This is a genomic window from Fulvivirga sediminis, assembly GCF_016757215.1.
Taxonomy (GTDB): domain Bacteria; phylum Bacteroidota; class Bacteroidia; order Cytophagales; family Cyclobacteriaceae; genus Fulvivirga; species Fulvivirga sediminis.
In genome coordinates this window covers 461,371-519,041 of sequence record NZ_JAESIY010000001.1, presented here as the reverse complement: position 1 = coordinate 519,041, position 57,671 = coordinate 461,371, and the positions used below count along the sequence as shown (strand labels likewise).

The following is a 57,671-nucleotide window of genomic DNA, read 5'->3' as shown; positions in this document are numbered from 1 at the left end:
TCACCCCTCCTATTACATAAGGCGTAGTTCCAGAAGCCGCAATACCTATAACAACATCTCCTTTATTAATATCATATACCTCCATGTCCTTCCAGGCTTGCTGTTCATCATCCTCAGCAAATTCCACTGCCTTCCTTATGGCCCCATCTCCACCTGCAATAAGGCCTATTACTCTATCATGAGGCATGCCGTAAGTAGGAGGAATCTCAGAGGCATCTAAAATACCCAACCTGCCGCTTGTACCCGCTCCTATATAAAACAATCGACCACCATCCTTCATTTTTGGCACTATCTCCTTTACCAGAGCTTCTATTTGTGGTATAGCCTGCTGCACTGCTTTAGGCACACTGGCATCTTCTTGGTTTATATTCTGAAGCAACTGTTGAATGCTCATCTGCTCCAGGTTATCAAAATTAGAACTTGACTCGGTTGTACTCATCTTTTTTCTATGATACTATTTTTGTGAAACAATGTTAAACCAGCGATGGGACTTTCAATAACATGTTTTAAAATTATTCCTTGCTCTGCCGCCACCTGTCTCAAAATATTATTGTAATAAAAAGCTACAGACCCTGTAAAGTGTACAGGCAACTGCTCAAAATTCTCATACTTTTTCACATTCTTTTCTATAAAAATGGTAAAACCTCTATGCACAAGATGATAAACATAAGGGTGATGAACATGATGAAATAAAAACCTAGAAAATTTAGCCAGATAACGATTAGGCATAGGCCCTTTATAAACATTCTCCAGCACTACTTCTTTAGTTAACTCATACTGCTTCACGAGCTTATCCGCCAGGTCAGAATCCATATCGCCTCTCAAAAAATCTGACACTAAATTAATGCCTAACCAAGCACCGCTACCTTCATCCCCCAGCGCATATCCAAGAGAGGGCACATTGCTGATAATATTGCGTCCATCATATAAACAAGAGTTGGTGCCTGTTCCTAATATACATGCTACGCCAGCTTCATGACCACATAGCGCCCTGGCTGCACCCAGCAAATCATGATGCACCCTTACTATCGCATTAGGAAATGCCTCTGCAAACACTCGCTCTAAGGAAGCTACATTATCCTTAGAAGAGCACCCTGCCCCATAAAAGAATACCTGATGCACTTCATGGTTTACTTGTGGCTTTAATGACTCCATAATCTCAGCTCTTATATCTTCTTCCTTCTGCTGGTATGGATTTATCCCTGCTGACTTATATTGCTCTACCGCTCCCTGTGAATCTATAAGGCGCCAGTCTGTTTTGGTACTACCGCTATCGGCTATTAATATCATAGATCTATAAATGACTATTTTTTCGTATATTAAAAAAATAAAGTTATCGGTTTATGAATTTAAAATGCGCAGCACTACTGATATGTTTATTAATATTTGCTACTACCGGCTGTAAAGATGATGATAATGCGCAACCTACTGCAAGCACTTCTCTACCTGTAGGAGCATCCTCTCAGGATTTTCTTTCGGATGAAAATTATCAAAGCCTTACAATAGAGATACAGTATATGGCTGGCTACGAACCATCAGACCAGGTTTTAGATAATTTAAAAAAATTTCTTTCTTCAATATTAAATAAGCCCTCTGGTATAATATTCATTAAAAATGAAATTGCTGCTGAAGGAAAAACAACTTATAGCGCCGAAGAAATCAGGACCCTTGAAAAAGATAAGCGAACTCAATTCAGCAACAGTTCAAACATGGCAGCATATTTTGTTTTTCTAGACGGTGGGTATGACAAAGATTCTTCCTCTTCAAAAGTTCTTGGAATAGCCTACCAAAACAGCTCTATGGCCATTTTTCAAAAAACTATTAAAAGCTTAAGCGGCGGCCTAGGTCAACCCAGCACCAATCTCTTAAACTCCACGGTAACTCAGCATGAATTTGGTCATATTTTAGGGCTGGTAAATAACGGCACTGATATGGTTTCTCAACATCAGGATGATGCTCATGGAAAACATTGTAATAACGCAGACTGCCTGATGTACTGGACTGTAGAAAACAGTAATGACCTGAGTGATTTTTTAGGCATGAGCAATCCTCCCTCCTTAGATACTAATTGCCTTACCGATTTAAAGGCCAATGGCGGGTTATAAATATTTTTTAAGCAGACCTACCACTTTAAACTTATCAAAGACATTCTCATTGTGAGGCGCATCTTCCAGCTCAGGGGTAAGGTCTTGCCCTGCCCAGTGTTCATAATGCTGACCACTTCTCCACAGCCTGGAGGCGGTTACATCATAAATCTTACCCTGATAAGCCACCCAAATATCATCCTTATCCTGCCCATTTCGTAAAGCCAGTTGCCCGACTGTATAAGTCGGAATATTATTTTCATCCATAAAAATACCTTAGATCAAGATTCGCCTTCCTTTAAATTTTAAGAAAGTAAAAGTATATATTCAGCTAAGCGCAGCAAAGATGGGAAATTTAATATTGTTATGCTTTCTGGCAACTACAGCAACTTCTTGCCATCAGGCTATTTCAAAAATGTCAAATTCGAAATCATCCCCCATTGACCATAAAGTTGAAGCCCCTTAAAAAAACCTTATGCCTAAAATACCAAGTGAAACAAAAACTTAATAATTACATTAAAAATTAGATATACATCATTAAATATCATCATTAAAACAAAAGCAATACATATATGCCAAATTTTCAATATTAATACTTTTAAAGAAACCGCTTATCCAGTAAATCTTCCAATCTTCATAAAAAACCTTCAAAATAACTTTTCCTTCGTTTCACTTAGTATGGAAATCACAAAACGCTATTATAAAGCCATCACACTCAGCATTCTAATTATGTTGGTAGCTTCTGTATATTCATGCCAAAAAATGATGCATAAATACTTACTTGAGGCCTCACCAAAAAGGGAGGTATTAGTAGTAAGTAATAACTCTTCCACAACAGGTGGGCATGTAACTTCTGTTCTCATTAATAGCTTACTAAAGCTTAAAAGAAAATCATTAATCAAGATCCAACATTAAGAATACTCCTCTCCAAAATTATTTATGTATTTTTGGAGTCAATATCATGTTTGGATTATTCACAAAGAAAAGAGACGAGCAAAAGCTTCCCAGGCTACTTGATTTAAATGGAGAAGCTCTGCAAGTGGGAGATTTGGTAAAAGCACTTCGCTATGAGCTGGGAGAAGCCAGGCTTATACTAGAAGAAAACACCTACTATTATGAATCTCTCCATAATGGAGAGAAAGTGATTTGGCTTAAAATGATAGATGCCTCCACAGAAAATCAAAAAGTTTTAAAAAACTCGTAGCATTACTTTTTCACCTCTTTCCATTCCAGAATATCAACCAATTCAGCAACTTGCTTCTCTAAAATCTTAAGAGATTCTGGGGCTCCATGATAATCCTTTACTTTTTTCACTCTTCCATTATGATTAAAAGTAAGGTAAGTGGTAGGCATGTCAGAAATATTAGCTGTATACTCTTTTTCATACGCAAAGAATTCGCCCCCTTCAAAAGCTGAGACCAACGAATTTAATTGGCTATCACTCATTTCAGCAATATAATTCCCTTCAAGAGGCAAATGTTGTACTGCGTGTAACTTCGCAGTATTATCTGCAAATATTTCTATTGTGTATACTGGGCAAGTACCAAAACAGGGCGTTTTCTCCATTTTAATAACCGGATCTTCCTGGGACTCAGTTTTCTGGGCGGATTTACATGAAATTATGGCTATTAAAAGAAGTAGTAATATATTTTTCATAGCTCGATATTAAATATTTTTTATCAAAGAGTATTATATTGAATATTAAATGTTTTTAACAGCAAGTGTATGAAGAAGATTTTACCATCTATTTTATTTTCCATTTTTGCTTTCGCTCAAAGTCTTGAATGTTTTTCGCAAGACATGAATCAACTCAACCAGAAGTTTGAAATTATTTGCTATGCCACAGATATTAGCAGTGGTGTAAGAATCTTACCTCCACCTAGTACAGGCAGCGCGCGCCAAAGCGCTGTTAATATAGAAGTAAATTATAGCAGCGGCTTCACACCTGAAGCCCGTGCGGCTTTTCAACGAGCTGTAGATATTTGGGCATCTTTACTAAAATCATCAGTTACTATAAAAATAGATGCTTACTGGAGACCATTGGGCTCAAATGTATTGGGCAGTGCGGGCTGGAATAATGCCTTCCAAAATTTCGAAGGAGCATTGAGGCAAAACACATGGTACCCTGTAGCTCTAGCCGAAAAAATGGCTAACAGAGACCTGAATGATCCTGAAAGTGCCGATATTGTAGCTAATTTCAACAGTGACTTCGATTGGTACTTAGGAACAGATGGCAACCCTGCCCCAGGCCAGTATGACCTCGTATCTGTAGTACTCCACGAGATTGGCCATGGCCTTGGCTTTGTTGATTCATTTGGTTACGAAGAAGGCATAGCCAGCTATGGATTAGGAGGTAGTGAGGTATTCCCTTTTATCTATGATACTTATGTGGCCAATGCCAGCAAGGTTTCTTTAATGAACATTCACAATAACCCTTCCCGCGAATTAGGTAGTGCTGTCACCAATGGAAGTGTATATTTTAACTCTCCAATTGCTAGTAACAACCATGGCGACGTAAAACTGTATGCTCCAATTTCATGGAACAGTGGCTCTAGCATCGCCCACTTAGATGAAAACACCTATAACAATACCGCCAATGCTTTAATGACGCCTCAAATAGGCCCGCAAGAAATTATGCAATCCCCTGGCCCCATCACTATGGATATGTTTACCGATATGGGCTGGACCTATACATATATCAATCATACTCAATTACCCAATACTGAAGATATTAATGCTGAAAACTATCAAGTAATTGCCTCCATCAATAGCGACAATGGCTATGATGAGAATAGCGTGACCCTCCATTACTCTCATGATGCTTTCTCCAGTGCAGAAAAGTTAGTAACCATGACACCTACGGGTAATTCAAACGAATTTTCTGCCTCAATACCCTCTATCAAGCTAGACGGGGCCTTATACAGCTACTACATCACTGTAAACGACAACCTAGAAAGAACATTTTCCAAACCTTCGGCAGCTCCAGATTTTTTCTACTTTTTCAAAAGCGATATTGATACAGAGGCTCCAATCATAACGCATGAAGAACCCAGCTTTGTAAGAGACACCGATAATGAACTGGTTCTTGAAGCAGTAGTAAGAGATTTCCTTCCTTTGGAAGAAGTTACACTTAACTATAACATAAATGGAGGGACTACTCAAACAGAAACATTTATACTGGTTGATGAATTTGACAGCTTATATCAAACTACGGTAAACCTCACCTCTTTTAACCTTGGGGAAGGAGATGTTTTTAATTACAGCATAACAGCCGTAGATCAGGCAGGAACAGCAAATAGTGCTACTTACCCAAACAGTGGAAGCATTTCAATTCCTGTAGTAGCCTTGGCTCCTACAGTGATGAAATACCATAATAATTTCAATAGCCCTTCTAATGATTTCTTTATAAGTAAAAATTTTAGTGTTGCCACACCTACAGGCTTCTCAAATGGCGCTATCCATTCTGATCACCCCTACCTTGATGGCACCGGAACCGACTTCGAAAGCGATTATACTTACATGATGCGAGTACCTATTATTTTAAATGATAGAGATGCTCTAATCACTTTTCAGGAGGTAGTTCTAATAGAGCCTGGAGAAAGTACCGCAAGCTTTGGCAGTACTGATTTCTACGATTATGTAATAGTAGAAGGTTCCAAAGACGGAGGCCGCACCTGGACCCCTTTTGCCAATGGTTATGATAGCAGGAGCAACTCAGATTGGCTCGCCAGTTACAATGCTAATATGGATAGTGATAATAACTCCACTACTCAGGGCTCATCATCGATGTATAAGAAGCGAACTATTGACATGCTAGCTAATGGAACCTTTAAGCCCGGAGAAGAAATTCTGGTACAATTCAGGCTTCACTCAGATCAGTTTGCTCATGGTTGGGGCTGGGCCATAGACAATTTACAAATACAAACCGATCAGCAAGGGCCTGAGATAAGGCATAATTATGAAGACTATATTTTGAACAATCTTAGTTTATCGGTACTTGCTGAGGTTACTGATAATTTTGAAGTAGACAGCGTAGCCATCGAATTCTTCTATAAAGGATCTCCCAACACAGTGTTTCAGTTTGACCCTAATGTAACCAACACCTATGAAGCCGTATTAAATCTTGAAAACCTGCAACTGGGTGAAACTATTCAATACAGAATTATTGCGTTTGATAATAACGAACCAGAAGCTAACATCTCCTACCTTCCTTCAGAAGATACTTTTTTCAATGTAAGCTATATCAAATTTGATAATCCTGCAGCATCTTATTCATTCAATGGCAGTTCATCGGCAAATGATTTTATTGGCAATTTCTTTGAAATTACTGATGCAGGAGACTTTAGCTCTCCGTTAATACAATCAGTGCATCCTTACTACACAGGTTTTGGCATAGGGGACAGCAGCAATTTCACCTACACTTTAAAGAAACCTATAACTATAGATGGTAACAAACCTTTAATTGGATTTAAAGAAGTAGTATTAGTTGAACCCAATTCTTCTGGTGTACCTGGCAACGCTACTTACAAAGATTATGTAGTGGTAGAAGGTTCCGCAGACAATGGCACTACTTGGCACCCATTCATAGAAGGCTATGATTCAAAAAACTATTCTGCGTGGAGCCAGTCTTTTGCCAACTCAGCTGATGGTAATCAATCGCTATTTAAGTACAGGGTAATTAACATGACAAGATCAGGTCATTTCAAGGCTAATGATAATGTACTCATCCGCATCAGGCTGATGTCTGACAGTGAAATAAATGGCTGGGGCTGGGCCATCGATGAGTTTGAAGTGCAAACAGATGCAATTGCCTCAGTAGATGATAAACTCAGCTTTGAGGAATTAATTTTTTACCCTAACCCAGCAAAAAATTTACTCTCATTATCCATAAAAGATTCAAGACCTCTGGATCAATTAACCATAAAGATGTTTAATAGCCAAGGTCAAAATATCTATCAAAATCAATTTGAAGGGGGAAGTAATTCGCTATCTACCTCAATAGATGTTAATAATGAACCATCTGGAATTTATCTGGTAAATATCTCTACTAAAAAAGGATCTGTAACCAGAAAAATAATTATTAGCCAATAATTAACCATATAAAGTAATCGAATGGCAGGTGTAGGCGAAATGTGATTTTGATTCTAACGTTTTTGCTTTAACTTTGTGCCAATTTATACAAAAGCATAATTTCGCAAACCACACAAACACTTTTACATGCCAAGAGATAGGAGCATCAGGTCAGTTTTAATCATTGGAAGCGGACCTATTGTTATTGGACAAGCATGTGAATTCGATTATTCCGGATCACAAGCCTCGCGTTCACTAAGAGAAGAAGGTATAGAAGTCATTCTGATCAATTCCAACCCGGCAACGATTATGACTGACAAGGTCACTGCAGACCACATTTACCTCAAGCCACTCACTAAAAAATCCATTAAAGAAATCCTAGAAAAGCACAATATTGACGCTGTACTACCTACTATGGGAGGACAAACAGCGCTCAATCTGGCCATAGAATGCCAAAAAGCTGGACTATGGGAGCATTATGGAGTTAAAATAATCGGAGTAGACATCGATGCGATCGAAACTACTGAAGATCGTGAGAAGTTCCGATTAAAAATGAATGAACTAGGGGTAAATGTATGTAAAGGTGAAACAGCCACCTCTTTCTTACAAGGAAAAGAAATCGCACAAGAGATAGGTTTCCCTCTAGTAATAAGGCCTTCTTATACTTTAGGGGGTTCTGGTGGGGGCTTTGTAAACTCACCCGACGAATTTGAAAAAGCACTTACTCACGGCTTACACACTTCACCTATTCATGAAGTACTTATTGAACAAAGTATTCTTGGATGGAAAGAATATGAACTGGAGCTGCTAAGAGATAATAAAGGTAATATCATTATTATCTGTTCTATTGAGAACTTTGACCCTATGGGTGTACATACAGGAGACTCTATTACTGTAGCTCCTGCCATGACATTGCCAGACACCGTTTATCAAGAGATGCGTAACCTCGCTATTAGAATGATGAACGGAATAGGTATGTTCGCAGGTGGCTGTAACGTACAGTTTGCTGTTAACCCTGACGATGATTCTATTATAGGAATTGAAATCAACCCTAGGGTATCAAGATCATCAGCCCTAGCATCTAAAGCTACTGGTTATCCAATCGCAAAAATAGCAGCCAAACTGGCCATTGGTTATAACCTTGATGAACTAAGCAACGCCATCACAGGCACTACTTCTGCTTACTTCGAACCTGCATTAGATTATGTTATTGTAAAAATACCTAGATGGAACTTTGATAAGTTCCAAGGTTCTGACAGACACCTAGGCCTCTCTATGAAATCTGTAGGAGAGGTTATGGGTATTGGAAGAAACTTCCAGGAAGCCCTTCAAAAAGCCTGTCAGTCACTAGAAATAAAAAGAAATGGTCTGGGAGCCGATGGCAAAGAGCTTACTGACCAAAAAGCAATATTAGAAAGTCTGGAGCACCCTAGCTGGAACAGACTATTCCATATCTATGACGCCTTCAAATTGGGAGTATCTTTCAAAACTATTGAAAAGCTCACCAAAATAGACAAATGGTTCTTGAACCAGATCGAGGAACTTATCCTTCTGGAAGATGAAATAGAAAAACACACTATAGATACACTGCCTTTCGAACTGCTTAAAGAAGCTAAGGAAAAAGGTTACGCCGATAGACAACTAGGTCATTTGATGAGATGTCTTGAAAGCGAAGTATTTAACAAACGCAAAGATCTTGGCCTTAACAGAGTCTACAAACTTGTAGATACCTGTGCTGCTGAGTTTGAAGCTCAAACTCCATATTATTATTCTACTTTTGGTCAGGAAAACGAATCTAAGGTTTCTGATAAAAAGAAGGTAATTGTATTAGGTTCTGGTCCTAACAGAATAGGTCAGGGAATAGAGTTTGATTATTCTTGTGTACATGGAATTTTGGCTGCCAAAGAATGTGGCTATGAAACCATCATGATTAACTGTAACCCTGAAACAGTATCTACAGATTTCGATGTAGCAGACAAGCTATACTTCGAGCCTGTTTTCTGGGAGCACATTTATGAAATAATTCTTCAGGAGAACCCAGTAGGAGTTATCGTGCAGCTAGGTGGGCAAACTGCTTTGAAGCTAGCCGAAAAGTTAGAGAAATATGGTATTAAAATATTAGGTACTAACTTCGAATCTCTTGACTTGGCAGAAGATAGAGGCAGTTTCTCTAATATCTTGAAAGACAATGACATCCCCTACCCAGAATTTGGAGTAGCAGAAGATGCCGAAACAGCTATTGAATTATCCAAAGATATCGGATTCCCTTTATTAGTGAGACCATCTTATGTATTAGGAGGTCAGAGCATGAAAATTGTTATCAATGAAACAGAGCTGGAATCTCATATTGTAGATATATTGAGAAACATCCCTGGCAATAAAGTATTACTAGATCACTTCCTTGATGGCGCGATAGAGGCCGAGGCAGATGCCATCTGTGATGGTGAAGATGTTTACATCATAGGAATTATGCAGCACATAGAGCCCGCAGGTATTCACTCTGGAGACTCATATGCCGTATTACCTCCATATAACTTAGGTGATTTAGTTATCGCTCAGATAGAAGCCTATACTAAAAAAATCGCCTTGGCTCTTAATACTGTAGGCCTTATAAACATACAGTTCGCCATTAAAGACAACAAAGTGTACATTATTGAAGCTAACCCTAGGGCGTCTCGTACTGTACCATTCATTTGTAAAGCATATGACGAACCTTATGTGAATTATGCCGTTAAAGTAATGTTAGGGGAGAAAAAAGTTAAAGACTTTAATTTCAGCCCTATGAAAAAAGGATACGCTATAAAAGAACCGGTCTTCTCATTTGAGAAATTCCCTAACGTAAATAAAGAGTTAGGCCCTGAAATGAAATCTACCGGAGAGGCTATCTATTTTATTGAAGATCTTATGGATGATTTCTTCCTGAAGATCTACGCTGAAAGAAACCTATATTTGAGTAAATAGGTTATTACTTTAAACTGAAAGCATATGGGATTTTTAAAAGCTGTAATAATTGCTTGTCTTATCATCTACCTCATAAATAAGGTATTTGGTATGATTATAAAGTTTTTAGCTGGCGGCTCTACTGCTAACCAGCGTAGTGGAAGTGCAAATGGAAACAGAAACTATAACCAGACACAATCAGCCAATTACAGGCAAAATGGAGACATTAATATAGATTATGTTCCCAAAAACAATTCCCATAAAGACGTAAATGACTTCAAAGGAGGAGAATACGTAGATTACGAAGAGGTAAAAGAATAAGTTATTTATAAAATAATTTTAGTAATTTATGCCCCGTTTTGTCTCCTCTTGGGAGATTAGAACGGGGCTTTTTAATTTTAGACATTATGACATCAATTGATTTTTATAAATACCAGGCCACTGGCAACGATTTTATTCTCATAGACAATCGAGATCCTCAGCTAGAACTTACCAAAGAAGAAATTATTCATCTCTGTGATCGTAAGTTTGGCATTGGCTCCGATGGGCTCATACTTATCCAAAACCATGAAGAATATGACTTTGAGATGGTTTTTTACAACCCCGACAGCAGCCAAAGCCTCTGCGGTAATGGCAGCCGCTGTGCTGTTAACTTCGCCAAATTTCTAGGCATCATAGACTCTACTACTCATTTCCTGGCTTTTGACGGAGTCCATTTTGCCGAAATTCTTGACAATGGTGAAGTCAGGTTAAAAATGTCTGATGTACAAAATGTCAGGCTTATGGGAGATGGTATATTTGTTGATACAGGTTCTCCACATCTTATTAAGTACGTCATCAATATTGACAACTTTAGAGTTTATGAAGAAGGCAAAGCCATTCGAAATGGAGGACTCTTCAAAGCAGCTGGCGTAAATGTAAATTTTGTGGAAATTACCGGTGCTGATCAAATATTTGTGAGAACTTATGAAAGAGGAGTGGAAAACGAAACCTTATCATGCGGTACCGGTGTTACAGCAGCTGCACTAGCCTCTAGCACTAAAGAGCTAAATTCGCCTGTTAAAGTAAACACCAAAGGAGGAAATTTAAGCGTGGAGTTTGAAAAAAATGAGGACATGAGCTTCTCAAATGTTTATCTTTTAGGCCCTGCAAAAGAGGTTTTTAAAGGCTCAATTGAATTGGACAAATAATTTAATAAATAATTAGTATAAAAGGCCTTAACTTTAGGCAAAGAAAATATTGTAACTAAGAGCAAGTATGTTAAAGTTTATAACGAAAGTGTTTGGTGGTACCAAGTCCGAAAAGGACATCAAAAAACTGATACCAATAGTTGAAGAAGTCAACAAAGAATATGCTCAGCTAAAAAATATAAGTGATGATGATCTGAGAGGAAAAACCAAAGAGGTTCAGGATAAAATAGACTCCTCTCTAAAATCTATAGATGACCAGATAGCAGCTCTTCATCAGCAGACAGAGGACAACCCTGATCTGGATATCCACACCAAAGAGGAAATATTCTCTAAAATTGACAAACTAGAGGAAGACCGAAATAAGGATCTTGAAAAAGTCCTTTTGACTGTACTGCCCACCGCCTTTGCTATAATCAAAGAGACCGCTCGCAGGTTTAAAGAAAATGGCAAAATGGAAGTAACAGCTACCATGCTGGACAAATCCCTTTCTGCGAAAAAGAAAAACGTTGAGATTCAAGGTGAAACAGCTATTTGGCATAACAAGTGGATGGCTGCTGGCAACGAAATCACCTGGGAAATGCTGCATTATGATGTTCAGATAATAGGTGGTATAGTACTACATGAAGGTAAAATAGCTGAGATGGCCACTGGTGAAGGTAAAACTCTGGTAGCTACTCTACCTGCCTTCTTGAATGCATTAGCCAAAAGAGGTGTACACATAGTTACGGTAAATGATTACCTGGCGAAGCGTGATAGCGAGTGGATGGCTCCTATTTTTGAGTTTCATGGTCTTACAGTAGATTGTGTAGACAGGCATGAGCCTAACTCAGATGAAAGAAGGCAAGCCTACCATGCTGACATTACTTATGGTACTAATAACGAATTTGGCTTTGACTACCTGCGTGACAATATGTCTCGTGATCCTAAAGAACTGGTACAAAGGAAGCACCATTATGCTATGGTGGATGAGGTAGATTCAGTGCTAATTGATGAAGCCAGAACGCCTTTGATCATCTCTGGACCAGTACCAAAAGGAGACGAGCATGAATTTTATGACTTAAAGCCTCGTATTGGTAAATTGGTAGAAGCTCAAAGAAAACTAGTATCTCAGTTTTTAATTGATGCTAAAAAACTTATTAGCGAAGGAGATGAAAAAGCAGGAGGATTATCGTTATTCCGAGCTTATAGGGGATTACCTAAGCACAAACCTCTCATTAAATATTTAAGTGAGACTGGCGTTCGTCATATTTTACAAAAGACTGAAAACTACTACCTACAGGATAATCAAAAAATGATGCCCGAGGCAGACGAGCCTTTGTTTTTCACTATTGACGAAAAGCATAACAGCATCGAGCTTACAGAAAAAGGTATTGATCTGATTACCGGTGAAGGTGAAGATCCTAACTTCTTCATCATGCCAGATATAGGCACAGAAATAGCTGATCTAGAAAAGGACGAAGTTCTTGGCGACGAAGATAAATTAAGTAAGAAAGACTCCTTAATTAAGGATTATGCTGAAAAATCTCAAAGAATTCACTCAGTAAACCAGTTATTAAAAGCATATACGCTCTTCGAAAAAGACACTGAATACATTATTGTAGATGGAAAAGTGAAAATTGTAGATGAGCAAACAGGCCGTGTAATGGATGGCAGAAGATATTCTGACGGATTACACCAGGCCATTGAGGCTAAGGAAAATGTGAAGGTAGAAGATGCCACACAAACCTATGCTACCATTACGTTGCAAAACTACTTCCGTATGTACCACAAACTAGCTGGTATGACGGGTACTGCAGAGACAGAGGCTGGCGAGTTCTGGGAAATATATGAGTTAGATGTAGTAGTAATACCTACTAACAAACCAATAGCCAGAGCTGACAAGCAAGACATGGTGTATAAAACCATTAGGGAGAAATTCAATGCAGTAGTAGATGAAATTGTAGCTCTTACCGAGGAAGGACGTCCTGTGCTGGTTGGTACTACCTCAGTAGAAATTTCCGAGTTGCTAAGTCGTATGCTTAATATGCGTAAGATCAAACATCAGGTATTGAACGCCAAACAGCACCAAAGAGAAGCAGAAGTAGTAGCAGAGGCAGGTAAGCCTGGCACTGTAACTATTGCGACTAACATGGCCGGTAGAGGAACGGATATTAAGTTAGCTCCTGAATCCAAATCATCTGGAGGTTTGGCCATAATTGGTACAGAAAGACATGAATCTAGAAGGGTAGACAGGCAGCTTAGAGGTAGATCTGGTAGACAAGGGGACCCAGGTTCTTCTCAATTCTTCGTATCACTGGAAGACAACCTGATGAGGATGTTCATGCCAGAGAGAATAGCTAAAGTAATGGACCGTTTAGGACTTCAGGAAGGAGAAGTAATTTCTCACTCTATGGTAACTAAATCCATCGAAAGAGCTCAGAAAAAAGTAGAAGAAAACAACTTTGGTATACGTAAAAGACTTCTGGAGTATGACGATGTAATGAACTCTCAAAGAGAGGTGATCTATACCAGAAGAAAAAATGCTCTTTTCGGAGAAAGATTACAGCTTGACATCATGAATATGCTGTATGATACCTGCGAAGATATTGTATTAAACACCAAAGGAGCTGGCAACTATGAGAGCTTCAAACTTACGGTACTAGGAGTTTTAACCATTGATTTTGAAATAAGTAAAGAAGAGTTCGACAGAGTATCTTCAGAAAAGCTGGCCGACGACTTATATAATCAGGCATTAGAGCATTATAGAAGAAAGAACGAAGATATAGCTAAACGCTCATTCCCTATCATTCAAGACATTAACGAAACAAGGGGTGCGACTATTGAAAACATATTAGTTCCTTTCACTGATGGTAAAAGGCAAATTGGCGTCTCTTCTAACCTTAAAAAGTGTGTAGCCACAGAAAACAGAGAGCTGATTCGCTCTATGGAGAAAATGGTAACATTGGCGATTATTGATCAACTTTGGAAAGACCATTTAAGAGAAATGGATGATCTGAAACAAAGTGTTCAAAACGCTGTATACGAACAGAAAGATCCTTTATTGATTTATAAATTTGAAGGTTTCGAGCTGTTTAAGAGATTCATTGCTAAAGTAAATGAAGATACCATTTCATTCCTTCTAAAAGCAGACCTTCCTGTTCAGGGGGCTCAAGAAGTACAAGAGGCCCGAGAGCAGAGGAAACAGCAAAAGCTTAAGGAACAAAAAGATGAATCGAAATCTTTATTAAGCGGAGGTAATGCTCAGGCACAGGCTAGCGCAAACAGACCTCCGGCAGAGAAAACAATGCCTATTAAAGCGGAAATAACAGTAGGTAGAAACGATAAGGTAACGGTTCAATATATGGATGGAAGCATTGTTAAAGATGTGAAATTCAAAAAAGTAGAAGAAGACATAAAAAACAATAAGTGTGTATTGGTTGAGGAATAAGCAATAACTATGAAAAAAACTGTTCTTTACTGCTTGGTTGGCTTTGCCTTGCTTACAGCGTGTAGTCCTAAAACAAGCACCTCTTCATCTTCAGGAGAGGCGTATAAAGAGGATCTAAAGGCCTATAGACCAGTATATGAAAAACCTGAGGAAAGGCATGATACCTTAAGTAATCAGGCTCATGCCAGCTATGCTGACGTTAATATTGAGCCAACAAATGATGTTACTAAACCTCTAAATAATGTGTTAGATGAGATCGATGATCTCAGGAGTAACACCAGATATATAGATGGTTTTACTATTCAGGTATACTCAGGCACTAACAGAGAAGATGCTCGACTGGCGAGAGGTAAAGTTTTTTCTGTATTACCAGAGTCTAACCCGTCTTTAAAATTTGATGAACCCAATTTCAAGGTAAAGGTAGGCAAGTATTACTCTAAACTTGAAGCTCAAAAACCGTATGCTCAGTTAAAGAAAAGATTTCCTGGAGCATTAATTATTCCTGAAAGAATATACATACAATAAATGTCATTAAAAGCAAAAGTAAAGGAGCTAGCGAAGAAAAATGCCAAAGAGGTAATTGGCATAAGAAGGCACTTACATGCTAATCCGGAACTTTCTTACCAAGAATTTAATACGGCGAAATATGTAGCTGCACAATTAAAAGAAATGGGAATAACTCCAAAAGAGGGCATCGCCAATACAGGCCTTGCCGCTGTAATAGAAGGAAAGAACCCCTCTAAAAAAGTAATAGCGCTGCGTGCCGATATGGATGCTCTCCCTATAAAAGAGACTAATGACATTGAATATAAATCCAAAAATGAAGGTGTGATGCATGCTTGTGGGCATGATGCGCACACCGCTTCATTATTAGGAGTCGCAAAAATACTCTCACAGTTAAAAGATGATTTTGAAGGGTCTGTGAAGCTTATTTTCCAGCCAGGGGAGGAAAAAAACCCCGGTGGCGCTTCCTTAATGATCAAAGATGGTGTTTTAAAAGACCCTGCCCCTGTGAATATACATGGCCAGCATGTGATGCCTCTAATACCGGTAGGTAAAGTAGGCTTTCGTGAAGGAATGTATATGGCCAGCTGTGATGAAATATATTTGAAGGTAAAAGGGAAGGGTGGCCACGGCGCAGTACCAGAACTAGCTGTAGACCCAGTACTTATTACCTCCCACATCATTGTAGCGCTGCAGCAGGTTATCAGCAGAAATGCTAGCCCTAAAACGCCTACTGTGCTTACCTTTGGTAAAGTAATAGCTGATGGGGCCACTAACATTATACCTAATGAGGTGAATGTAGAAGGCACTTTTAGAGCTATGGATGAAACATGGAGAGCTGATGCTCATGAAAAAATAATAAAAATGGCTACTGGTATAGCTGAGTCAATGGGAGGATCCTGCGAAGTAGAAATTTCGAAGGGGTATCCTTATCTTGAAAATGATCCTGAATTAACCAGAAAGTCTAGAGCGGCTGCAGAAGAATACCTGGGAGAAGAAAATGTGGTAGACCTTGATTTGTGGATGGGTGCAGAAGATTTTTCGTTCTATACACACCAAATCCCTGCTTGCTTTTATAGGTTGGGCACAAGAAATGAAGACAAAGGCATCACTTCTTATGTACACACACCTACCTTTAATATCGATGAAGACGCCCTTGAAATAGGCGCCGGACTAATGAGCTGGTTAGCATTAAAAGAGCTAGCAGAATAACTGCTAGCCTTCATCTTCTTCATCTCTGGCTAGCTCACCAGTAATAGCCTCAGACACGTTAATGATGTGATCCCCTACTCTTTCTATTAGATTATATAAATCCGCATATACTATTCCGCTCATCACATCATAATCTCTCTTCTCTATATTTTTCAAATGCTTTTTCCTAAGCTTATCTCGCCTCTTATTAATAACTGCCTCTTTTTCTATTGCCTGGTTTAAGGTTACCCTAGAGTAATCCATATTTAGATTATCAATCATTATATCAAAAGCGTCATCAACTAGCTCCAACATACCTACAAGGTTTTCAATCTGACCGTCAGAGAACCAGTTTTCACCATCACTTTTTCTATCTATCGTTAATGACATCTGGAAGAAAAGATCTCCAATACGTTCAAGATCATTAATAATAGAAAGCATTCCTCTTAACCTCAGTGATGCTTCATTACTTAAGTTAGAAGTAGACAACTTCGATAAATACTCAGCTATTTCAAGTTCTACCCTATCTGTAATTTCTTCATACTTTTTGATCTTACGCATCATCTTACCTCGCTCCTTGTTCTTTTTCTTCTTCAGAAGATTCTGAGCATAACCAGACATTCGCTTCGTAAGATCAGCGAACTTAGCTATTTCCTTTCTGGCTTCTTCCAGAGATATTTCTGGTGTAGACAATAAAGGGGTAGTAATATATTCTAATCTAAACTCTTCTCCATCTCCTTTAGACTTCACCATTTTAGTCACCAGGTTGGCTATCTTATTCACAAAGCCAATAAGTAAGACCACATTGATAAGGTTAAAAAACGTATGGAAGTATGATAATGCCAAAGGAACAGACTCAGCGTCTACGAAAGGTGAGGTACCATGTCTTACATCTACCATAAACCATTCTATTCCACTCAAAAACCACCTAAAGCTGCAGAGCATCCAAATTACTCCGAAAATATTAAATATAAAGTGAGCTCTAGCCGCCCTTTTTGCATGTACATTAGCTACCATAGCGGCTAGGTTAGCGGTAATAGTGGTACCGATATTTTCTCCTAGTACCATAGCTGCCGCCAAATCAAATGAAATCCATCCCTGATTAGCCATTACCAAGGTTAAAGCCATAGTAGCACTAGATGACTGTACTATAACCGTAAGTATAGTACCTATAACCACAAATAATAAAATAGAGAAGAAGTTTCCATTGGTATAATCAGCCAAAAACTCCAGTACCTCCGGGTTAGACTTCAGGTCAGGCACGGCATCTTTCAATGCTTCAAGCCCCATAAATAACAAGGCGAAACCTATAATCACCTCTGCCCAAGATTTTATCCTGGCCTTAGAGGCGAATAATAATGGAGTACCTACAGCTATTATTGGCAGTGCTGCTGCCGCAATTTTCATTTTAAACCCTACCAGTGAAATGATCCAGGACGTGATTGTGGTACCAATATTAGCCCCCATTATCACTCCTATTGACTCTACCAATGAGAGTAAACCTGCATTTACAAAGCTTACCACCATTACGGTAGTAGCTGAAGAAGACTGGACAAGCCCTGTAAGCAGAAAACCTGTAAATACTCCAGCCCATCGGTGCGATGTCATTGCCCTGAGGATACCCCTCATGCGGCCACCCGCCACCTTCTGTATTCCCTCACTCATCACCTTCATACCATAAATGAAGAAACCAAGCGATCCTAAAAGAGTAAGGAAATCAAAAAAATTATACTCCATGTTGTTAAATTTTGCCGCGCAAAGTTAGTTAACTCAAGTGGTTAAAAACTTATCGAATATTAAGTTTATGTTAAGTTCAATCGTATTGATAAATCAAAATTGCAACTTTGATAGAATTTTACCATTGTTTAGCCTCAAATTTATGAATATCAATGCTTAAGCGCTTTCAAGAATTAACAATAGTTTTACATTTAGAATGAAGTATTCAATTTTTTAAGCTATAAATTCGCATCTTTTAAAATTTTGACTTTTGTCTCCCATTCAGCAAAAAAATATTGTGAAACAAGCACTGGTGATAATAGGCGCCATGCTTATATTCCTATTCTCCATAGATATGATGGGCGAGTCTTTCAGTCATCTCGGCCGGGGAGTTGCTGAATCAATATTATTTGCCACTTCTAACCCTTTCATAGGGCTTTTTATAGGCTTACTTATTACAGCCATTATTCAGAGCAGCTCCACTAGCACCTCCATGATAGTAGCTCTGGTTGCCTCCGGATCTATAACTATTGCCGAAGCTGTCCCCATGATTATGGGAGCCAACATTGGCACCACACTTACAAGCACTATAGTATCGTTAGGTTTCATTACTAAAAAAACAGAATTTAGAAGAGCCATAGCCGCGGGTACTGTCCACGATTTTTTCAATATACTTACTACCCTCATTCTTTTTCCGCTAGAGTATTACTACGGTTTTATATCTTCCTTATCTCAATATATTGCTAACATGCTGGTAGACACTAACTCTAACAGCTCTCTCAACGAATATGGTTTTAAGCTTTTTCATGCCTTCCCTATTACACCATACGTGGTAGAGAAAATCAATAATGGTTTTATAAGCCTTGGCCTTGCCTTTATATTGTTATTTGGCTCTATTAAAATTCTTTCCAAAGTGATCTATAAAATGATCATAGGTGAGTCTCAAGATAAGCTTAGAAATTTTGTTTTTAACCGGTCGCTTAAATCCTTTGCCTGGGGCATGGGACTTACTGCAGCTGTTCAATCGAGCTCAGTAACCACATCTCTCATGGTACCCTTTGTAGCTACGGGAAGAGTATCATTAAAAAAGGTGACTCCTTTTATATTCGGAGCCAATGTAGGAACTACCATCACGGCCTTCATAGCAGTATTATTTAAATCTAATGCCGTAATAAGCATTGCTATTACACACTTACTGTTCAATCTCATCGGCGTCATTATATTTCTGCCTTTCCCCTTCATGCGTAGAATTCCTATTAGATTGGCAGTAATATTTGGTAAACAAACCATGAAACACCGAATAACAGGTTTCATTTATATTATACTCACTTTCTTCCTTATTCCTTTTACGCTTATTTATTTTAATAAAAATGCATCAAAGGTGAATGAGTTAACCTATTTGGTGCAAGAACATGAAAAAAGTTATGAAAGAAAGGTGATAAGAAAAACACTTGCTAATAACCGCAATATGATTATGTCCTCCGGAGTAGAAAATGATTTGGGAGATATTCAGCAGAGCTCAGTTTTAAATATTTATAGAAATAAAAAATTATTCTTTATTAACAATCGCTTTTTCCTCATCAATAAGCCCGGATTCTGCTGGGATGATGAGAATAGTAAAGGAAAATTCCAGACTTGCATCACGCAGATACTTCCCAATTGGGATACGGACTTCGCTAATGACTCCGTATACGTGTATACCCGTACATTTTATGATAAAAAGGAAAGCGACTCTTTATATCGCTACTATATAAGTATACCTGAACAGCTACTCCTAAAAACAGAAAAGGTAAATAACCAAGGAGAGGTTACACTCACAGAGAAACTTATCAGAATTAATAAAATTTAATTTCTGCCACTACCCAAAAGCCTGATTATTTTGTTAATGACTATGATTCGTTGAATTCTCATTAACTTGCAACGCAATAAAAAATGAGAGTCTCATCTATTAATTATTAATTGAATAAAAGTGAGAGAAAAAAAAGGCTTATTACATTTCTTAAAAGTAGATAATATCATAGACCATCTTACGGATTTTATAGAATCAAAAGTAGAGGTCTTTAAAATGGAATTAAAAGAAGAGATTGCGGCGCTTATGTCTAAAGCAATAGTAACGGTATTGCTAGGGCTAACAGCCTCCTTTTTTCTATTTTTTCTAAATATTGCTATTGGCTACTACCTCGGATATCTGTTGGAAAATATATTTTACGGTTTTCTAATTGTTTCACTCTTTTATTTAATAGTTTTCATTATATTTTTCTTATTAAGAAACCAACTAGGTTTAAGAGAGTTAATTGAAAAAAAACTAAACGAACTACTAAAGATTAAGAGCAAATAACTATATGGCAACTAGTATTAAAGAACATTGGGAGCAACTATCCGAAAAACACCGAGATAATCTAAAAGAAGATATAGACGTTCTAATATCTCGCAGTAAAGACCTAGCTATGGGCGCTGCGGTTATAGGCGGAGGGTTTGCACTTTCTTATTACTTAATAAAAAAACTCGGGGGCAGTAAAAAGGTAAAGGTCAGCAAAAAGAATAACCATGAAGACCACACCAGTGAAATGACCATAGAAAAGCAACCTTCTATGATGAGTAACATTGGTCATGTAGTTTTAACAGAAATTACCATATTCTTGCTGGCTATAGCCAAAGAGAAGCTCATTGAATACCTACAAAACATCAATAAGGGAGAGGAAAATGATGAATATACTGAAAACTCTTAATCAAAGAAAACTTACAGGACAGAAATCATTAGCATTACTCATTGACCCTGATAATGTAGAAAAGCCTTCTGACTTAGGGACCTTGATCCATCTTGCTAAAGAGTGTTATGTAGACTATATTTTTATTGGAGGCAGTTTAATAACTCAAAGCAATGTTGGGAAGATTATTAATACAATAAAGAAGGAATGCTCCTTGCCCACCATTCTTTTTCCAGGCAATAACATGCACATAGATCTTAGTGCTGATGCAATTTTATTTCTGAGCTTGATTTCAGGTCGTAACCCTGAGTTTTTAATTGGACAGCATGTAGTAGCAGCCCCTATTCTAAAAAACAGCGGAATTGAAATATTGCCCACTGGTTATATGCTCATTAACTCTGATACCACTTCTGCGGTATCATATATGAGCAACACCTCCCCCATCCCTCCAGATAAATATTCTGTAGCCGCCTGTACGGCCATGGCAGGTGAAATGCTAGGGCTAAAATTAATTTTTATGGATGCAGGCAGTGGTGCTAAAACCGCCATTACTCCTAAAATGATTAGCCAGGTAAACCGATCTATAAATGTACCCTTGATAGTAGGAGGAGGAATTGACTCAGCTTACAAGGCCAAAGAATCATTAGAAGCTGGTGCAGACATGATAGTAATAGGAAATGCAGCAGAAAAAAACCCCAATCTTATGATTGAGGTTTCTGAAAAGATTTATGATTTTAATAAGAGCTTAAACATTCATTAATGTTTCTCTCTTTCTCATTTTACCAGCAGGTATACCATACATCATTTTAAAACGTCTACAGAAATAAGCAGTATCCTTATATCCACAAGCTTTACCTATGTCTCTGATACTCATTTTTGTAGTTCTAAGCAGGTTTACTGCATGTTCCATTCTTTGGTACTCAATGTAATCCTGAGGGTTAATTCCTGTGAGGGTTTTAAAGTATTGCCCTACATAATCCTCTGATACATCAGCCACTTCTGACAACTTCTTATTCGTTAACTCACCTGACAGATTATCTTTAATGTATTTAAAGAGCTTAATCAATCGAGGATCTTTGAAATAAGTACTATTAGTAGCCATTTGCTCTACGAATAGTCTGTTTTCGATAATGTGTCTGATAACTTCTACTACTAAAAGCTCAGTCTTTATCTTCACTACTCTCTGGTTTCCTTCCAGCTTATTTTCTTGCTCCTTAATAATCTCATAAATGATATTATTAACCTTACTATTTTCTAAAGAAAAAGGAGGAATATCCAGTGCAGTAAAGAAGTTTACTGTATCAAAAACCTTTGTTTCAAAAACAATTGAAGTAAAATCAGCCACTGGTACAGCAGAAGGATCATCAACGTGTGTCCTGAAATATTCAGCCTGCTTATACCCAAACTCTTCTAAAGTTAGTTCTGGACTTCTGTCATCTACATTACCAAAGGTTAGAGGTGTATTTCTAACTGCAGGTATGAAAAGTGCATGCCCCTCTGTCAACAACTCATCCTCGCTTCCGTAACGTACAACGCCTTTTTTGAGGATTAGAATTGTGTTCTCTGTGTCCTGATAGTCCTTAATTGTAAAGGGGTGTAATACCTTTATATTATTGGACTTTACAAACTTAATTCCTAATGATTCAATTATTTTATTGTAATCTTCCATCAACTTACTGTATTTTAACAATACGCAAATTTAATGAATAAAATCATCAATGCCTGCACTTTTCTAAGAAATATATCACTTTATTTATATAATCGGTGAATAACTACTTTAAAAGCTCGCGAGATATTACAATTTTCTGTATTTCAGAGGTACCTTCATAAATTTGAGTGATCTTAGCATCACGCATTAAACGCTCCACATGGTACTCTTTTACAAAGCCATAACCACCATGGACCTGCACTGCTTCCACCGTAACATCCATTGCCGTTTTTGATGCAAAAAGCTTAGCCATAGCTGCTGCCTGCACAAAATCCTTCCCTTGATCTTTAAGACTGGCTGCGTTTAAACATAATAATCTTGCCGCCTCTATGCTTGTAGCCATATCTGCCAGCTTAAATTGGATAGCCTGGTGCTGACTAATTTCTTTTCCAAATGCTTTTCTTTCTTTTGAATAGTTAAGAGCAAGCTCATAAGCTCCTGAAGCAATGCCTAATGCTTGAGAGGCAATTCCTATACGCCCTCCATTTAGTGTAGTCATCGCAAACTTAAACCCAAAGCCATCCTCTCCTATGCGGTTCTCTTTTGGAACTTTCACATCAGTAAACATAAGTGAGTGAGTATCCGAACCACGAATTCCTAACTTATTCTCCTTCTTCCCTACAACAAAACCATCCATTCCTTTCTCCACAATTAGTGCATTAATGCCTTTGTGTTTCTTCTCAGGATCAGTCTGAGCTATAACTATATAAAACTCGGCACTGTTACCGTTAGTAATCCAGTTTTTGGTACCGTTAAGCAAATAATAATCTCCTTTATCTTCAGCCGTTGTTCGCTGACTGGTAGCATCAGAACCTGCCTCTGGCTCAGAAAGACAAAAAGCACCTATTACTTCTCCAGACGCAAGTCTCGTAAGGTATTTCTGCTTTTGCTCCTCTGTACCATATTTTTCTAATCCCCAACAAACCAGTGAGTTATTTACAGACATGGCTACTGAACATGACGCATCTATCTTTGATATTTCTTCCATAGCTAAGACATAAGATATAGAGTCCATGCCGCCACCATTATATTTTGGGTCTACCATCATGCCCATAAAGCCAAGCTCACCCATTTTCTTAACCTGCTCTGCAGGGAAGATCTGCTTTTCATCTCGTTCAATCACACCCGTAAGTAATTCATTTTGGGCAAAATCACGAGCAGCATCGCGCACGGCTAACTGCTCTTCAGTAAATTCAAAATTCATAGTAATCAGTTTAATTCATAAGAAATTATCCACTCCTCTTTTTGTGACCTAAATACAAAAAAAGAGGGATTGTTATGCATGCATAACAATCCCTTCTAATTTACAATTATTTTGATAAACTAATTCTAACAAAAGGCCATAATCTTGCCCTTATAAGCTTTAATTAGTCTCTGTTTCCTAAGAATATGCTAACATAATAAAGCAATGTTACTAAAGAAGCCAGCGCTGCTACTACATAAGTCATGGCTGCCCATTTCAAAGCATCTTTCGCCATACCATACTCATTGCTGTCTACTATATGTCGCTCTTTTACCCACGCCAAAGCCCTTTTGCTGGCATCAAACTCTACAGGTAACGTTACTAGCGAAAACAACGTCATCACACCGTAAGCTCCTATTATAACCAATAGCACCAACTGAACGGGAAAGGTTTGGAAGAGGAAAAATCCACCAAACAACATTACCATCATAATGATATTCAAAATTTTGGCACTTGCATTTTGTACAGGTACCATAGCCGACCTGAACTCCAACATGCTGTAGGCTGTAGCATGCTGCACTGCGTGTCCACATTCATGAGAGGCTACCGCAGCTGCAGCTGCGTTTCTTCCATGATAAACTCCTTCACTCAAGTTCACAGTTTTATTGGCAGGGTTATAATGATCTGACAAGTGCCCCGATACGGACACTACCTGAACATCATGTATTCCATGATCAGCAAGCATAAGCTTAGCGATCTCAGCCCCAGATAAATTCTTATTTAAAGGCACCTGAGAGTACTTCTTAAATTTATTTTTGAGCCTAGACTGTACCGCAAAGCTCAAAATACCAAAGACGATAATAATTACAAAAATCATAATCTATAATCCTTTTTTAATCTTATTTACCAAACCTGTAGTGGAGTACCCATCGACCAAGTCAATAGTTTTTACCACTCCTCCGTTCTTAATCACAATATCTGAGCCAACAATATTTTCTGTCAAATAGTCACTCCCTTTAACCAAAATATCCGGCAAAATTTCAGTAATAACTTCCAAAGGAGTATCTTGAGAGAAATAAGTTACTGCATCTACAAAACTCAGAGAAGCCAGTAACCTAGCACGAGCGTACTCATCATTAAGAGGTCGCTCTTCACCCTTAAGTCTTTTTACCGATGCATCGGTATTAATAGCTACAATGAGCCTATCTCCTAATTCAGCTGCTTTCTCCAGATAATCAACGTGTCCTAAATGAAGAATATCAAAGCAACCATTGGTAAACACTACTTTCTCACCCTTTTCGCTCCAAGACTTTCTTAGGCGAACAAGGTCACCCAGTTCAACTATTTTTTGCTTCGTTTTCAACTCTTTTTTTAGATATCTGACTTAAAAATAATGACAAAGCACCTACCACAATAATCACTAGCGTTTGCCACCCATGAAATATAAAGGTGAATGGTATGGCCTTTTCTTCTGGTATATTATACAATAACACCAGCCCTAATGGCACTAAAATATGAAAACTACCCGCTCCTCCCGGCAAAGGTAAAGCCATCGCGATCCCTCCAATTACAAAAATAGTAAGTGCTGCCAATACGCCAAGATGTGAGGTTTCAGGAAACGCGAGCATTACGAGATACATCATTAAATAATAACATATCCATATTAGTAAAGAATAGAGTACAAAAAGGAACCGCTTCTCTAAGTGGAATATACTGGTGAGACCACTTTTGAGTCCTCTTATCATCTTCTTAGCCTTAGACACATACCGTAATGATAAAAACCGCCTGCTGTTGTATATATAAACTAATGCCACCCCTACTGCCACCATTAATACTAAAACACCAGCTATTAAATTAGTAGAAAAACTACCCTCTTCTGCTGAAGTTAATTTCGCTATTTCATCTGATTGAAAGAAATAAATAAGGTTATCAAGTTCAATAAAAAAAGATGCGGTCAGTAATATAATAAGGAAGATCAGATCTATTATCCGCTCCATTATTACTGTACCGAATGAAACATCCACCGGAGTCTTATCTATACGATACAAATTATAACATCTGGACACCTCTCCTCCTCTTGGCACCGCCAAATTAATAAAATACCCTACCATTACAGACATAAAACTATTACCCAGCGTAGGCTTATAGCCAAGAGGCTTTAAGAGCAGTTTCCATCTTTCTGCTCTTATCATATGGCTAGCCACTGCCGCCATAGCCGAAAGCAACAAAAAGGTTTTATCTGCGGCCTTCCAGGTGCTCATTAAAAAGCTCCATTTAGTCTGCCCTTCTGACACCTCTATGTTTTGGAATGAAATCCACAAAAGAAATACCGTTACACCAATCATAACGGCATATTTTAATATATTCTTAATTCTGCTATTCATTAAAAATTAAAGCAGTTTATTATTCGCATCAGGGAATATTATTGATGGTTCAAATTTTTTGGCCTCTTCAAAATCCATATGTGCATAAGATATAATAATCACTATGTCTCCCACTTGGGCCTTTCGGGCGGCAGGACCATTAAGGCAAACCATACCACTGCCTCTCTCTCCTTTTATCGTATAGGTTTCTAGTCGTTCACCGTTATTCACGTTCACAATCTGCACCTTTTCACCTTCGATCATATTGGCCGCCTCCAGCAAATCCTCATCTATGGTAACACTTCCCACATAATGAAGCTCTGCCTGCGTAATTTTTACACGATGAATTTTGGATTTTAAAACTTCTATATTCATTGAAATAAGATCAAAAATCTAATTTAATAATAACATTATCAATTAACCTAACACCTTCCACATATGCGGCTATGCATACCGCAACGGATTTTTGGGATGAAACGTTCTCCACGGGCTCAAGAGTGGAAGGCTCTACTACCTCCAGATATTCTACCTGAACTAGGTTATCCTCCATTAGCTTGTAAGCCTCTCTTTTCAATTTATCCAGCTCTTCTCCTCTATGCAAATAATCTTCGCATAACCTCAACGCTTTATAAATTGAAGCAGCTTGATCCTTCGCCTCTTCACTAAGTCGCCGGTTTCTGGAGGACATGGCCAGCCCAGATTCCTCCCTAAAAATAAGAACCCTTCTTAGCTTAACCGAAAAGGATAAATCATTAACCATCTGAGCAATAATCATATATTGCTGCAGGTCCTTTTGCCCAAAGTAAGCAAAATCAGGATTTACAATATTAAACAGCTTAGAAACTATAACACCTACGCCATTAAAATGACCAGGCCTAAAACTTCCTTCCATCACCCGCTCAAGATTACCAAAATCAAATTTCACAACAGGCAGGGAAGGGTACATTTCTTCTACCGAAGGGCAAAATACCGCATTACATCCTGCTGTTTCTAACATCTTCAGGTCATCTTCTAAAGTTCTGGGGTACTTATCCAGATCAGCAGCATTATTAAACTGCGTCGGATTTACAAAGACACTACACACCACAATATCAGCCTCCGCTAAGGCCTCACCTACTAATGAAAGGTGCCCTTTATGCAAGGCTCCCATAGTAGGTACAAGCCCTATTGATTTGCCACTTTTACGGTGCTCTTGTAAGTAACTTTGTAGGGGAAAAATCTCCTTAAAAACCTCCATGAGTACATTTTGAAACGGGGGCAAAAGTAAGTTTTTAGAGATATAATATATGGAAAAATGGCAAAAATTTTGTAATTTTGTGGTCTTATTCTACGCAAACAAATCTCATACACATATGTCAAAACTTCGTATTCTTTATGTAGCCAGTGAAATCAATCCTTTCTTACAAACATCAGAAGTTGCTGAATTTGTAAGAAAATTGCCACAGGCTATGCAGGAAAAAGGGATGGAAATCAGAATACTGGTTCCGAGGTTCGGTTTAATAAATGAAAGGAAAAATCGCTTACACGAGGTAGTACGACTCTCAGGTATCAACATAGCAGTTGGTGACGAAGAAAAACCTTTAATAATAAAGGTAGCATCTATACCTAACGCCAAGTTACAGGTATACTTTATAGATAATGAAGATTATTTCCATAGAAAGTATGTTTTCCATGACAAAGAAAATAACTTTTATGAAGACAATGACGAAAGGGCAATATTTTTCTGTAAAGGCGTTATAGAGACCGTAAGAAAATTAGGATGGACTCCTGACATTGTTCATTGCAATGACTGGATGACAAGCCTTATTCCATTGTACTTAAAAACAACTTACAAAAATGATCCTTTATTTAAGGATGCAAAAACTGTTTTTTCTGTTTACAACAACAGTTTCAAGCATAAATTTAACAATGACTTGCTTGACAAGGTGAAAATGATGGACATTGAAGATAGCATGCTCACTAACTTACAATCTGCAGATTACTATGGATTTATAAAGTTAGGCATGGAGTTTTCTGATGCTGTAATACAGACAGAAGAAGATGAATCTCTAAATGGACTATTTGGCCAAACTGAAGAGAAAAAAATAGAAACTATAGAACAAGACGAAAATTTTACGGACTCTTATTACAACTTATATAATGAACTTGTGGGCTAGAACCAAGGGGCTGATTTTACTTTCAGCCCTCACTTTTTTTTCATGTGAAGAAGATTTCAGTACTGTAGGCCTCCAACCGATAGATAGTTTGGGGGTTTTTTTTGCGGAAATTCCGCTGAAAGATCATATCTCACAGGTATGGCTAGACAGTATTAATACCAGAGGAAAATCTGTACTTTTAGCAGGTCAGTATCAAGACCCTGAACTAGGACTCATAGAGGCTAAAGCCTTTGCTGAGATCCTTCCTTTAAGGCTCAATCCTGGATCAAATTTTAAAACAGACGCTACTTTCGATTCTTTAGTAATGGAACTAAGAATAGCCACCACTTATGGCTTGAATGATCAGCCCTTAGAATTATCTCTTCACAGAATAACCGAATCTATAGAAATAGATTCTTCGCACTATTATTCATCAGCCTCAGAACAGGCAACTGGAGAGATATTAGGTCAAAAGAGTTTTAATATATACCCTGACTCTGCAACTATGACGGTTAAAAGCGCAGAGCTAGACCCCAAAGACCCTATTGATTCTGCTACTATAGCCAATTTCTATGACAGCAATGGCAGGTACAAGTATTTACATAAAATAAAACTTGATGATAGCTTTGGTCAGGATTTCTTTAATAAAATAAAAAATAAAGATGCAATCTTGCAGGACTCATCTTTAGTCAGTTATATAAACTACTTCTCTGGACTTTCAGTACAGTCCAGCTCAGGGAGTTCTATAGTTAGTTACTCTATTAGTGGTGGCACTGCTATGAAATTCTATTACCATGAAACTAATGACAAAGGGCAAGTAGAATCAAAAAGCTTAACATTTGCCATCAACAGCAACAGTCAGCGTCACTATAACAATATTTCCCCTAATAGAAATACACCTTGGTCTGGAGCAAATGTTGCATCTATTAACTCTTTTTACACCCCTTATAAAGTATCTGACAAGGTATATATACAAAGTGGGACAGGACTGTTAGCTAACATTGATCTCTCGTTTTTAAGAGATTTTAGCAACAGAGATTCCACTAAAAATGCGGTGATACAAAGAGCTCAAATATTCTTTAAAAGCCCAGAGCAAGAAAGCAGTTTTGCCGTACCTGCATCCATCTCTTATTACTCTACTAACACTGAAAATATACTAAAAAGCAGGGCCGCAGTACAACCTCTACCCGGTCCAAGCAATACTGTATTGACATCTGTATATGACAGTAAAAGAAATGAGTACAAGGCTGATCTTCCTAATTACATCCGTCTTATAAGCAGAAATATAACGGAATATGATCGATTAACGATTTATCCTGCTGGATTTACAGAGAGTGTCAATAGATTTGCAATAAACAAGGACGATGTTTATATTCAATTATACTACACCGTTCCTGAACCATCTGACAACTAAAACTTAAAAAATATGTGTGGCATTGTTGCTTACGTAGGGTCGAGGCAGGCTCATGAGGTGATTATTAAAGGACTTAAAAGGCTGGAATATCGTGGCTATGATAGCGCCGGTATTGCTTTACATAATAACGGCCTTAATGTATACAAGAAAAAAGGAAGAGTGGTAGACCTTGAAAAAACTCTCTCTGAAGAAGATTTGAATAGCCACATAGGCATAGGTCATACACGCTGGGCTACGCATGGTGAGCCTAATGATACCAATGCTCACCCTCATTATTCTCGCTCCAAGAATCTAGCTATAATACATAATGGTATTATTGAAAACTACAGCGTTCTTAAGCAAGAGCTTGTGAAAAAAGGACATGAATTTCTTAGTGAAACTGACTCTGAAGTATTTATTCACTTCATAGAAGATATTCAAATAAACAATAATTGCTCTCTAGAAGAAGCCGTAAGATTGGCTCTGACCAAAGTTGTAGGAGCCTATGCTATCGTTATCATGTCTCAGGACAACCCTAACATGCTTATAGCTGCCAGAAAAGGGAGTCCTTTAGTTATTGGCGTAGGAAAAGACGAATTTTTCTTAGCGTCTGATGCTACTCCTATCATTGAGTATACTAATGAAGTAGTTTACCTTAATGATTATGAAATAGCTATCATAGATAACAATGAGCTTAAACTGAAAAATACTCAAGATGTGCCTAGCACGCCTTATATTCAAACTCTGGACATGGAGCTGGAAGCCATTGAAAAAGGTGGTTACGAGCACTTCATGTTAAAAGAAATTTTCGAGCAACCCCGAGCCATTGGAGATTGTATGCGCGGAAGACTCAGTGCCAATGAGGGCCGCCTGGTTCTTGGAGGTATTAGAGAATATGCTAATAAGCTGGTGAACGCAGAAAGAATTATAATTGTGGCGTGTGGTACTTCATGGCATTCTGGGCTTGTAGCAGAGTATTTCTTCGAAGAATTCTGTCGTATTCCTGTAGAGGTAGAGTATGCTTCCGAATTCAGATATCGTAATCCGGTAATCAATGAAGGAGATGTGGTCTTTGCTATTTCTCAATCAGGAGAAACCGCAGATACTTTGGCCGCTATTGAACTGGCAAAATCTAAAGGAGCCATTATTTTCGGTGTTTGCAACGTAGTAGGTTCATCTATTTCAAGAATATCTCATGAAGGCGCATATACTCACGCTGGTCCTGAAATTGGGGTAGCTAGTACAAAAGCTTTTACTGCTCAGCTTACTGTACTTAATATGATTGCTCTTAGAGTAGCTCATCAAAAAGGCACTATCACAGAAAGAAGATATCATGAACTTTTAGTGGAGCTTGAAAATATTCCTGCTAAAGTAGAAAAGGCTTTAAAGCTTGATGATCAAATCAAAGCTATCTCTGAAAGATTTCAGAATGCCCGTAACTTCATCTACTTAGGAAGAGGCTACAATTTCCCTGTAGCTCTGGAAGGAGCACTAAAGCTTAAAGAAATTTCTTACATCCATGCAGAAGGGTATCCTGCCGCAGAAATGAAGCACGGCCCTATTGCTTTAATAGATGAAGAGATGCCTGTAGTATTTATAGCTACCAGAGATAGTTCTTATGACAAGGTAGTATCTAACATTCAGGAAGTAAAAGCAAGAAAAGGTAAAGTGATAGCTGTAGTTACAGAAGGCGACGCTCTAATACCACAAATGGCTGAATTTGTAATAGAAGTGCCTAAAACAGATGAAGCGCTTATGCCTATGGTATCTGTTATTCCTCTTCAGTTATTATCATATCATATAGCTGTAATGAGAGGGTGTAACGTTGACCAGCCTAGAAACCTAGCTAAGTCTGTTACAGTAGAATAAAAAATATATTGATATATGCTGGCTTACCTAGCCAGCATATATTCTTTCTTTAGCATTGGGCATATTTTATAACGCTCCTCTTTAGTATCTTCATACAGAGCCTCAAGCGTTTCATATACATTTTGTAGTCCTATCTTCTCTGCCCACTCAAAAGGCCCATAAGGATAATTAGTGCCCAACTTCATGCCTTTATCTACATCTTCCTTAGTTGCAGTACCCTCTTGAACCGTATAATAGGCTTCATTGATAATCATAAAAATTATTCTGGGAGTTACCATACCTACCCTATCCATTACCCATTGGCAGTCCGTACCTAGGCTTGTGCAAGCATTTAACACACCAGATTGTTCCTCATCAAAAGAAGTAACTTCCATAAGATCTCTAGCTAAAAAACCAGGCATGCCAGCAAAACCATACACCTGCCCTTGGGGGCGGCCATAAATAAAAGCAAGCTCAGTTAAAGAAACCTTCACCGTATTGATGAAAATGATTGCTTTTTGCTCCTGCGAATAAATACTAAACCGTTCAGGAGTTTCGTCTATCTGAAAGTCAAAGACAAAGTCATAATCACTTAGATCCGGATTTTCAACCTCATCGATATGTGTGTAGGTATGAAGATTCTTAAACTTGCTCTCAACATCATTAACATTTTCTTCGTTACCTATTATTAATAAATCCATAATTTGCAGTTTTATACAAAAATAAATAAATCACTAACTAACCGACATTATGAGCAAAACAATTGTAAATAGCACGAATGCTCCAGCACCTATCGGCCCTTATAGCCAAGCTGTAATGATTAAAGACACCCTTTATGTATCTGGTCAAATTGCTATTGACCAAGCTTCAGGCAATATTATTAACGATAACATAGAAGTAGAAACCGAACAGGTAATGAAAAACCTGGAGCACATCCTTACAGAAGCAGGTCTAACCTTTGATCATGTAGTTAAATGTAGCATTTTCGTAAGTGATATGAATAACTTCCAGCTGGTAAATACCATTTATGGTAAATACTTCCTTACTAACCCTCCCGCGAGAGAAACGGTGGAAGTAAGCTGCCTTCCAAAAAATGTTAATGTTGAAATATCCTGCATAGCAGTTAAATGACAGTTATCCCACATAAAAGTGAAACTCTTGTTCTGCCGCTTTCGGCAGAACAAATAACCCATTCTTTAAGAGCTGTTACCCAACCTGCCACCCTTATGCAGGAGAGGAACAATAACAGTGTCCTTTTCATAGGTAACGTCCATCATGATAAGTTCAGGATTTCACGTAAGGTGACCTATCCCCAAAACTACCTTCCACTTATTGTAGGCCGCATTGAAGCTTCCAGCCGCGGATGCATCATTTTCTTAAGATATAATTTATTTTTTAGCTCCTTTCTATTTTTATCTTTCTGGAGTGTATTCACTCTGCTTGTTAGTTGCTTTTTTGTTTTTTACCAAAAAGAGTACGGTTATGCTTGTGTAGCTTTTGCGGCTTGCCTGGCCAATTATACTGTAACTATTTTAAACTTCAATAAGCAGATAAAAATGAGCCGAAACCTGATTAACAGAACTTTAAACCTAACTCCTTAATTATTATCCTTAATTAAGTTTTTGTACTTTTGCTGGCCAGAAATCACAAAAGAAATGGACAAAGAAGTACGCGTTAGGTTCGCTCCCAGCCCTACAGGAGCGCTACATGTAGGAGGTGTAAGAACAGCTCTATATAACTATCTGTTTGCCAAACAGAAACAGGGTAAAATGATCCTTCGAATAGAAGATACTGACCAGACACGATTTGTACCCGGTGCAGAGGATTATATAAAAGAATCTTTGGAATGGATAGGTATTATTCCTGATGAGAGTCCTTACAAAGAAGGTGAATACGGCCCTTATAGACAGTCTGAGCGTAAAGGTATGTATGCTCAGTATGCTCAAAAGTTAATAGATGAAGGCAATGCTTACTATGCCTTTGATACCCCAGAGGAGCTAGATGCCATGCGAGAGCGCTTAAAAGCCGCTAGGGTAAATACTCCTCAGTACAATGCTATTACTAGAATGCAAATGCGAAATTCTCTCACTATGTCTGAAGAAGAAGTGAAAGAAAAAATTGCGGCAGGAGAACCTTATGTAATACGCTTAAAAGTCCCCATAAAAGAAGAGGTAAGGCTCAATGATATGGTGAGAGGTTGGGTCATGGTACACTCATCAACAATAGATGATAAAGTGCTTATGAAATCAGATGGAATGCCAACTTACCACCTTGCCAATGTGGTAGATGACTATCTAATGAAAATTTCGCATGTTATCCGTGGTGAAGAATGGTTGCCATCAGCACCTCTGCATGTACTTTTATATAAGTTTTTAGGATGGGAAGAAAATATGCCCCAGTTTGCCCATCTCCCTTTACTACTTAAACCCGATGGGAATGGTAAACTAAGCAAAAGAGATGGTGATAAGCTTGGCTTCCCTGTCTTCCCTATTAGCGGAGTTTTTCCTGGTAAAGACGGGAACCCAGAAACATACAGTGGCTTTAGAGAAACCGGCTATCTCCCTGATGCCTTTGTTAACTTCTTGGCCTTTTTGGGCTGGAATCCGGGTACAGAGCAAGAAATATTCACGTTTGATGATCTGGTACAAACTTTTGCTATTGAAAGAATAGGAAAATCAGGAGCTAAATTCGATATAGAGAAAGCCAAATGGTATAACCAACAATATTTAAAAGCAAAATCTAACGAAGAACTTAGTGAGTACCTCAAGCAAGAGTTAGAGGCCAACGATATTGCATTTGAAGCCGAGAAGTTAGAAAGAGTGTGTGGTGCCATGAAAGAACGAGTGACTTTCCCTCAAGAGATTTGGACTGAAGGTAAATTTTTCTTTACCCTACCGGAAGAGTATGATGAGGGTGTGGTTAAGAAAAAATGGACAGAAGTAGCTGTAGATGTACTTAGCGACTATAAAGCAGAGCTTTTGAAGGCAAACACACTTACTGCAGACTCATCAAAGGAAATTCTAAATAACATTTTAGAAGAAAAAGGCGTTAAATTAGGACAAGTGATGCAAGCTGTAAGACTTGCAATAACCGGTAAAGGTGGTGGCCCTGATTTGATGGAGATCATAGAGATTTTAGGTGCTCAGAATGTTGCAGATCGAATTCAAAAGGCTATAGAAGTGTTACCGGTAAAATAGGTAAACTAAACTTTTAGAGCTATGGCAAAGAAAGAATCAAATAAGGACAATAAGAAAAAGGACAAACCAAAGGTTAATCCTGATTTAAAAGGCTTCGATATTCAAATAGATTCTTTCGGAGAAATTCAGACGAATTTTAATATCGACAAGATCAATGAGTTTCTTAATAAAAATGTAGAAGACAAAAAGCTCATAGATAGAGATGACTTTGACAAGCTTAAGAAGTCTGATGAAGAAGAATAAGCTTAATGGTCGATTTTAAAATTAGAAATTATCTAAGATCGTTTTATAAAAGGGTATCAGTGCTGGTACCCTTTTTTTATAGGCTCTGTATTCATCCCCATAAATTTTGATAAGCTTCTTTTCTTCAAGGTAGATGCCTACAGGTAAATATACAAATACACAGAGCACACTAATAAGCGTAGCCAAACGAGAATCATACAGAAAAAATCCTATGAAAATTAGAATTGTGGCTATGTATAATGGATGCCTGATATAGGATAAAATGCCCTTGGTCTTCAGTTTTCCTGACTCTTCTCTAGCCAATCCTAAAAATCCACTTGTACTATATTGCTTAAAAGCAGCATTGATAATTATAACACCAACTCCCGCAGAAAATAAACTTACATATTTAACAACCCCCATCTGTGGAATTAACTTAGGAGAAACAAGGGTGCCGTTATAAAACAACAAAACAAGAATTCCTATTAACGCTATAATATTATAACATATTCGATAGGCCGCTTGGGATAAGCCAGTCGTATTTATAATATTTCCCTTTACCTTTAATGATGCCAGCCCAGTATGCAATACAAAGTATACCAGCCACCCCAATACCAACAGCAAATAATGTATATATAATGGCATTTTAAAACTACTAAAAAGTAACATCGCCATTGATTATAGGCGATAAATTTTATATTTGTTAGGCAGCAATTTAGCTAAACCTTTACGTTTAAAAAACATGACAAGCATAAAGATTGGGATATTAAAAGAAGGAAAGATTCCGGTAGATCGCAGGGTACCGTTTACTCCGGCACAAGCTAAAGAGGTGAAAAACACATTTGATGTTGAGCTACTTTGCCAGCGGAGTGATATAAGATGTTTTGAAAACGATGAATATAGAACCAATCAAGTTACCGTTACAGATTCGGTAGCCGACTGTGATGTGTTGATGGGGGTAAAAGAGGTACCTATAAAAGATCTCATTGAGAATAAAACCTATTTCTTCTTTTCTCATACTATAAAAGCTCAACCCTATAACAGAGCTCTTCTACAAGGCATATTAGAGAAAAACATAAGGTTAATAGACTACGAAACACTTACAGATAAAACGGGAAAGCGAATAGTTGCTTTTGGAAGATATGCTGGCATAGTGGGGGCGTACAATGGTATATGGACTTATGGCAAGCGATATAATTTGTACCACATAAGAAGAGCTCATGAATGCTTTGACTTGGATGATCTAAAAACGGAATATAAAAAAGTAAAACTGCCTCCCATTAAAATTGCCCTGACTGGCGGAGGCAGAGTATCAAAAGGAGCGATGGAAGTACTCATGGGAATGGGAATAAGAAGGGTATCTCCAGCTGAATTTCTATATCGAACCTTTGATTTTCCTGTGTTTGTACAATTAAACAGTCGTGATTATAATACTCCATCAGACGGGTCTGACTTCATTAGAGATGATTTCTTCAAGCATCCGGAGAACTATGAAAGCAGCTTTCTTCCCTACGCTGAACAAGCAGACATGCTCATTGCAGGAGCATTTTGGGATCCAAGAGCTCCAGCGCTATTCAAGCGAGAAGATATTTGCACTCCTGAATTTAAAATAAAAGTGATTGCGGATATCACCTGTGATATTGAAGGTTCTATCCCTTCCACCAAGCAGCCCAGCACTATAGATGATCCTATCTATGACTATGAACCCAGCCAAGGCATAGTAGAACAAGCGCTTACTGATGAAGGAAATATAACAGTAATGGCGGTAGATAATCTGCCTTGCGAACTTCCTCGTAATGCCTCTCAGGATTTTGGAAGAGAGCTTATTGATAACGTACTGCCTCATTTATTGGGAGATGACAGCGATTCTATCATAGAAAGGGCTACCATTGCAAAAGATGGCGTATTAACCACCAAATATGTTTATCTTCAAGGTTACGTAGATGGCAACTGATTTTTTGATCTGAAATAATATTTTTTCTACATTTAGGCCAATGTACAGAGAAACTGAACTGATTTGTAAATCCAGAGTATATACCACAGAACTCTTAAATACACTTCCCGAAGGGTATCATTATCATAACTTAGAGCACACCAGGGATGTAGTAGAAGCTGCGGCTGATTTATGCTCAAAAGAAAAGCTTACGCCTAAAGAGACGGAACTAGTAATAATAGCGGCTTGGTTTCATGATGTAGGGTACATCTGCGGAAAAGAAAAACACGAAGAAAGTGGCTGCGGTGTAATGCGGGAAAAACTCAGTGAATGGGGTATGAGTGATGAAGATATTGCTATGGTAGAGTCACTCATTAAATCCACAGAGATGCCCCAAAAGCCTAATTCTGTATCAGCCCAGATTCTTTGTGATTCAGATTTATATCACCTCAGCTCTACTAAATTTCAGAAAAGAACCGAAGCATTGAGAAAAGAACTGGCAGCCATCCATGATGTTAATTTTTCTCCTGAAGATTGGTACTTAAGAACGCTGGAATTCATTGGCAAGCATAAATATTTCACAAAATACGGAACTGAAGTACTGGAAAAGAAAAAGGAAGATAATATAACTTGGCTCAAAGAAAACTGCACTGATTATAAATCAGATGAAATAAAAAGACTTGAAGAAAAGCTAAAAAAATTAAAAGGAGAAAATAGTCCTGAACCAGAAGCTAAAGTTAAAAAAGCAAAAAAGCCTAGCAGAGGTATAGAGACTATGTTTAGAATAACCTCTAAAAATCACCTTGCCCTAAGTGGTATGGCAGATAATAAGGCTAACATAATGATCTCCATTAACTCCATTATACTATCTGTACTGGTTTCATTACTATTTCGTAAGCTGGATGATTACCCGAACCTGATTATACCCGGCATAATGATGGTCGCGGTATGTCTTACCACCATAGTATTTGCTGTTTTAGCTACGAGGCCTAATATATCATCTGGGAAATTTACCAGAGAAGATATTGAGAACAGAAAAACCAATCTTCTATTTTTTGGCAATTTCCACAGTATGGAGCTTGAAAACTACATGTGGGGAATGCAGGAAATGATGAAAGACTCTGATTTCTTATACGGCAGCATGATCAAAGACATTTATTTTCTAGGTATAGTATTAGGTAAAAAATATAGAATGCTGCGTAAATCCTATACCATTTTTATGTTTGGCTTTGTCACCTCTGTAATTGCCTTTATCATTGCCCTCGTATTCTTCCCTGTAAAACACTAGTCTCATCCTAATCTTTACACATTCCTGACCTTACTTTTGATAACAAGGACTTCGGAGAGGTTGAAAAAAGATATAATTGGCACTAAAATATTAAACACCGGTTTGTCTAGCTTCAAGCCACTTATGAAAGTCAATCTGAGCATGGACTTTGGGTTTGTCATCTTGTATTCTGATATTATTCAAATCCTTATCGAGGTAGCAAGCCTTTACATTATCTTTAAGCTGAATATCCAACAATTGCATTATTTCAGCCTTCAAATTAGGATCCAAAATCGGGAAAACAACCTCAATCCTTCTGTACAAATTCCTTTTCATCCAGTCGGCTGAACCCTGAAATAAAATATCCTCACCATTATTATAAAAATAGAAACATCTTGAGTGCTCTAAGTACCTGTCTACAATTCGTCGTACAGTAATATTCTCACTTAGGCCTGGTATACCTGCTCTGATACAACAGATGGCTCTTACTATCAATTCTACTTTCACACCTGCCTGACTAGCCTCGTAGAGCTTATCTATCATGATATCATCTTGCAGGTTATTTAATTTAAGAATTATATGACCTTTTTTCCCCTCTTTAACATTCTGTATTTCCTGATCTATCAGGGCCTTAAAGCGATCGGCAATATTAAACTGAGAAACCAATAAATGATTGAATTCTGGTATTTCCTCCTGAGATTTTAGATAAGAAAATACTTTATCCAACTCCTGCGTTAGCAACTCATTTTTAGAGAAAAGAGCTTCATCAGCATATATTTCGGCAGTCTTTTCATTGAAATTTCCTGTTCCAAAATAACCATACCTTACACTATCACCTTCTTTATTCTTTTTGGTTATCAATGCCACCTTAGCATGCACCTTCAGTCCTGGAATACTATAAATAATGGTAATACCTGCCTCTTCCATTTTCGCAGCCCAGCTTAGGTTATTTTGCTCATCGAACCTAGCCTTAATTTCTACAAATACAGTAACCTTCTTTCCATTATTTGCAGCACTTATCAAAGCATTGCTAATGAAAGAGTTAGCAGCTATCCTATAGAATGTAGCCTTTATTTCCGTTACATCGGGATCTAGTGCCGCCTCGTTAAACAACCTAAGCACATAATCATAACTCTGGTAAGGAAAATGAAGCATTACATCCCCATCATCTACAGCAGAAAATATTGACTTTGAATTATCCAGCTGCTGCTTCCGAATAGTTGTCAAAGGTTCATTTTCTAGCTTTGACTTTAAAGGGTTAGGAAGCTGGAAAAGATCATGCATATTATGATATTTACCACCAGGAACCACATCATCGTCTTTTAAATCAAACTTATCTTTCAGAAATTGAAGTAGCTCATCCGGCATATCACTGTCATATAGAAAACGACTAGGTACCCCAAGGTTCCGTTTTTCTATCTGTTTTCTAATCTTCTTTACCAGATTGCCCGAATACTCGTCATCAATATTTAAATCCGCATCTCTATTCAGCTTTACGGTATATGCCCCAAGCACCTTATAATTAGGAAACAGAAAACCTAAATTCTCCCTGATAATATCATCTATAGCGATATAGTAATAATAGCCATCATGCTTAGGCAATTCTACAAATCTCGGCAAGTCATTAGTAGGAATATTTAGGTGAGCATATTCTATTTCTCCGTCCTCGCTTTCAAGCACAATAGCAAAATAAATAGCTCTGTTATCCAAATATGGCGTTTGGCTATTTAACCTGGTTAAGATAACTGGCTGTAGGTATGAGAGAATTTTGCTCTTAAAATAGTGTGCAGCTGGAGCTTTGTGGGCTTCGATGATCGGCTCATCCCTATAAAAAACTATCTTTTCCTTCTTCAACTCAGGAATGATAACTTCTCGTTTTATCCTTCCGAACTCCTCCTGCTGATTATGAACCACCTCCAAAATCTTCTCAAGAATCTCCTTAGGACTGTTGTTATACTTCTTATTGAATTTCTTGTTGATTTTTTTCTTATCAATATCAACTATACTTCTAATTGAAGCCACCCTCACCCTGAAAAACTCATCTAAGTTGGATGAATAGATTGCTAAAAACTTAATCCTTTCGTAGAGAGGCACACTCTCGTCTGCCGCTTCCATTAAAACTCGTTTATTAAACGAAAGCCAACTCAGCTCTCTATCGTAGTACTTTTCTGTGTCTTTCATTTTATTCCTAACAATTACAGTTGATGAAAGTTGAGTAAAAATAAAAGGCTACCTCAAAAGATGAAGTAGCCTCTTGTTATTAAATTGTTTTATTATCAGTTCCCGAAAATATATCTTAATCCTAACTGCATTCTCCAGACTGATGCTAAATTATCTACATTCCAAGGATCCTCTCTATCTGAATATCTGTATATTCCTCTACCTGTAGCTTCATCAATCCCTCTAAATTGTAAAAGATTATAAGTTCCATAACTCACGGAATAAGCTCGACCCCAATCTTTATTCAACAGATTTCCTACATTTTCGATATCCATAGTCAGCTGAATTCTGTTCTTTTTATCTTTCACCATCACCTTAAACTCCTGCATTACTCGAAGATCAAATCTATTATACCATGGCGTTCTGGCACCATTACGCTCAGCAATTTTACCTCTATTCTCCCTTAAATAATCATGACCTTCAATAAATGCATTCAATTCATTCCATATCTGATCTGGCGTTCTATTGTCATCATCTCCAGGCTGCAAAATTATCTCATTCTGGCTTGCTGGTATATAAGCCTGGTCATTTCCATATGCTCCATCTCCGTTTAAATCTCCGTTAACCATATATGTAAATGGTGCTCCTGATTGACCATTATAATATAGACCAATTGAAGTTGAAGTGAAATTACTCCAATTTTGAGTATAGTTTAAATTACCTACCACACGGTGCCTAAGGTCCCATTGAGAATAGCTCAAGTTAGATACATTTGAATATCCCGGAGTTGGGTTATATTCCCATCCAGACAATGCGGTCGTATGTGTTCCGCTGTTAACATCTTTTGATACACCATACGTATATGCTATGAATGAAGATAATTTATCCATCCAAGTTTTCTTCAAAACCCCACTAATACTGTACTGGTAGCCTTGATTAGTATTTGTAATCAATAGTACATTTCCAAATTCAGGGTTTTGTAAACGACTAGATTGAACCGGACGATTTCCCTCCGCTGGTAATACTTCGTCAGGATCCGTCAAATTGATATTTTCATATTTAGTTTCGTTGATACCTTTAGAGAATATACCTTCTACAGTTCCTATAACCCCATAAGGAAGCTTAACATCCATGGCCAAATTCATTCTGAAAATTTGTGGAAGTTTATAGTCCGGATCCATTACATTAATTTCTGAAGCACCTGCATCACTAGAAATCAATTCTTGAATTGCATTTTCAACAGCCGGATCATTAACGTCTACCCCCAACTGATTGGCATAATAATACTCCAAAGTTCTATTTCCGTCAGGAGCTAAAGGCACAGAATTACCATCTCTGCCACTCACACTGATCAAACCAAAGCTTGCTCCTGAATTAGTATATTGATTAGAAACCCATACAAATGGTATTCTTCCTGTAAAAATTCCAGCACCACCACGCAGTTGTAATGTCTTATCTCCCTTTACATCGTAATTGAATCCAACTCTCGGAGACCATAATAATTGACCACTAGGCAAATCTCTTGTATCCAAACCAAAATCATTATCAAACTGCTGATTATAACTAGGGTCATCCAAAAAGAATGGTATGTCGAGTCTTAATCCTCCTGTTAATTTAACGTTTGGACTAACTTCCCATTCATCCTGAATATAAAAACCTGTTTGTAAAAAACTCAACTCAACAGGCTGGAACCTATCATTAAAATAATCAAGGGAATAGGCTGTTCTAAACCTTCCGTTTCTTCCGTCTGTAGAATTATTTAAAAAATTATCGATTCCATCATATTCATAATGCCCGTTATACCTATTCACAAATGAATTTTTTATTTTAAAAAGCTCATTGTGCGTACCTACCGTAATAACGTGCTTATTCTTGAAAATAGTTAAATTATCTGTTAACTGCCAAATATCTTGATAGAGCTCATTCCCTACTGAACTTCTCTGAGTTCCTGCAAGAATTGTAGTTCCATCAAAAAGATCTATTTCTACTTGAGGAAATAATTTGTCAGCAGTCTGATCTTCTATATTTCTAATATTCTCTACTGATGAGTAACCTAAGATTAAATTATTAGATATGTTTTCACTAAATCTACTTGTTAGTTCTAAAATAGTAGAATTACTCAAAAAATCTGCTACATAACCATTATTGGTGAATTGCAACTCATTCTGACTCCTTGATATATTATCTTGTGAGGATTTCACATAATTATGCCTTAAAGTCAATTGATTTTTATTATTTATATTCCAATCAAGCCTCCCAAACAATTTAGTATTTTCAGTCTTAGGGGTGAAAGCTCCATAGCTTCCAGCATCATAGTCATAATTCTCAAGTAAATAATCTTTTACCGATTGAGCTGTTTCAACACTTATATTTGAAACGTTAGAAGGCACATTATCACCATATCTATCTAATGTATTTTGATCAACCAAGTTTACAGTAAATGGCGTTTCTTCCCTCTGTTTCTCAACACTTGTAAAGAAGAATAATTTATTTTTCACAAGTGGTCCGCCAACTCTAAATCCATATTGCTTATTAAAAAAAGGAGGTTGCTTTTGAGGATTATCTTCTATTGTTTTTCCTGTCAAATTTTCATTTCTTGTATAGTAATAAACTGACCCTTCAAACTCATTAGATCCACTTCTGGTTACGGCGTTAATTCCTCCTCCTGTAAATGATCCTTGTGTTACATCGTAAGGAGCTACTTGAATGGAAACCTCTTTTATCGCATCAAGACTTATTGGTTCTGTTCCTGCATTAGAGCCTGGTTGCCCATCAGCATTAAGACCAAAAGCATCATTATTTACAGCTCCATCAATAGTCACATTATTATACCTGCTGTTTCTTCCTGAAATTGATGTACCACCATTTCCAACACCTTGCGCTGCCTGTGGAGTTAATCTAGCAAAATCACTTATTGATCTAGAAATAGATGGGTTCTTTTCGATCGTTGATTCTGAAACTTCTGTAGTAGCTCCTGTTCTTCCTGAGTTCATAGTTTCATCCACATCCGCAGTAATAGTTACCTCTTCGAGGGTTTGACTTTCATCTTGCATAACAAAATCTACCGCAAGTTTTTCTCCTAAAGCCAAAGAAATTCCTTCTTTGATTTTTTCAGAATACCCAACAAAAGAAGAAGTTATCTTATATGGCCCTCCTACTCTTACAGTAGGAAAGTAATAATACCCTTCAACATTGGTTATAGCCCCATATTTGGTTCCTGTTGGTACATGAACGGCAACTACAGTAGCTCCCGGTAGGGGTTCTTTGTTTGCATCAACAACCCTTCCGTTAATGGCCGCTGTGGTGACGCCTTGCGAAAATCCCACCTGAGCAATCATTATAAAGCTCAATGAAAAGATAATCAATTGTAAAAATTGTTTCATTCCTTGTTTGTTTGGTTTGAAAATAGATTAATTTATTACATAAATAATTTTTGCGTCGCAAAGATATACTATTCCCAACTGTTTGGTCAATCAGCAAATTTTATCTTAATGAAAAATATATCACTCCAATGTTAATTTAATGTTAAGAATCAAGAAGATATTAATGCAATAGGATGAGAATTAGTAGGTTATTTGATACGCGGCTCCAAGATAATATACTGTAAAATGAATATCCAATCTTTTATCAACTGTTTTTTTAATATCCATAGCAAAGGGGAAAAAGCGCTTAATTTCACCTATAATTTTAACGTAAACCATGTACCTTGTCTCATCCAAACTTATCTGTAATGGTTACTTATAGCTAACCATAACTTATATACATAATAGATGTATTGTGTGGTTAAAATAATTTAATCTAAAATTTTTCTTTTTTAATTTAACGGCTACACCCATCAGATATACCTGCACTTAAATTTAGTCAAAAGCAGGTTGTTTACCAGTGTCGATTATATTAATTTGGAAATTCTGTCAAATGCTTAACTTGGCATAGTTTTAGTTTAACAGTGAACATGAAACCTGTAATGGATCAAATGAATAATATAAAAACATATATTGTGGTATTAGGCTTATCATTTACACTGGTAGGTATTTTATCTTTAGAGGGCCTTGCCCAGGGTGATATTATCAATGATGTTAAAGAAGCTATCAAAACCGGTAGCTCAAAAGAAACTGCTAAATTCTTCAATCAAAACGTAGATGTAACGTTAGATGATGAAATGCAAAGCTATAGCAAAACTCAGGCTGAGTTTGTAATGAAAGACTTTTTCAAGAACAACCCTCCCACCAGCTTCACCATAGTACATCAAGGAGCCTCAAAAGGTGGCCTCCCCTATGCTATAGGTCAGTATATTTCTAATAAACAGACTTACCGAGTATGGCTAAGAATAAAAAATTCTGGAGGAAAGTATCTAATACATGAAATAAGTTTCATCAAAGAATAGATAATAAGTCATTTATAATAAAGAAGCACTGATTAAATCGGTGCTTTTTTTATTTTTGCACGATGGAATTGAGCTACCTGACTGAAGAATCAATAAATTATTTCATTAAGACCGCTCTTAATGAAGATATAGGGGATGGAGATCACTCTTCTCTGGCCGCAATACCTGAAGACTCACAAAGCGAAGCGAAAATGCTTATTAAAGATGAAGGCGTTTTAGCCGGAATAGAGCTCGCTATTAAAATATTCAACTTTTTTGATCCATCATTATCTGTTATACCTCTTAAAAAGGATGGAGATATAGTGAAAAATGGAGATATTGGTTTGATAGTAAAGGGATCTGCACGCTCAATATTAACTTGCGAGCGAGTTGTACTTAACTGTTTGCAGCGCATGAGTGGTATTGCTACTTATACGAACCACCTTTGCAAACTTATTAAAGGCACGCAAACTCAACTGCTCGATACCAGAAAAACTACGCCTAACTTCAGGCTTCCTGAAAAATGGGCTGTGGCTATTGGCGGAGCTAAAAATCACCGCTTTGCCTTATATGATATGATTATGCTTAAGGACAATCATATTGATTATGCTGGCGGTATTAAAAATGCCATTCATGCCACTAAAAATTATCTTCAAGATACTGGCAAGTCTCTTAAAGTAGAGATAGAAACCAGGAACTTAGATGAAGTTAAAGAAGTATTGGCCACTGGAGATATAGATATTATCATGCTGGATAATATGATGCCCTCAGTAATGAAAGAGGCCGTTCGCCTCATAGACGGCCAATATAAAACCGAGGCTAGTGGAGGAATTACAGAAAAAAGCATACGAGAAGTAGCCGAATGTGGTGTAGACTATATCTCAGTGGGCGCTCTTACACACTCAGCTAAAAGCCTCGATATTAGCCTAAAAGCAACCTAACTAAAATTACGCATTTAATTATTTTCAATAGTAAATCATGATTGTAAAGACTAAAAAGTATAAGCTGGAGAACGGAACTTATATTAAACTAGGTTTAGTGAATATACTAAAGCAGCAGTGGTGGGTGTTTTTAATAGCTTTGGCAATATGCTTAGGTTATTTTATCATACCTAATGCATGGTGGTTCATAGGTGCCGCTATAGCTCTCGTTCTTTATTTCTTATTCTGGCTTATCCAGTTTACAGGAGTTACACAAATGGAGCAAACCAAAATGCTATTTGAAAAACTCTCCTATGAAATCAACAGTCAGCAAGTGCTAATTAAACTTAACCCACGTCAGGGTATGCCTATTAAATGGGACCAAGTAAAAAGTGCAACTGTAGGTAAAGACTATATTTTGTTGGTGATAAATAAAGCCCAACTTATCCATTTGCCTTTTAGAATTTTTAACACTGAGAATGAAAGAAAATTTGTAGAGAGCATTCTTAAAAGAAAAGGATTGGTGAAGTAAAAAACATTCTATATACAACACAAAAAGGATCTTAAGCTACCAAGCATAAGATCCTTTATTTTATCTGCCATATGGAGCCTTTTGAAGACAAGAATAAAAGAAAGAGAACCTTTACCATGAAGGAAGCCAAGGTAAAGGCGGCTGATTTCTGTGCCTATCAGGAAAGAACCCAGCAACAGGTAAGGGATAAGCTTTATGATTATGGCCTAAGACAGCATGAAGTAGAAGATGTACTTACTGACCTCATAACCGAAGGCTTTATCAACGAAGAGCGTTTTGCACGAAGTTATGCTGGAGGCAAGTTCCGAATGAAAAAATGGGGACGATTAAAAATTCTACAAGGCCTTAAACAACTCGGCTTATCAGAATATTGTATAAGAAAAGGAATGTCTGAGATCGACCCAACTGATTATTCAGAGGCCCTCCATGATATTATAAATAAAAAGAACGGCGCTCTAAAAGAAACTAATCAGTACATTCGAAAGAGGAAAATAGCCTCTCATGCTATACAAAAAGGCTATGAAGCCGATCTGGTATGGGACATCCTCAGAGATATGGAGGATTCAATATAATTCCACCCGTGCTGCAGGTATATCATCAGTAAGGATTACGACTTTCCCACTCATCTCTTCCAGCATTGGCTTCATAATCAACTCTGCATTAGCTCTGGTCTGCTCTAGTATTCCTGAATTTTCTGCTGCCGTTTTTATCTCACGCTCAGCATTTTTATACGCCTTTTGAATGAAAGCTTTTTGATCTTTTAGCGGATTAGTCTGCATGTCATAAATTCTAGTATTTTCCATATCCAGCTTATAATAGCAGATTTCAGGCTCTGGTAATCTCAAATATATAGTATCCTTAGCTACCAGAATATCATTCACCTTCACCTTAGTAAGGTCAATACACCCCACAGCATGCCCTGCGCTAATAAGTGCAATCTTGGAGTCAGGTCCCAATTTAAAAAGCCTGAAATATTCTTTGCTCAACTCTTTAAGCTCAGTAATCTCCTTGAAATTGTATCTTACTAGCTCCATTTTACCGAGTGCCTCCACCTTCTCAAGCATAGTACTATTATTGATTATGGTCTTTGGTTCTTCCTCAGTGAGGCTATCAAAATACAGCCAACTACCTAATAGCAATACCAAGAACCAAGGCAAAACAAATGTTAATAACCTAAGGACTCTCATGAATTGATAACTTTCTTTATCATCTAATGTATAATATATTAACAAGAAATTTTGTTTCAGCGATCATTAAAACAATTTATATGTGGCAAATCTGCATTGATACTGGAGGAACCTTCACTGACTCCATAGCAATATCACCTGATGGTAAAACCAGTAGACTAAAAATATTAAGTAGTAGCCGACTGAAGGGCAAAGTGTTAGAACAGACCTCTCCTAACAGTTTTAGGGGTGACTTTAACTGGAGTATTGATACTGATATTTTTAAAAATTACCACTTCAGTCAGCCAAATAGTAATCAGACAGCGCTAATTGAATCTATCAATTTTAAAGAAAATATAATTTATCTTAATCAAGAGATAGATATCTTGCCCAATGACTTTGCCATTACTTCCAATGAAGAGGTACCTGTACTGGCAGCCCGTATACTCACCGCCACGGAACTTGATGCTACCTTCCCTGCTATAGATATGAGATTAGGCTCCACTAAAGGAACCAATGCATTGCTTGAGCGAAAAGGAGCTTCCGTAGTATTTATCACCACTAAAGGTTTCAAAGATCTGATTAATATTGGCACCCAGCAGCGTCCTGATATTTTTGCTCTAAATATTATCAAACCAACACCTTTATATAAAGAAGTAATAGAGATCTCAGAAAGAATAGATAAGTATGGAAATGTGCTAACAGCTATTACGAATTCTGAATTAGAAAAATTTTCAGAAAACCTGAGTCATTTGCCAGAAGATACCTCTTTTGCCATTGCCTTCATGAACAGTTATAAGAACCCTGATCATGAACTTAAAATTCAGCAATTAATTAAAAGTAAAGGCTTTCAATTCATCAGCACATCCTCCAATATTTCACAAAATATTAAAATATTGAGCAGGGCCGAAACTACTATAGCTAATTCCTACCTTCAGCCTGTGATCGAGAACTATATCTCTGGCATCACTAACAAGCTAATTAACTGCCATTTAAGAATAATGACCAGCGCTGGAGCTATAGTTAATTCTAGTCATTTTACCCCAAAAGATAGCCTTTTAAGTGGACCAGCAGGGGGCATAGTGGGAGCTAAAACGATAGCAGAAAAATCGGGCTACGACCAAATCATCACCTTTGATATGGGAGGCACAAGTACTGATGTAGCTATTTACGATAAAAAATACGATTATAAGTATGAAACACAAGTAGGTGATGCGAACATCTTAAGCCCAAGTTTGGCGATAGAAACCATAGCAGCAGGTGGCGGATCAATTTGTTACATTAAAAATGATATAATGCAAGTGGGTCCGGAAAGTGCCGGCTCATCACCAGGCCCTGCTTGTTATGGAGACGGCGGACCTGTGAGCATTACAGACCTCAATCTGTTATGCGGCAGATTGGTTGATTCTAACTTCAGCATTCCACTAAATACTGATAAAGCCAGAATAGCCCTAAGTCAAATCACTAACCCTACAGACGAAAATCTATTAGCCTTCTTACAAATAGCTAATGAAAAAATGGCAGAAGCTATTAAAAAAGTATCCGTTAGGAAAGGGTATTCACCAGCCGATTATGCATTGGTCACTTACGGCGGAGCAGGAGGGCAACATGCCTGTGCCATAGCTGACCTACTAAACATAAAAACCATAATAGTACCCTATGATGCAGGCTTGCTTAGTGCCTATGGTATTAGCCAAGCCGATATTGAGTATTTCACCGAAAAACAAATACTACAACCTTTTGATAAAGCCATTGATACACTTGAGGATACTTGGAACCAATTAAAATCACAAGCTACGCAAAAGCTTATTGACCAGGGGTTCAGTCAAACTGAAATATTCACAAAATCACAGTTACTTTACCTTCGCTACGCAGGACAGGAAAATACAGTAGAGATAGATGCTACTTCTACCCAAGATTACAAGCAAGCTTTCAAAGAAAAATATAAATCTATATATGGTCACTGGCTCAGCAATCGGGATATCGAACTGGAATCAGCCAAAATAATTGCAGCCATAACACCGCCTCAAGAAACCTCATCCTATAATTCAGCTGAAAAGCATTCACCAAAAGCCCAAGGAACGCAATCATGCCTCACTAAAAAGGGCAGAAAAGAAGTTAATTTTTATATATGGGAAAGGATGCATTCTGGAGCAGAAATCACCGGCCCAGCGGTGATTACAAGTAATAACTGTACTTTATTCATAGAGCAAGGCTGGCATTTTGAACTGGATGTTCATAATCACGCCGTTATAAAAAAAGTAGAAAATGATGATTCAATCACATTAAAGCCAGAAACAGAGAAGGCAAATTTGGAGCTTTTCAAAAACAGATATGCTGGCATAGTTGAAAAGATGGGAAGCCAATTGGAAAGAACTTCCTTTTCAGTAAATATTAAAGAACGTCTGGATTTTTCTTGCGCCCTTTTAGATGATCAAGGATACCTGATAGTAAATGCGCCTCATATTCCTGTTCACCTGGGTAGCATGGGTATTTGTGTAAGGAAAGTAATTCAGCATCTTCCTATGGAGGAAGGAGATATTATTATTACTAACCACCCGGCTTATGGAGGATCACACTTGCCTGACATCACTTTAATTACGGGTGTTTTTGTTGACGAAAAATTGGTTGGATATTTAGCCAGCAGAGCTCACCATGCAGAAATAGGCGGAAAAACGCCAGGATCCATGCCTACAGATGCCTCCACTTTAGAAGAAGAAGGTGTGATTATCCAGCCTCAATATCTTGCTAAAAATGGCCAGTATTTATGGGAAGACATCACTAATGTATTTCAATCTGCACGTTTCCCTACCCGATCTATTCAAGAAAACATAGCAGATTTACATGGAGGGGTAGCTTCATTAAAAACAGGTGTCAATGAACTTCAAAAGCTCTGCACTCAATATGGAGTAAGCACCATAAAAAACTACATGCAGCTGCTAAAAGAATATGTAAACAACAAATTATGGAATTCATTAACAGATAAAGCGGGTAGAACTTTTGAAGCCACAGAATATCTAGATGATCAATCGAAGTTGAATTGTACTATTGCCTTTGAAACAGAATCAGCCATTTTTGATTTTACAGGGACTTCAGCTACACACCCTGGAAACCTGAATGCCACGGAAGCCATCGTAAATAGTGTAGTGCTTTATGTACTTAGGTTATGCATGTCAGAGAATCTACCACTTAATGAAGGATTGATTTCAAACATTCAAGTTGTGCTTCCCAACTGCCTGCTCAATCCTGATTTCAGCAAAGAATCACCTGCCGTAGTGGGTGGAAATACAGAAATAAGTCAGAGATTAACAGACACTCTGCTAAAAGCACTAAATATGGCGGCTTGTAGCCAAGGAACTATGAACAACGTTCTTTTCGGCAATGATCAATTCGGATACTACGAAACCATAGGTGGAGGCACTGGAGCTGGTGAAGGTTTCCATGGTAAAGATGCAGTTCATCAGCACATGACCAATACCAAAATAACCGATCCTGAAATTATGGAATACAGGTATCCTGTCAGGATCAACAAATTTGAGATAAGAAAAAATAGTGGAGGAAAAGGCCGCTGGAATGGAGGTAATGGTATTATTCGCGAAATTGAATTCTTAGAGAAACTCAATTTAACAGTACTCACCCAGCACAGGAAAACGGCCCCATACGGCCTAGAGGGTGGCCATAGTGGCCAGACAGGAAAACAAGAATTAAGACAGCATGCTCAAGTCAAGAAACTCTTACCTAGTGACTCAGTAAAAGTTAAGCCAGGAGATATATTATCAATGTATACACCGGGCGGAGGAGGGTATGGTCAGTCATTCTAGTAGGCTCACTTCATTTTCATTAACCATAAAAGACAAACTACGCCCAAAAGGGATGGCCAAATTATAAGGCTCATGCCCAGCAGGAAAATCAAAGCATAAAGGATAAGAGTAACTTTCAAAATGACTCCCAATTAAATCCTTTATGTTTTTTCCAAAAGGGATAGTAGTATCTTTCACACCCGAAAAATCTCCTACAATAACTCCGGCCAGATCATCAAACTTACCTGCTCTTCTTAATTGTGTAAGCATCCTGTCAATTTTATACAAATATTCATCTATTTCCTCAATCAACATTATTTTCCCTTTGGCCTGCACCTCCGTTGCAGTACCCAAGCTGTCCGCCAACAAAGAAAGGTTACCTCCTATTACTTCTGCCTTAGCTATTCCATGTCTGTTTCTATAAGATCCTTTAATTGAATACTTAACACTTCCTTCAAAAAGTATTTTCTTCAAGCTACTTACCGATTCCGACACACCTTCATAACCAAACTGCGCAGGCATTATTCCATGAATACTTTCTATATTATTATTATTGAGTGCAACATGCATAGCCGTAATATCACTAAAACCAACCAGCCACTTAGGGTAATTCTTGATTCCAGAAAAATCAATATCATCAATAAAACGGGTCATACCATACCCACCTCGAGCACACAACACCGCTTTTAACTCCGGATTATCAAGACAGCTCTGCATTTCAGCTCTCCTAATTTCATCTGCTCCTGCAAAATAACCTTCAGAGGCATATAATTGCGGACTCAATATTACCTCAAGATCCCATTCTTGAAAAACATTAATAGCATGATCTATTTGTTCTGGCAATATCATTCTTGACGGAGAAACAATACCTATTTTATCTCCTGCTCGTAATAATGGTGGTCTTAAATTCATGGGTATAAAAAAAGCCCCAGCGGGGCTTTATATATAAGTATTCAATATTTTATTTACCTGAAGGCGTAACACCCATTTTCTTTAATACTAAATCACTAATATCGAATTTAGAATCAGCATAAAGCACTACATCTACACCGGCAATTTGTCCATTAAGCACATAAGTATAACCATTTTCTTTAGCTACAGACTCAATATTATTACCCACTTTTTCATAAAGAGGTTGCATTAAATCAGCTTGTTTCTTTTGCATAGAATTCTGAGCATCTTGCTGAAACTTTTGGATTCTTTGTTCCAACTGGGCCAATTCAGTTTCTTTATCCTGACGGATAGCTGCATCCATTGTAGATGCTCCTTGCTGATAAGCCTGTAGCTTCTCCTGATACTCCTGATATTTAGCTTGCAATTGATTTTGTAACTGAGTGTTATGTGCCTTTAGGTCAGATTCTACCTGCTTAGCTTCAGGCATTTGGCTCAATATATAATCTACATCCGCATAGGCTATTTTTGTAGTCTGTGCCTGCACGGTAGCAAGTCCTATAAACGCAAAGGCTATAATGGTTAAAAATAATTTGTTTTTCATGATATATTTAAATTAAACATTCTACTTTATTACATCATTTGGATCTCCCAACCCTAGCTCATCAAGCACATAGTCGGTATAGTCATGTCTGGGATCAGTATATATCATTACTAACTCCCCTGATTTATCGAACATAATTGCCAAACGTTGCTCTTTACATACACGTTCTATAGCCTCAAATATCTTGTCCTGAACTGGCTTTACCAATTCCTTTTTCTTCAAAAAGAATAAACCGTCGAATCCAAATATCTTTTTTTGATAAGCTTTTAGCTCATCTTCCTTTCTCTCTATTTCAGCCAACCTGTCTTTTTTCATCTCGGCTGTTAGCAAAACCTCCTCAGCATGAAGCTCACTGTACATAGATTCGATGTCCTTAGACATCTCTTTTATTTCATCCTGCCAGCCTTGAGAAAGCTTTTCTATCTCTCCCTGTGCTTCTTTATACTCAGGCATTTTGCTAAGTATATAATTGGTGTCTACATATCCAAATTTTTGTCCGTAAACATTAACGAACGAAAATAATGCCAAAAATAAAATAAATAGGTTTTTCATAGGTCAATAGGTTTATGGTTCTAAATTATCAAACACTATTTTAATCCTTATTCACTAACCTCAACTTATCTGATTTGCTGCCCTATAGTAAAGTGGAACTGAGGGCCACTTCTTTCAGTATCCCCTGGTACAGTATCAAATCCGTATCCCCAGTTGATGCCAATCAAACCAAAGGCTGGCATAAATATTCTAGCACCAAAACCAGCTGATCTGTAGTTTTCAAAAGGATTAAACTCCTGATAATTATCAAAATTGTTACCTGCTTCAGCAAAAACAAAACCATAAATAGTTGCGGCTTGTCCTGTAGTTACAGGGTATCTTAGCTCAAGGCCAAACTTGTCATATACAATTCCTCCCTCAATTCTACCTGTTCCATTTTGAGCAATTGTCCGATCATATGGAGGTGTTAAGGCGTTATTTTGATAACCTCTCAAACCAATGACATCAGTACCTAGTACAAAATTCTGTCCGGCAAGACCATCACCACCAAGGTTAAACCTTTCAAAAGGTCCTATCCCAGCCTCACTGGAATATGAGCCTATGAAACCAAAGTGTGCTTTAGCCTCCAATACTAATTTCCCCACCACTGTAAGGTAATACTTGGAGTCAAACATCCACTTATGGTATTCAATCCACTTATATCTTTCAGAAGCCTCTACTTTTTCATAATCTATATCTCTCCATAAAGAATAAGGAGGTGTAAAAGATGCACTTAATGATATGGTTGAACCACCTGTAGGGTACATTGGGCTATTAACACTGTTCCTAGATATTGTAGAATTAAAGGCTATGCTATTAGCTGATCCATTGGCAAAATCCAGACCACTAAATCTGTAATTATCCAGACCATAAACCATGTAAGACAATGAATTAGTCCATGTAAAATAGTCATCTGGCCAGCGTAGTCTCTTTCCTAAACCTACCGTAATTCCCTTAACCGAAATATGTGCGTTGTACTTACCATAAGGAGGAATATACTCAGAAACGCCATCTCCGTCTCTATCTTCATATTGCCTTGCTCTCTGTATAGAATAGTTGGCACTTACAGTAAACGAGTTAGGCTTTTTACCTCCTAACCAAGGCTCTGTAAATGAAACTGAATAGTTCTGATATTGACGACCTGTTGCCTGCACTCTCATAGACAGTTTCTGACCGTCACCTGTAGGGATTGGGTTAAACTTTCCTTTGACCAAATTCCTCATAGAGAAGTTGTTCAAAGATAAACCCAGAGTACCAACAAATCCAAGTTGACCTCCCCAACCTCCTGATAGCTCTATTTGGTCACTAGATCTTTCCACAAGATTCCATTCTATATCTACAGTTCCGTCAGCAGGGTTAGGCTTTGGAACAGGGTTAATCTGCTCAGGGTCAAAATAACCTAACTGAGAAAGCATTTGCTGAGTACGTATTAAATCCGATCGGCTAAACTTTCTCCCTGGAATAGTATAAAGCTCTCTTCTGATAACATGATCTCTGGTTCTTTCATTACCAGCAATGATTACATTTTTGATAGTAGCCTGCTCTCCTTCATAGATTCTCATTTCTACATCTATTGAATCTCCTTCTACTGCTACTTCTACCGGATTAACTCTAAAGAATAAATATCCATCATCCATATAAAGACCACTGATATCCGTTCCCTTAGGGTTGAATGAAAGTTTTTTATCTATTAGCTCTTTATTGTATACATCTCCTTTTTCGATGGCAAGTACCTTATCCAAAGTAGCGTCATCATAAACGAAGTTACCTGTCCAGATTATATTTCTAAAATAATACTTTCTACCTTCAGAAATTTCGATATCAATGTTAACGGAGTTCTCATTATTCGCATAAACAGAATCTCTAACTATTTCCGCGTCTCTATACCCATGAGAGTTATAAAAAGCTATAATGTTATCCTTATCATTCTCATATTCAGATTCAATAAATTTTGTAGAATTAAAAAAGTTCAACTTCACGTTATCGTTAATAAACTCTTTTAGTTCCTTACCAGAAACTTCATAAGTAGAATCTAAAAAACTTTTAATGTTTTTTGGTTTGGTGGCTCCTACAAGTAATTCGGCACCGCGTTTAAATAAAGAAATCCTAACTCGCTCGTTAGTCTTTTTCATTTTCTTCTTAATGCGGTTATCATCAAACATTTCATTGCCTACTATGTCAATCTTGTTCACCTTCACCTTCGCTTTTGGATCCACCACAATTCTTAATTTAACACCATCTCTATTTACAGTGTCTTCTTGTTGAATCACTTTAACATCAGCATACAGATAACCTTTATCGACATAATATTTTTTAACGGTTAGTTCTGTATTTCTAATAATAGCATCACTAAGAATTCTACCTCTAATCAGATTCAAATCTTCTCTTAAATCTGATTCTTTAGATTTCTTTGTTCCTTCAAAAGTAAAGCCAGTAAGCCTGGGGCGCTCTGATAGCTCTATGTTCAGATAGATTTTATCATCTTCGATTTTATCAATCTGGATGGACACATCACCTACAAGGCCATGTTTCCACAGCTTCCTTATTGCTCCACTAATCTGATCTCCTGGCACTTTAATCTTATCTCCGACTTTAAGACCGCTAAGTGAAATAAGGGCGTTTTTATCCAGCACTCTTAAACCTGTTACCTGAATATCAGCAATAACATATTCTTGTGGATTAGAATAGTTCAAGCCTCCTTCAGTATCGGAAGGTGCATTTGCCCTCCTTCTGAATTGAGCTTCTGAGGAATTAATAATAATAAAAATAAATGCAAGGAAAAATAATGTCTTCTTCATTAATATCAAGTATTCACTTGTTAGCTAATTTTACCAAATCGCCGTTCTCGTTTTTGATATGATATAATGGCCTCGTGCAGATCTTCTCGTCTGAAATCAGGCCAAAGTTTTGGTGTAAAATAAATCTCTGTATATGCCAGCTGCCATAGTAAGAAGTTACTGATTCTCATCTCACCACTGGTTCGAATTAATAATTCAGGATCTGGCATATTAGCTGTACTGAGATATCTTCCGAAATTTTCATCATTGATATCTTCAATATTGAGCTTATCATCTTTCACATCACTAGCCAAACGCTTAACCGCTCGTAATATTTCCCAGCGACCACTATAACTTAATGCCAGCACCAAAGTAAGGCCGGTATTATCCTTCGTGTTTTCTATCGCCTCCAATAGTTGCTTACGACACTTTTTGGGTAAAGCGTCGGTATCTCCGATGGTAGTAAGTTTAACGTTATTTTTAAGGAGTGTTTTTAATTCCCTTTTAATAGTTGCTACTAAAAGCTCCATAAGCCCTAAAACTTCCTCTGGAGGCCTACCCCAGTTTTCGGTAGAAAAGGCATATAAAGTAAGGTATTCAACCCCAAGTTCAGCACAGCCTTCTGTTGCCTCGCGAACAGCTGTGATGGCATTCCTATGACCAAAAATTCTGGCAGCACCTTTATTTTTAGCCCATCTTCCATTGCCATCCATAATTATAGCAATGTGTTTAGGAAGCAATTCTTTTACGATATTTTCATTTGGCATGGACACAGAAACGCAAAATTAACTTTAATAATATAAAAAAGCCTATTTTATACTTTTTTTTAATTTCTTCTGTAATTTTTCTTGTAGGGGCTAGTAGGGCAAGGTATGGTATAAAATGCATAGTTAAGTGTAACTCCTATAAAATAGTAGGCATCATTATCATATTCATTCCCATACTGATAATCTTTTATCACGCCGTCTCCGCCACTAACGTTGTCCAGATAATCAAAAAATGTTTTTCTGGCTCCGAATTCAACGCCAAGATACCATTTTGGATTTAAAATATACTTAATTCCCAGCCCAAAAGGGATGGAAGGCTGCACATTACTATATTCCTCTGGCTTTTCATCCATACCAGAGATTCCAAATATAGCTATGCCTCCGAAAAAATATGGAGTCCACCGTAACTGACCAGACTGCTCTCTCCATTTAAGGAAATGATACTCAAACACAGTAGAAGCTTCAAACAAAAAAATGTCAAAACTTGCATCTCTCTGATTCGCAAACACATCGATAGGAGTTTTAGCATCACTACCGGCCAATTTACCAGCTGTAGCTCCTATCCGGAAACTAACAGCACTACTAATATTAGATCTAAAAAAAACAGTCCCTGCAGGTTTGATAGAGTTCAGATTAATCCCTCTGGAGAGGTCTCCTGAATATTTAAGCCCTCCCAAACCAAAACCCACTTCGGTTTCTTGCGCCTGCAAGGCAGAGCTTAAGAGAAATAAACACATAAAAAAGGGGAAACCTATGATAGATCTCCCTATAAACAATTCCTTGATTCTATTCATATTATCTGAATTTAGCTCTTCTATAAGTAGCCCCTATTATAAAGGCTATCTTAAAAGAGCTAACGAAGTAAAGGTCCTTATCATTGCTATTACCTCTAATATTAGTTGGAGACTCAGACCCGTAACCTCTTATTTTTTGTTCTCCGTTTACGTCTATTGTATTATAATAAATTTCTGCAATACTGGGGTTCGAAAGATCACGAGGTTCATTGGTAGCCCCACCTGTGGTAGCCCTTGATAAGTCACTCATGTAACTGGCTAAAGCAGCATTATCACCCGTAAATCTA

Annotated in this window: 52 protein-coding genes (2 of these 52 only partly in view); 27 read left to right on the top strand and 25 right to left on the bottom strand. The window is 37.6% G+C overall.

Annotated features, from left to right (window positions below):
• Both murQ and JL102_RS02320 read right to left on the bottom strand, forming a co-directional pair.
• Window positions 1–439, bottom strand: the 5' portion of a protein-coding gene (gene murQ, locus JL102_RS02325; RefSeq protein ID WP_202242062.1) for an N-acetylmuramic acid 6-phosphate etherase. 362 nt of this gene lie to the left of the window's left edge; only the first 439 of its 801 coding nucleotides appear in the window; the start codon lies at window positions 437–439; its stop codon lies off the left edge, out of view.
• Window positions 436–1,290 carry an N-acetylglucosamine kinase gene (locus JL102_RS02320; RefSeq protein WP_202242061.1) on the bottom strand — a complete coding sequence of 285 codons (855 nt, stop codon included), beginning with the start codon at window positions 1,288–1,290 and terminating at the stop codon, window positions 436–438. The genes murQ and JL102_RS02320 overlap by 4 nt, the downstream gene beginning before the upstream one ends.
• Before the next feature lie 53 nt (window positions 1,291–1,343).
• Here JL102_RS02320 and JL102_RS02315 point away from each other — a divergent pair, with 53 nt between their 5' ends.
• A complete protein-coding gene (locus tag JL102_RS02315) occupies window positions 1,344–2,105 on the top strand; it encodes a zinc metalloprotease (protein WP_202242060.1) in 762 nt (253 codons plus the stop codon).
• On the opposite strand, the gene JL102_RS02310 is transcribed toward JL102_RS02315, so the two are convergent.
• Both JL102_RS02310 and JL102_RS02305 read right to left on the bottom strand, forming a co-directional pair.
• Window positions 2,100–2,351, bottom strand: coding sequence for a cytochrome b5 domain-containing protein (locus JL102_RS02310; RefSeq protein ID WP_202242059.1), 252 nt, complete (start codon window positions 2,349–2,351; stop codon window positions 2,100–2,102). The two genes, JL102_RS02315 and JL102_RS02310, sit on opposite strands and share 6 nt — an antisense overlap.
• Window positions 2,352–2,782: 431 nt before the next feature.
• Window positions 2,783–2,947 (bottom strand): hypothetical protein, encoded by a 165-nt coding sequence (locus JL102_RS02305; RefSeq protein ID WP_202242058.1) that lies wholly within the window; start codon window positions 2,945–2,947, stop codon window positions 2,783–2,785.
• Between the two features lie 98 nt (window positions 2,948–3,045).
• Here JL102_RS02305 and JL102_RS02300 point away from each other — a divergent pair, with 98 nt between their 5' ends.
• Window positions 3,046–3,288: a hypothetical protein gene (locus JL102_RS02300; RefSeq protein ID WP_202242057.1), complete on the top strand. Its 243-nt coding sequence runs from the start codon at window positions 3,046–3,048 to the stop codon at window positions 3,286–3,288.
• A gap of 2 nt (window positions 3,289–3,290) precedes the next feature.
• Here the strand turns inward: JL102_RS02300 and JL102_RS02295 are convergent, their stop codons facing one another.
• A complete protein-coding gene (locus tag JL102_RS02295) occupies window positions 3,291–3,740 on the bottom strand; it encodes a DUF6438 domain-containing protein (RefSeq protein ID WP_202242056.1) in 450 nt (149 codons plus the stop codon).
• Between the two features lie 69 nt (window positions 3,741–3,809).
• On the opposite strand from JL102_RS02295, the gene JL102_RS02290 reads away from it, so the two are divergent.
• The 7 genes from JL102_RS02290 to JL102_RS02260 all read left to right on the top strand — a co-directional run bounded on the left by JL102_RS02290 (window position 3,810) and on the right by JL102_RS02260 (window position 16,427).
• Window positions 3,810–7,175, top strand: coding sequence for a T9SS type A sorting domain-containing protein (locus tag JL102_RS02290; RefSeq protein ID WP_202242055.1), 3,366 nt, complete (start codon window positions 3,810–3,812; stop codon window positions 7,173–7,175).
• Between the two features lie 126 nt (window positions 7,176–7,301).
• Complete coding sequence (carB, locus tag JL102_RS02285) at window positions 7,302–10,115, top strand: carbamoyl-phosphate synthase large subunit (protein ID WP_202242054.1); 2,814 nt, start codon at window positions 7,302–7,304, stop codon at window positions 10,113–10,115.
• 24 nt (window positions 10,116–10,139) lie between these two features.
• Window positions 10,140–10,415: a DUF4834 family protein gene (locus JL102_RS02280; RefSeq protein ID WP_202242053.1), complete on the top strand. Its 276-nt coding sequence runs from the start codon at window positions 10,140–10,142 to the stop codon at window positions 10,413–10,415.
• A gap of 86 nt (window positions 10,416–10,501) precedes the next feature.
• Window positions 10,502–11,284 carry a diaminopimelate epimerase gene (dapF, locus tag JL102_RS02275; protein ID WP_202242052.1) on the top strand — a complete coding sequence of 261 codons (783 nt, stop codon included), beginning with the start codon at window positions 10,502–10,504 and terminating at the stop codon, window positions 11,282–11,284.
• Between the two features lie 67 nt (window positions 11,285–11,351).
• On the top strand, window positions 11,352–14,711 hold the full coding sequence (secA, locus tag JL102_RS02270; protein ID WP_202242051.1) for a preprotein translocase subunit SecA: 3,360 nt from the start codon (window positions 11,352–11,354) through the stop codon (window positions 14,709–14,711).
• Between the two features lie 9 nt (window positions 14,712–14,720).
• On the top strand, window positions 14,721–15,236 hold the full coding sequence (locus JL102_RS02265) for an SPOR domain-containing protein (protein ID WP_202242050.1): 516 nt from the start codon (window positions 14,721–14,723) through the stop codon (window positions 15,234–15,236).
• Complete coding sequence (locus JL102_RS02260; protein ID WP_202242049.1) at window positions 15,237–16,427, top strand: M20 metallopeptidase family protein; 1,191 nt, start codon at window positions 15,237–15,239, stop codon at window positions 16,425–16,427. It begins immediately after the preceding gene.
• A gap of 3 nt (window positions 16,428–16,430) precedes the next feature.
• On the opposite strand, the gene JL102_RS02255 is transcribed toward JL102_RS02260, so the two are convergent.
• On the bottom strand, window positions 16,431–18,143 hold the full coding sequence (locus tag JL102_RS02255; protein ID WP_202242048.1) for a Na/Pi cotransporter family protein: 1,713 nt from the start codon (window positions 18,141–18,143) through the stop codon (window positions 16,431–16,433).
• 277 nt (window positions 18,144–18,420) lie between these two features.
• Between JL102_RS02255 and JL102_RS02250 the strand changes: the two genes are divergently transcribed.
• From JL102_RS02250 to JL102_RS02235, 4 genes are all read left to right on the top strand, one after another.
• Window positions 18,421–19,971 (top strand): Na/Pi symporter, encoded by a 1,551-nt coding sequence (locus tag JL102_RS02250; protein ID WP_317191603.1) that lies wholly within the window; start codon window positions 18,421–18,423, stop codon window positions 19,969–19,971.
• 120 nt (window positions 19,972–20,091) lie between these two features.
• Complete coding sequence (locus tag JL102_RS02245; RefSeq protein WP_202242047.1) at window positions 20,092–20,460, top strand: phage holin family protein; 369 nt, start codon at window positions 20,092–20,094, stop codon at window positions 20,458–20,460.
• A gap of 4 nt (window positions 20,461–20,464) precedes the next feature.
• On the top strand, window positions 20,465–20,851 hold the full coding sequence (locus JL102_RS02240) for a hypothetical protein (protein WP_202242046.1): 387 nt from the start codon (window positions 20,465–20,467) through the stop codon (window positions 20,849–20,851).
• Window positions 20,826–21,590: a geranylgeranylglyceryl/heptaprenylglyceryl phosphate synthase gene (locus JL102_RS02235; RefSeq protein WP_202242045.1), complete on the top strand. Its 765-nt coding sequence runs from the start codon at window positions 20,826–20,828 to the stop codon at window positions 21,588–21,590. The genes JL102_RS02240 and JL102_RS02235 overlap by 26 nt, the downstream gene beginning before the upstream one ends.
• Here JL102_RS02235 and JL102_RS02230 read toward each other — a convergent pair.
• The 7 genes from JL102_RS02230 to panC form a co-directional block, all read right to left on the bottom strand.
• Entirely contained in the window at window positions 21,576–22,499 is a 924-nt protein-coding gene (locus JL102_RS02230; RefSeq protein WP_202242044.1) for a helix-turn-helix domain-containing protein, read from the bottom strand. The two genes, JL102_RS02235 and JL102_RS02230, sit on opposite strands and share 15 nt — an antisense overlap.
• A 103-nt stretch (window positions 22,500–22,602) precedes the next feature.
• On the bottom strand, window positions 22,603–23,742 hold the full coding sequence (locus tag JL102_RS02225; RefSeq protein ID WP_202242043.1) for an acyl-CoA dehydrogenase: 1,140 nt from the start codon (window positions 23,740–23,742) through the stop codon (window positions 22,603–22,605).
• Window positions 23,743–23,905: 163 nt separating this feature from the next.
• On the bottom strand, window positions 23,906–24,598 hold the full coding sequence (locus JL102_RS02220; RefSeq protein ID WP_202242042.1) for a zinc metallopeptidase: 693 nt from the start codon (window positions 24,596–24,598) through the stop codon (window positions 23,906–23,908).
• A 3-nt stretch (window positions 24,599–24,601) separates the two neighbouring features.
• A complete protein-coding gene (rfaE2, locus tag JL102_RS02215) occupies window positions 24,602–25,084 on the bottom strand; it encodes a D-glycero-beta-D-manno-heptose 1-phosphate adenylyltransferase (RefSeq protein WP_202242041.1) in 483 nt (160 codons plus the stop codon).
• A complete protein-coding gene (locus tag JL102_RS02210) occupies window positions 25,059–26,105 on the bottom strand; it encodes a lysylphosphatidylglycerol synthase transmembrane domain-containing protein (RefSeq protein WP_202242040.1) in 1,047 nt (348 codons plus the stop codon). The genes rfaE2 and JL102_RS02210 overlap by 26 nt, the downstream gene beginning before the upstream one ends.
• Before the next feature lie 6 nt (window positions 26,106–26,111).
• On the bottom strand, window positions 26,112–26,459 hold the full coding sequence (panD, locus tag JL102_RS02205; protein ID WP_202242039.1) for an aspartate 1-decarboxylase: 348 nt from the start codon (window positions 26,457–26,459) through the stop codon (window positions 26,112–26,114).
• A gap of 10 nt (window positions 26,460–26,469) precedes the next feature.
• A complete protein-coding gene (gene panC, locus JL102_RS02200) occupies window positions 26,470–27,321 on the bottom strand; it encodes a pantoate--beta-alanine ligase (RefSeq protein ID WP_202242038.1) in 852 nt (283 codons plus the stop codon).
• Window positions 27,322–27,436: 115 nt separating this feature from the next.
• Between panC and JL102_RS02195 the strand changes: the two genes are divergently transcribed.
• From JL102_RS02195 to glmS, 3 genes are read left to right on the top strand one after another with little or no spacing between them, the layout of a single operon-like run.
• Window positions 27,437–28,240, top strand: coding sequence for a glycogen/starch synthase (locus tag JL102_RS02195; protein ID WP_202242037.1), 804 nt, complete (start codon window positions 27,437–27,439; stop codon window positions 28,238–28,240).
• On the top strand, window positions 28,224–29,633 hold the full coding sequence (locus JL102_RS02190; RefSeq protein ID WP_202242036.1) for a DUF4270 family protein: 1,410 nt from the start codon (window positions 28,224–28,226) through the stop codon (window positions 29,631–29,633). The genes JL102_RS02195 and JL102_RS02190 overlap by 17 nt, the downstream gene beginning before the upstream one ends.
• Before the next feature lie 12 nt (window positions 29,634–29,645).
• Entirely contained in the window at window positions 29,646–31,481 is a 1,836-nt protein-coding gene (gene glmS / locus JL102_RS02185) for a glutamine--fructose-6-phosphate transaminase (isomerizing) (protein ID WP_202242035.1), read from the top strand.
• 23 nt (window positions 31,482–31,504) lie between these two features.
• Here the strand turns inward: glmS and JL102_RS02180 are convergent, their stop codons facing one another.
• Window positions 31,505–32,161: a 3-hydroxyacyl-CoA dehydrogenase family protein gene (locus tag JL102_RS02180; RefSeq protein WP_202242034.1), complete on the bottom strand. Its 657-nt coding sequence runs from the start codon at window positions 32,159–32,161 to the stop codon at window positions 31,505–31,507.
• Window positions 32,162–32,210: 49 nt separating this feature from the next.
• On the opposite strand from JL102_RS02180, the gene JL102_RS02175 reads away from it, so the two are divergent.
• The 4 genes from JL102_RS02175 to JL102_RS02160 are packed head-to-tail and all read left to right on the top strand — an operon-like array spanning window position 32,211 to window position 34,900.
• Entirely contained in the window at window positions 32,211–32,591 is a 381-nt protein-coding gene (locus tag JL102_RS02175; protein ID WP_202242033.1) for a Rid family detoxifying hydrolase, read from the top strand.
• The gene (locus JL102_RS02170) at window positions 32,588–33,061 is read left to right on the top strand and encodes a hypothetical protein (protein ID WP_202242032.1); all 474 of its coding nucleotides are present in this window, start codon (window positions 32,588–32,590) and stop codon (window positions 33,059–33,061) included. The genes JL102_RS02175 and JL102_RS02170 overlap by 4 nt, the downstream gene beginning before the upstream one ends.
• A 54-nt stretch (window positions 33,062–33,115) precedes the next feature.
• Window positions 33,116–34,657 (top strand): glutamate--tRNA ligase, encoded by a 1,542-nt coding sequence (gltX, locus tag JL102_RS02165; RefSeq protein ID WP_202242031.1) that lies wholly within the window; start codon window positions 33,116–33,118, stop codon window positions 34,655–34,657.
• A 21-nt stretch (window positions 34,658–34,678) separates the two neighbouring features.
• Window positions 34,679–34,900, top strand: a complete 222-nt coding sequence (locus tag JL102_RS02160) for a hypothetical protein (RefSeq protein WP_202242030.1) — start codon at window positions 34,679–34,681, stop codon at window positions 34,898–34,900.
• 21 nt (window positions 34,901–34,921) lie between these two features.
• Here JL102_RS02160 and JL102_RS02155 read toward each other — a convergent pair whose 3' ends face one another.
• Window positions 34,922–35,524 (bottom strand): methyltransferase family protein, encoded by a 603-nt coding sequence (locus JL102_RS02155; protein WP_202242029.1) that lies wholly within the window; start codon window positions 35,522–35,524, stop codon window positions 34,922–34,924.
• 97 nt (window positions 35,525–35,621) lie between these two features.
• Between JL102_RS02155 and JL102_RS02150 the strand changes: the two genes are divergently transcribed.
• Together JL102_RS02150 and JL102_RS02145 are read left to right on the top strand one after the other, a co-directional pair.
• Window positions 35,622–36,833 (top strand): NAD(P)-dependent oxidoreductase, encoded by a 1,212-nt coding sequence (locus JL102_RS02150; protein WP_202242028.1) that lies wholly within the window; start codon window positions 35,622–35,624, stop codon window positions 36,831–36,833.
• A gap of 40 nt (window positions 36,834–36,873) precedes the next feature.
• Window positions 36,874–38,100, top strand: coding sequence for a Pycsar system effector family protein (locus tag JL102_RS02145; protein WP_202242027.1), 1,227 nt, complete (start codon window positions 36,874–36,876; stop codon window positions 38,098–38,100).
• A 90-nt stretch (window positions 38,101–38,190) separates the two neighbouring features.
• Here the strand turns inward: JL102_RS02145 and ppk1 are convergent, their stop codons facing one another.
• Together ppk1 and JL102_RS02135 are read right to left on the bottom strand one after the other, a co-directional pair.
• Window positions 38,191–40,260 carry a polyphosphate kinase 1 gene (gene ppk1 / locus JL102_RS02140; protein ID WP_202242026.1) on the bottom strand — a complete coding sequence of 690 codons (2,070 nt, stop codon included), beginning with the start codon at window positions 40,258–40,260 and terminating at the stop codon, window positions 38,191–38,193.
• A 95-nt stretch (window positions 40,261–40,355) separates the two neighbouring features.
• Complete coding sequence (locus JL102_RS02135) at window positions 40,356–43,622, bottom strand: TonB-dependent receptor (RefSeq protein ID WP_202242025.1); 3,267 nt, start codon at window positions 43,620–43,622, stop codon at window positions 40,356–40,358.
• A 569-nt stretch (window positions 43,623–44,191) separates the two neighbouring features.
• Between JL102_RS02135 and JL102_RS02130 the strand changes: the two genes are divergently transcribed.
• From JL102_RS02130 to JL102_RS02115, 4 genes are all read left to right on the top strand, one after another.
• The gene (locus JL102_RS02130) at window positions 44,192–44,623 is read left to right on the top strand and encodes a DUF4783 domain-containing protein (protein WP_202242024.1); all 432 of its coding nucleotides are present in this window, start codon (window positions 44,192–44,194) and stop codon (window positions 44,621–44,623) included.
• 62 nt (window positions 44,624–44,685) lie between these two features.
• Window positions 44,686–45,543, top strand: coding sequence for a carboxylating nicotinate-nucleotide diphosphorylase (gene nadC, locus JL102_RS02125; RefSeq protein WP_202242023.1), 858 nt, complete (start codon window positions 44,686–44,688; stop codon window positions 45,541–45,543).
• A 37-nt stretch (window positions 45,544–45,580) separates the two neighbouring features.
• On the top strand, window positions 45,581–46,054 hold the full coding sequence (locus JL102_RS02120) for a YcxB family protein (protein ID WP_202242022.1): 474 nt from the start codon (window positions 45,581–45,583) through the stop codon (window positions 46,052–46,054).
• A gap of 71 nt (window positions 46,055–46,125) precedes the next feature.
• Complete coding sequence (locus tag JL102_RS02115) at window positions 46,126–46,626, top strand: regulatory protein RecX (protein ID WP_237390313.1); 501 nt, start codon at window positions 46,126–46,128, stop codon at window positions 46,624–46,626.
• On the opposite strand, the gene JL102_RS02110 is transcribed toward JL102_RS02115, so the two are convergent.
• Window positions 46,618–47,241 (bottom strand): DUF4230 domain-containing protein, encoded by a 624-nt coding sequence (locus JL102_RS02110; RefSeq protein ID WP_202242021.1) that lies wholly within the window; start codon window positions 47,239–47,241, stop codon window positions 46,618–46,620. The genes JL102_RS02115 and JL102_RS02110 overlap by 9 nt on opposite strands.
• An 80-nt stretch (window positions 47,242–47,321) precedes the next feature.
• Here JL102_RS02110 and JL102_RS02105 point away from each other — a divergent pair, with 80 nt between their 5' ends.
• Window positions 47,322–51,041, top strand: a complete 3,720-nt coding sequence (locus JL102_RS02105) for a hydantoinase B/oxoprolinase family protein (RefSeq protein ID WP_202242020.1) — start codon at window positions 47,322–47,324, stop codon at window positions 51,039–51,041.
• Here JL102_RS02105 and JL102_RS02100 read toward each other — a convergent pair.
• The 7 genes from JL102_RS02100 to JL102_RS02070 form a co-directional block, all read right to left on the bottom strand.
• The gene (locus JL102_RS02100; RefSeq protein ID WP_202242019.1) at window positions 51,033–51,932 is read right to left on the bottom strand and encodes a S66 peptidase family protein; all 900 of its coding nucleotides are present in this window, start codon (window positions 51,930–51,932) and stop codon (window positions 51,033–51,035) included. The genes JL102_RS02105 and JL102_RS02100 overlap by 9 nt on opposite strands.
• Before the next feature lie 49 nt (window positions 51,933–51,981).
• Window positions 51,982–52,515 (bottom strand): OmpH family outer membrane protein, encoded by a 534-nt coding sequence (locus JL102_RS02095; protein ID WP_202242018.1) that lies wholly within the window; start codon window positions 52,513–52,515, stop codon window positions 51,982–51,984.
• Between the two features lie 21 nt (window positions 52,516–52,536).
• The gene (locus JL102_RS02090; protein ID WP_202242017.1) at window positions 52,537–53,067 is read right to left on the bottom strand and encodes an OmpH family outer membrane protein; all 531 of its coding nucleotides are present in this window, start codon (window positions 53,065–53,067) and stop codon (window positions 52,537–52,539) included.
• Window positions 53,068–53,132: 65 nt separating this feature from the next.
• Window positions 53,133–55,844, bottom strand: a complete 2,712-nt coding sequence (locus tag JL102_RS02085; RefSeq protein ID WP_202242016.1) for a BamA/OMP85 family outer membrane protein — start codon at window positions 55,842–55,844, stop codon at window positions 53,133–53,135.
• Window positions 55,845–55,864: 20 nt separating this feature from the next.
• A complete protein-coding gene (locus tag JL102_RS02080) occupies window positions 55,865–56,590 on the bottom strand; it encodes an isoprenyl transferase (protein WP_202242015.1) in 726 nt (241 codons plus the stop codon).
• Window positions 56,591–56,649: 59 nt separating this feature from the next.
• On the bottom strand, window positions 56,650–57,384 hold the full coding sequence (gene porG / locus JL102_RS02075; RefSeq protein WP_202242014.1) for a type IX secretion system protein PorG: 735 nt from the start codon (window positions 57,382–57,384) through the stop codon (window positions 56,650–56,652).
• Between the two features lies 1 nt (window position 57,385).
• Window positions 57,386–57,671, bottom strand: partial view of a DUF6089 family protein gene (locus JL102_RS02070; protein ID WP_202242013.1) — the final stretch only. Its footprint extends 803 nt past the window's final position; the window shows 286 of its 1,089 coding nt (coding positions 804–1,089); its start codon lies off the right edge, out of view; it ends in the stop codon at window positions 57,386–57,388.

Excerpts from the sequence above, each read along its gene's own strand:
- JL102_RS02080 (WP_202242015.1), bottom strand. The coding sequence starts at position 56,590 with ATGCCAAATGAAAATATCGTAAAAGAATTGCTTCCTAAACACATTGCT.
- JL102_RS02135 (WP_202242025.1), bottom strand. The coding sequence starts at position 43,622 with ATGAAACAATTTTTACAATTGATTATCTTTTCATTGAGCTTTATAATG.
- JL102_RS02280 (WP_202242053.1), top strand. The coding sequence starts at position 10,140 with ATGGGATTTTTAAAAGCTGTAATAATTGCTTGTCTTATCATCTACCTC.
- JL102_RS02090 (WP_202242017.1), bottom strand. The coding sequence starts at position 53,067 with ATGAAAAACCTATTTATTTTATTTTTGGCATTATTTTCGTTCGTTAAT.
- nadC (WP_202242023.1), top strand. The coding sequence starts at position 44,686 with ATGGAATTGAGCTACCTGACTGAAGAATCAATAAATTATTTCATTAAG.
- JL102_RS02210 (WP_202242040.1), bottom strand. The coding sequence starts at position 26,105 with ATGAATAGCAGAATTAAGAATATATTAAAATATGCCGTTATGATTGGT.
- JL102_RS02300 (WP_202242057.1), top strand. The coding sequence starts at position 3,046 with ATGTTTGGATTATTCACAAAGAAAAGAGACGAGCAAAAGCTTCCCAGG.
- JL102_RS02290 (WP_202242055.1), top strand. The coding sequence starts at position 3,810 with ATGAAGAAGATTTTACCATCTATTTTATTTTCCATTTTTGCTTTCGCT.
- JL102_RS02105 (WP_202242020.1), top strand. The coding sequence starts at position 47,322 with ATGTGGCAAATCTGCATTGATACTGGAGGAACCTTCACTGACTCCATA.
- JL102_RS02180 (WP_202242034.1), bottom strand. The coding sequence starts at position 32,161 with ATGGATTTATTAATAATAGGTAACGAAGAAAATGTTAATGATGTTGAG.
- JL102_RS02230 (WP_202242044.1), bottom strand. The coding sequence starts at position 22,499 with ATGGAAGATTACAATAAAATAATTGAATCATTAGGAATTAAGTTTGTA.
- JL102_RS02260 (WP_202242049.1), top strand. The coding sequence starts at position 15,237 with ATGTCATTAAAAGCAAAAGTAAAGGAGCTAGCGAAGAAAAATGCCAAA.
- JL102_RS02115 (WP_237390313.1), top strand. The coding sequence starts at position 46,126 with ATGGAGCCTTTTGAAGACAAGAATAAAAGAAAGAGAACCTTTACCATG.
- gltX (WP_202242031.1), top strand. The coding sequence starts at position 33,116 with ATGGACAAAGAAGTACGCGTTAGGTTCGCTCCCAGCCCTACAGGAGCG.
- panD (WP_202242039.1), bottom strand. The coding sequence starts at position 26,459 with ATGAATATAGAAGTTTTAAAATCCAAAATTCATCGTGTAAAAATTACG.
- panC (WP_202242038.1), bottom strand. The coding sequence starts at position 27,321 with ATGGAGGTTTTTAAGGAGATTTTTCCCCTACAAAGTTACTTACAAGAG.
- porG (WP_202242014.1), bottom strand. The coding sequence starts at position 57,384 with ATGAATAGAATCAAGGAATTGTTTATAGGGAGATCTATCATAGGTTTC.
- JL102_RS02320 (WP_202242061.1), bottom strand. The coding sequence starts at position 1,290 with ATGATATTAATAGCCGATAGCGGTAGTACCAAAACAGACTGGCGCCTT.
- JL102_RS02195 (WP_202242037.1), top strand. The coding sequence starts at position 27,437 with ATGTCAAAACTTCGTATTCTTTATGTAGCCAGTGAAATCAATCCTTTC.
- JL102_RS02155 (WP_202242029.1), bottom strand. The coding sequence starts at position 35,524 with ATGCCATTATATATACATTATTTGCTGTTGGTATTGGGGTGGCTGGTA.
- carB (WP_202242054.1), top strand. The coding sequence starts at position 7,302 with ATGCCAAGAGATAGGAGCATCAGGTCAGTTTTAATCATTGGAAGCGGA.
- ppk1 (WP_202242026.1), bottom strand. The coding sequence starts at position 40,260 with ATGAAAGACACAGAAAAGTACTACGATAGAGAGCTGAGTTGGCTTTCG.
- JL102_RS02145 (WP_202242027.1), top strand. The coding sequence starts at position 36,874 with ATGTACAGAGAAACTGAACTGATTTGTAAATCCAGAGTATATACCACA.
- JL102_RS02255 (WP_202242048.1), bottom strand. The coding sequence starts at position 18,143 with ATGGAGTATAATTTTTTTGATTTCCTTACTCTTTTAGGATCGCTTGGT.
- JL102_RS02315 (WP_202242060.1), top strand. The coding sequence starts at position 1,344 with ATGAATTTAAAATGCGCAGCACTACTGATATGTTTATTAATATTTGCT.
- JL102_RS02220 (WP_202242042.1), bottom strand. The coding sequence starts at position 24,598 with ATGATTTTTGTAATTATTATCGTCTTTGGTATTTTGAGCTTTGCGGTA.
- JL102_RS02085 (WP_202242016.1), bottom strand. The coding sequence starts at position 55,844 with ATGAAGAAGACATTATTTTTCCTTGCATTTATTTTTATTATTATTAAT.
- JL102_RS02120 (WP_202242022.1), top strand. The coding sequence starts at position 45,581 with ATGATTGTAAAGACTAAAAAGTATAAGCTGGAGAACGGAACTTATATT.
- JL102_RS02240 (WP_202242046.1), top strand. The coding sequence starts at position 20,465 with ATGGCAACTAGTATTAAAGAACATTGGGAGCAACTATCCGAAAAACAC.
- JL102_RS02095 (WP_202242018.1), bottom strand. The coding sequence starts at position 52,515 with ATGAAAAACAAATTATTTTTAACCATTATAGCCTTTGCGTTTATAGGA.
- JL102_RS02265 (WP_202242050.1), top strand. The coding sequence starts at position 14,721 with ATGAAAAAAACTGTTCTTTACTGCTTGGTTGGCTTTGCCTTGCTTACA.
- JL102_RS02150 (WP_202242028.1), top strand. The coding sequence starts at position 35,622 with ATGACAAGCATAAAGATTGGGATATTAAAAGAAGGAAAGATTCCGGTA.
- JL102_RS02305 (WP_202242058.1), bottom strand. The coding sequence starts at position 2,947 with ATGAGAACAGAAGTTACATGCCCACCTGTTGTGGAAGAGTTATTACTT.
- JL102_RS02225 (WP_202242043.1), bottom strand. The coding sequence starts at position 23,742 with ATGAATTTTGAATTTACTGAAGAGCAGTTAGCCGTGCGCGATGCTGCT.
- secA (WP_202242051.1), top strand. The coding sequence starts at position 11,352 with ATGTTAAAGTTTATAACGAAAGTGTTTGGTGGTACCAAGTCCGAAAAG.
- JL102_RS02310 (WP_202242059.1), bottom strand. The coding sequence starts at position 2,351 with ATGGATGAAAATAATATTCCGACTTATACAGTCGGGCAACTGGCTTTA.
- JL102_RS02100 (WP_202242019.1), bottom strand. The coding sequence starts at position 51,932 with ATGAATTTAAGACCACCATTATTACGAGCAGGAGATAAAATAGGTATT.
- glmS (WP_202242035.1), top strand. The coding sequence starts at position 29,646 with ATGTGTGGCATTGTTGCTTACGTAGGGTCGAGGCAGGCTCATGAGGTG.
- JL102_RS02295 (WP_202242056.1), bottom strand. The coding sequence starts at position 3,740 with ATGAAAAATATATTACTACTTCTTTTAATAGCCATAATTTCATGTAAA.
- JL102_RS02170 (WP_202242032.1), top strand. The coding sequence starts at position 32,588 with ATGACAGTTATCCCACATAAAAGTGAAACTCTTGTTCTGCCGCTTTCG.
- JL102_RS02110 (WP_202242021.1), bottom strand. The coding sequence starts at position 47,241 with ATGAGAGTCCTTAGGTTATTAACATTTGTTTTGCCTTGGTTCTTGGTA.
- JL102_RS02130 (WP_202242024.1), top strand. The coding sequence starts at position 44,192 with ATGAAACCTGTAATGGATCAAATGAATAATATAAAAACATATATTGTG.
- JL102_RS02160 (WP_202242030.1), top strand. The coding sequence starts at position 34,679 with ATGGCAAAGAAAGAATCAAATAAGGACAATAAGAAAAAGGACAAACCA.
- JL102_RS02175 (WP_202242033.1), top strand. The coding sequence starts at position 32,211 with ATGAGCAAAACAATTGTAAATAGCACGAATGCTCCAGCACCTATCGGC.
- dapF (WP_202242052.1), top strand. The coding sequence starts at position 10,502 with ATGACATCAATTGATTTTTATAAATACCAGGCCACTGGCAACGATTTT.
- JL102_RS02190 (WP_202242036.1), top strand. The coding sequence starts at position 28,224 with ATGAACTTGTGGGCTAGAACCAAGGGGCTGATTTTACTTTCAGCCCTC.
- JL102_RS02235 (WP_202242045.1), top strand. The coding sequence starts at position 20,826 with ATGATGAATATACTGAAAACTCTTAATCAAAGAAAACTTACAGGACAG.